Genomic DNA, 57,671 nt, shown 5'->3' with positions numbered 1-57,671 from the left:
ATGCGGACCCGCTTGGAAACCCGATGATCAGAAAGAATCCCGGTATTCAGCGCCGGCCTGCCCGATGATTCCTGTCCGGGAGCCAGCCAGAATGCCATCTGTGTCGTCGTTTGTAGTTCTTTGTCTTGCGTTTTGAAACGCAGTAATTTGCTGGAAGAAGTGGGCCCGACGCCGTCCGTACGCGAACCCGCTTCGGTGGGATTAAAACGTTCCGCCCAGAATTCTCCAGACTTCCCACAGTCAAAACTGGCCGCAGACTGCAGCTGTCTGCCATGATCAAAGCTGTCAATGAATTCCTTGCCGTTCCAGGTCAGGGAATGAATGGCGCCCGCCAGGCGGTTGGTTGTGGTGATCACAATTTCTGAATCACCGGCCTTGCCTCGGACCACCGTATCGCCCTCAGGGGCAGCCTGACATGCACGGGAGAGATAGAAGAACAGGTTCAGGATCAGTAAACCGCGATAGTAAAAGCGTGAATTACACAAATAGTTCATCATGCAGGAGTTTCCTCTGAAATGTTTTATAATTTCTCTGTTTCAGGAACGTGGTTCTTCGGCAGCGTCCCTGGTAGCCAGGATGTCATTCTAAACTGTAAGTGAACGGTAGTTGTCAGACAAACCGATTCTGCAATGTTAATTTGATTATATTCAAAGTCATCAGAACGTATACGCTAACTCTGAGAGACCTGAATACCAGTTACCACCTCTGACCAGACCGAACTTGACTCTGGCGCGCCGCTGGAGATAAGCGCTGTTTTGAGTCGCGCGCGTGTCCAGTTTTCCGGTCACCGGAACACGCACCACTGATTCCTGCAGTTCACTGTATTTGAACTGCTTTTTTCCCGATTTTCACCTGCATAAATTTCATCAGTGATCCAGGTATGCCTGCGGGTCGACACAGTTCGCAGGACATCAGCACAAACTGGCCTCGGCATCGCACAAGATCGCCCCGGTATCGACTCATATCGCCAACTCCTTTTTTTCAGATCCCTCTTGACCATCGTAAGCCACTCCATAGAATCAATCTCCTGAATACAAAAAAAATCGTCCAGTCAGTAGAGAACTGCGACTGCCAACCTCAGTCAGTCTTGCAGGTATGCAATACCAGAAGCTGCGGGCAGTGATCCCGACAGGCATGGTAGAAATCTACTTCTACAACATCCATGAGAAATTATAAGGCGATGCCTCTCAGCTCTGCAGATGAATATCGCGAACCGGTACACTAATGACAGGTGTGCTCTTACAGATTTCCGCGTTCCAGCCTGTAGTTCACACCGGGAGTGAATTATTTTAAGTGAACCGACATGCGTCTGATTCGAATCGATCTTATTTTCAGAAAGTACCAACCATGAGTTTTGATGTCTTTTTTCAAACCGCCCACATCAGCGATCAAACGGAAGAGGCTGTGAACCCCTTGACCGGGGAAACAATTCAAAAACCGGTCGGTGAATGTGTTGCTGAGGATGAGCGAGAAAGACTCCAAAAACTGTTTGCAAAAAAAGGCGCACAGCAACCGGATGAGTTTGGCTGTTACCTGGTCGAATTTGAAGACGGGACCGGGCTCGAATTATTTTTTGATGGTCTGGCAGAAGGCTCTGAATTCAGTGGGGGCATGGCGGCACTCCGATCTTTAACGACAGACATTGCTTCTTTTCTCTATACTGTGGCAGACCAGGGAAATCTGGTGATCCTGCCAGCGATGGAGGACATGAGACCGATTGTGACTTCCGCTGAAAACGCCGAGCGTGTGAGTTCCCGCTGGCCTGAGACCGTTTTGATCTCTTCCACCGAAGAACTCATGCAAATTCTAAGTGGCGGTTTTGGTGACTGGAGTGAGTTTCGAGATCGAGTCGTCAATGATGGATAGTTCGCGTGGGAGAGGATTTTGATTGCGTCCCTTGATCATGTTGTCCTGTCGAAAATACCGACAATAGAGTCGATCAGATCTACTCCCCCGTCTGCTGTGACTGCACTTGTTACATTGAATCAAGAACAGAAACGCTGACACTGCTGGATTTCGACACAATAAAAATTGTTCCCGAATGGACCGAATTATGCAGTGATTTCAAATTGATTTACCTGTCATTCGCTTTGACCAAGGGATTGCGCCGGATGAAAAGTCCATTGTCATCGAAGAATCTGTTGTGTGTCTGCACCCTGATTTATTGTCTGAGTTTCATACCGGCTCCCTGTTCTGATATGAGGCTGGTGATTTCAACAGTGCAGGCGGGCAATCCTGTCAGAAACGATCCCAAAACCCGGCAGGCGATCGAACGGGGGATGGACTGGCTGGTCTCTGCCATTCACAGGGATGGGACCGTAGGGCCAGACCGCTATCATATGCCGGATCTGAGTTGTACGGCGATCACCGGTCTCGTGCTTCTTTCCGAAGGCAGCACTCCGCGTGGCGGCAAATATCAGAAACAGAGTCGACTGGTATTGTATGGAGTTCTGGATCTGGTCGAGTCGCATCGATTCAAACGTTCGAAAGAAAATATCACCCTGGTGCAAAGAAAAATCGGTCTGAATGCGGATCTGTTTCTTGCGACACTTTATCTGAGTCAGGTTTACTATGATGCTCCTGGTGAAGAAAAAGCGATTCGCGCAGCTTTGGACAAACTGGTTAATTATATCTGCCTGACACAGGGGAAAGATGGAACCTGGGGCAACGAGAGTTGGGCTCCCGTACTGGGAACGATTTTAGGTTGGGAATGTCTGCGTGCTGCCAGTTCGGCCGGGTTGCGAATCGAAGCGTCAGAACAACTGGTGGGGCAGGCACTGATGAAGCAATTAAGGGAGCAGCCTGTCGACGGAAGGAACTGGATGCACCAGTTTTATAAAGAGGCCGCGGGGGTGCGCGTGCTGTATTCCCTGGGGTACAGAGAAACGCCTGAATTCCGGGACTGCGTGAAGACGATTCTGGAAACCGTGAAAACCGAGCCTCGGGTTTTTCGGTTCGCCGGGGGAGAAGAATACCTGGCCTTTTATTTTATTACGGAATGTATGCTGAAAGGACAGGAAGAGAACTGGAAATTCTGGTATCCCCAGGTGCGCGACGGCGTATTGAGAACTCAAAACCAGGATGGCAGCTGGAAAGGCCATCATTGTATTACGGATCGAACCTTTTGTACTGCCGGCGTTCTGCTGACATTGTTATCACCTAATTTCAGTCTTCCCACTTCAGATCTGTAATCCGGATGTATCGGCACTGCAATCACAACCGGGTTTATTTACTTGGAATATTACTGCTTATACCGGGTCAGCTGATCGCGGAAGATCTGACACCTGAAATCCGGTTGGAGCGCGGGGAATTCAAATCGCGACAGCAACAGGGGAGCAATGCGCTTCTGAAGGGCAGACGCTGGCTGGAACAGCAGCAGAGATACGATGGCAGCTGGCAATCGAAAACTTATGCCAGTCTCGAGAGCAGCATCGCGGCCAGTGCGCTGGTGATGTCCACGCTGGTGGAAATCACGCCGCCAGGAGTTGCTCAAGATGATTCGATCCGTCGGGGATTGAATCATCTCACATCAAAACTCAACCAGGGAGAGATCTGGAAGTCGGTCGAAGCAGAATCGAATTATCCCCTGTACTCAATCAGCCTGATGTTGACAACGTTAAATCAGGTTAAACCAGACACTACTGCCAATCAACGACTGCGGGAATCATTGAGCCAGGTACTATTACGACGGCAGCAGATTTTAGAGCCGAGCCATAGGTCGGGAGAAGATGTGGCAGGGGGCTGGAAGCCGGGAAGCGAACTCTTCCAGCAGGGATCTGCAGCAAATCCAGCGAACGTCTCTGTCACTTACTTTACCCTCGCAGCACTATCCGGCGCAGGAAAATTACCCCGACAGAACCGTATCGCGGCACTTGACTATCTGCAGCACAGTCAAATTCCAGCTGGTGCTTGGGGGGCAGGGGGTTTTATGTTTACGATGATGGCTGATCACCCCTTGAACAAAGCGGGTTGGAACCGCAGTCAGGATGGAACGCTCAATGGGATCTCCTATCTCTCTGCCACCTGTGATGGGATTTCCGCTCTGCTTGCCTGTGATATAACTTCTGATGATCAACGCATCCGCTCTGCGCTGACTGTTCTGCCTCAATTATCGCGTTCGCGACTCGCTGAGATCCGATTGAAGGCAGAGGGCTCGTACCAGAAACTGGATGCCCTTTTCTTTTACGAAGCCGCAGCAACCGCCCGGGTCTGGAAGCAATTGAGGGGAGAGGGAGTCGAAAATCAGTTTCTCAATTCACGGTGTAATGAAATTCTGCAGACATTAATTGTCAAACAGCATGCGGATGGGCACTGGGAAAACCCGCTTCCCTGGATGAGGGAAGATGATCCACTGATTGCGACAGCATTCGCGCTCCAGGCGATTCATCGGCGTCTGGCGCGGGCTGAGTAAGAGTACAAATTCTCTTTGAGACGCACAGCATCCCGGATCACTCATAAAAGCCCGGCGGGATCTGGTCCGGTGATTCAAAGCGTTCACCGTCCGGGTTGTCTTTGTCTACGATCCAAGGGTCGCCATGGTGATGGTAGCCGCAACGTTCCCAGTAGCCGGGGGCATCTTCCGCGAGGAAATCAATCCGCTTGAGCCACTTGGCGCTTTTCCAGGCGTAGAGCAGGGGAATAATCAGTCGAACCGGGCCGCCATGATCCGGAATCAGCGGTTGACCATCGTGGAGATCGCAAAGCAGAACATCTTCCGACTGAAAGTCTTTTAAAGGGACGTTGGTGGTCCAGTCACCATCATAGCCTGTCGCTACCACATACCGGGCATCCGGGTGAACGCCGGCACGGCGCATGATCTCCTGTCCTGAAACACCTTCCCAAAGATTTCCCAGCCGGGACCAGCGTGTCACGCAATGGAAATCTGCGAAGACCCGGGTGCGCGGGAGTTGCTGGAATTGGTCCCAGGTGAACGTGAGCGGGTTAGTTACCAGGCCACCAATTTCCAGTTTCCAGGTGTCGAGATTAACCGCAGGAACTGTGGTGGCATGGAGAACAGGCCATTTTCGCGTCCGTGACTGTCCGGCGGGAATCCGCTGCTGCCGACGAGTATCAGCGCTGATGATGGTCTCGTCATCATTTTCCGGGGGAAGAGGCGGAGCACCGGTCTGATATTTCTCGGAATCAGGATTGTTATACATCTGTAGGCTCCACCGTGGTTTAAGAAGACTGATCCCGACTGGGTTTCCCTCAGAAATATAGGAATTTCTGCTAAATTATCCAGAGGTAGATATTACAAATGCCCCAGACTTGGCACATTGGTTGCATTTCTGTATGAGTGAGCCTTCCAATCTTCTGAAGTGCAGGTCGGGTCCGGTCAGAATACCGCCATTGACCATATTTTTCAAAATAAATAAACTTCGGAAAGAGAAGAACTTACAGAAATTAAATGTATTCTGGGCAAGGAAGTGCTGGTGAAGGCGAATACTTCAGTCACCAGGGAACAATCACTTGTTCCTGCCAGTATGACAGTCTGACTGTGATCGACCAGAACAAATATTGAAGACTATTTTTCGAGAATTCGAGTTCAGGTTAAAAAATGGAATTCCTAGACAAACTGGGTGAATGGTTAACGACAGTAACGGCATGGTTGGAACGATTTCTGACCGGGTTGTTCGGTTCATCGAATGAACGCCAGATTCGGAAACTGGGTTTCGTCAGAAATAAAGACGGGCAAGATCAAATCGTCCCTGGTTCCATGCTGGCAGAGATTGACAGTTTTGAACCGGAATTGATGAAACTGTCCGATGAGGAGTTAAAACAGACGGCGGAGAAACTCCGTGCCCGCATCGCAGCGGGGGAAACGCTGGATGATATTCTGACGTATGCCTTCGCGGCCGTACGTGAGTCTGCGCGCCGTAATTTGAATATGCGGCATTATCCTGTGCAGATGATCGGGGGTTACTTTCTGCATAAAGGCATGATTGCCGAAATGGTCACCGGGGAAGGTAAAACACTGGTCTCGTCTCTGCCTGCCTTCCTGAATGCGCTCACTGGCAAAGTTCATATTGTGACGGTGAATGATTACCTGGCCTTACGCGACATGGAATGGATGGGGCCCATTCATATTGCGCTGGGACTGACTGTCGGGGCGATCCAGTCCAAAATGGGACCTGAAGAACGCCAGAAGCATTATGGCTGCGATATCACTTACGGAACCAATAATGAATTCGGATTCGATTATCTGCGCGATAATATGAAACCCATTAAAAAACTGCAGGTGCAGGGACCTTTAAATTATGCCGTCGTGGACGAAATCGATAATATTCTGATCGATGAAGCACGCACGCCGCTGATTATTTCCGGTCCTGCCCAGGATGATCTGACTAAATATTCCAAAGCCAATGCTGTTTCATTGAAGTTAATCCCGGGGACGGATTTTGAAGTCAAGGAAAAAGAACATACCTGTCACCTGACAGATGCGGGGGTCAAACACGCGGAAGAACTGGCCGGTGTGGAAAGTTTTTATACCGCCGGAAACATGGAATGGCCGCATCTGATCGATAACTCGCTGAAAGCACACCATCTTTATAAACGGGATGTGAATTATGTCGTCCAGCAGGGCGAAGTCATTATTGTTGACGATCATACCGGGCGACTGATGCCGGGACGTCAGTGGGGTGACGGTCTGCATCAGGCTGTCGAAGCCAAAGAGGGGGTAAGAATTAAAGAAGAGTCTCAGACTCTGGCGACAATTACCCTGCAGAACTTTTTCAAGTTATACGACAAGCTCTCCGGGATGACCGGTACCGCGATGACGGAAGCAGAAGAGTTCTGGAAGATTTACCAACTGGACGTAGTGAATATTCCCACCAACCGTCCCATGCAGCGTATTAATCATCCCGATGTGATCTATCAGACGGAAAAAGAAAAATGGACTGCGATTGCAGATGAAGTCCGGGAAGTACATAAAGAGGGCCGTCCGATTCTGGTCGGTACCGTTTCGATCGAACAGTCGGAGATTGTCAGTCACAAACTGAGTAAATATGGTATTCCTCACAACGTTCTGAACGCCAAGCATCATGAGCGTGAAGCCGAGATTATTGCGCAGGCTGGTCGTAAAGGCGCCGTTACCATTGCCACGAACATGGCCGGTCGTGGTACCGACATTATTCTGGGGGGAAGTGCCGAGCATATTGCCTGGGAAGAATTGAGCCAGAAATACGAGTCTCGTATTCAGGTCCCCAAAGCGGAGTGGGATCAACTGGTCAAAGAAATTGAAAAACGGGAAGGCATGGATGTCGAAGCCGAAGAAGTCATGCAGCTGGGTGGCTTGCATGTAATCGGTTCCGAACGTCACGATTCCCGACGCATCGACCTGCAGCTTCGCGGTCGATCGGGACGACAGGGAGACCCGGGTTCCAGTCGCTTCTTTCTTTCGCTCGAAGACAAACTGATGCGGGTTTTTGCCGGTGAGTGGGTAAAAAATATCCTGTCCCGTCTGGGCATGGAAGAGGGAGAAGCCATCGAAAGTCGAATGGTTTCCAAACGTGTCGAGGGGGCTCAGAAGAAACGTGAGGAAACTCATTTCGAGCAGCGAAAACATCTGCTGGAATATGATGAAGTCATGGATGAACAGCGAAAAACTGTCTATGGCTACCGTCAGCGGATCCTGGATGGCTGTAACTGCCGCGATCTGATTCTGGAGATGATCGAACGCCAGATCGACGAAGAAACAGAGCGCCTGCTCGATAAAAATTACAGCTGGGACACAATCGCCGCCTGGTGTGGCCAGGAAGCCCATATCGAGGTTGAATCCTCAAATATTCGGGATATGACTTATGAGCAATTGGTCAGCTATCTGAAAGATGAAGCTGGCCTGCAGGCAGATGATATCATCGCGGAACAGATCAATGAGAATCTGCCGGAAGAATATGAAGATGACTGGAACTGGCAGGCACTGACCAAATGGGCGAATGCTTATTTCAATTTGAATCTGAATGAGCGGGAGCTGAAGAAAATCGGTCGTGATGGTCTGCATGAGACGCTCTTCGTCCATGCTCAAAAAGCCATCGAACGTATTGATTTCAGCCCCTTGGAAGCATTCCTGAATGAAGAATGGGGTTCCCGTTCTCTGGCAGGTTATCTGAATTACCAGTTCGGTATCGAAGCCGATCCGGAAGAATTCAAATCTCTGAGTATTCCGGAGGCCAAAGCCAAAGTTCTGGAAAAAGTAAAAGAGCTGTATCGGGAAAAAGAAGTCACCTTCCCGGTGACCGTAGGGATGTACAATTTCCTGGGCAATCAACAGCCTGGAAATGAAGCGAACAGCCGGGTAGGGCTGGTGAAGTGGGCCAACTCAAGATTTCATTCCAACCTCGATCTGGAAGCCTTAAAAGGCAAACAGGTCAATGAGATTCAGAATATTTTATCAGCGGAAAGTGAAAAGGTCTTTGTCAACGGTGAAGCCTCGAAACAGATCGAGCAGTACCTGAGCAAAGCTTATACTGCTGAGGAAGCAGTAACTGCCGGGAAAAACGTTCAACCCGTGCAGAACAAAGCCGCCCTGGATGAGCTTGCTGATTGGGCCAATACGGAACTCGAACTGAATCTGACAACGGAAGAACTGGAGCCGCTAACGGATGATGAAGTCAGAATTCGTCTGTATCAGGCTTATAATAAACGTTATCGTCCTGAGCTTAGTCAGGCAGAACGCTCTCTGATTCTGGAAGTGCTCGATACCTCGTGGAAAGACCACCTGTATTACATGGACCATTTACGGTCCGGAATCGGGCTGGTCGGTTATGCCCAGAAAGATCCCAAGGTCGAGTATCGCCGTGAAGGAATGAAAGCCTTTGACAACATGTGGGGCCGCATTGGCCAGCAGGTTACATCCGCAATTTTCCGCCTGGAAAAGCAGAGCCCTGATTTTGTAGGCTCCTTATGGCAGGTTACAGAGACGGTTCATGAAGAAGTCACGGATGATTACGATTATGGTGAAGAAGGTGAGGAAGATACGAATTCTTCCGAGCCTGCTCAGCAGGCAATCGATCCGATTGTGAATCAGCAACCCAAGGTGGGGCGAAATGATCCCTGTCCGTGTGGCAGTGGGAAAAAATTTAAAAAGTGCTGCGGAAAGAATCTGTAGTTCTTAAGTTCCGGAATTGATGCCCGGTTGGGGAATGGAATCCCGTGCAAATATATGCCTATCTGTTGAATCTCGTTTACTGCCTGTTACTGGCCTGTGCTTCGCCAGTCATACTGTACCGGGTTCTGGTTCAGAAGAAATATCGAAGCGGGCTGGCGCAGAAGTTTCTGGGACAGTTGCCCAAGCGAAACAGCAATGAGCCTTGTCTCTGGTTCCATGCCGTCAGTGTGGGGGAAGTATTACAACTGCCACCCCTGCTGGAAGAGCTGAAACGACAGAATCCTGCTCTTGATCTTGTTATTTCGACGACAACGCATACTGGGTATGCAGTGGCGAAAGAACAGTTCCCGGAGTACCTGGTCTGTTACTTTCCCCTGGATTTCTCCTGGGCAGCCAAACGTGCGCTGCAGCAAATCAAGCCGACGGCGGTGATTCTGGTGGAGATGGAACTCTGGCCGAATTTCGTTCTGGCAGCAGATCAATCTGGCATCCCTGTTTCAATTATCAACGGTCGATTAAGTGAAAAAAGTTTTCGCGGATACCGAAAGCTCCGTTGGCTGATTGGGCCGCTGTTGAACCGACTGCAATTGATTGCTGTTCAGACCGACGCGTATGCGGAACGCTTTCAGAATCTGACGGGCAGTACAGATCGCATACAGGTGACCGGCTCGATTAAATTTGATGGCATTCAGGTAGACCGGGAGAATCCGCTGACGACAGAACTGCGGAGTATTTTTCGGCTGAAGTCAGATGAAACGGTTCTGGTCGCAGGCAGTACACAGTCTCCGGAGGAACAGATTGCCCTGGAAGTCTACCTGGCAGCCAGGCAGCGATTTCCCAAACTGCGTCTGATTCTGGTGCCACGCCACCAGGAGCGGTTTCATGAAGTTGCAGAACTGGTGAAGCGAAAGGGACTACCACTGATTCGACGCAGCGAACAGGAGTCGGGAGAGGCAGGCGCCGTCTTACCCTTTACAACCTCGCAGGCACCTGAGATTGGACTGTTGGATACGCTGGGAGAATTGAAAAGCTGCTGGGGGCTGGCTGATTTCGCGTTTGTCGGGGGGAGCCTGACAAAACGGGGTGGACAAAATATGATCGAACCGGCCGGCTATGGCACTGCATTGATGTTCGGGCCGAATACCTGGAATTTTAAGGATGTGGTTGACGCCCTGCTGCAGTATCAGGCTGCCACGATTGTTCAGGATCAGGCTGCCTTTCAGGAGACACTGATGCAATGGCTGGAAGACCCACGATTGGCTGAGGATCAGGGATCACGGGCGCAACGTTTTGTTTTGGATCAACGGGGGGCAACACTGCGCACCCTGGCTCTGATATCACCATTAATGGCAGGGGCACAGCCAGATTCGCATGACAAGGCTGCCTGATTCAATCCGCTGATATGCCTGGGAGGCATTTTCAGTCGTGACCCGTCTAGGTCACATCACATTTAACCATAACGCCTTCCAGTCTATAATACTCGTTGCAAATGGGCTTGGAGGTACGACAGTAATACTGGACACAGTCCAGAAACATTTTCTAAAACAGAAAGCAGAGCGAAAGGAACTCTTGTTGACTTTACTCTGTAATTCTACAATTAGGCAAATTCAAAAATATGTGAAGCGAAATATGAATGTAGATCAGTTCATGCAGGTAGATCGTTTCATTTATTGAGGTAAGGGATCAGATTCCAGGTGCTGCCCGGGTCCGGGTAGGCTCATCATGGCAAAGTAATTAAGGTGGAGTAACGCATGGCTAATTTTTCGTTCACAAGTGAATCCGTCAGTATGGGGCATCCGGATAAGGTCTCCGATCAGGTATCCGACGGTATTCTGGATGCATTACTTGCTCAAGATCCCTACTCACGAGTTGCTTGTGAGACACTGTGTACCACAGACTTTGTCGTTCTCGCTGGTGAAATTACCAGTAGTGCCCAGGTCGATTATGAAAAAGTTGCTCGCGATGTGATCCGTGACATTGGCTATACCAGTAAAGATATCGGATTTAACGCCGATACCTGTGAAGTCCTGGTGAAACTGCATCAGCAGAGTGCAGATATTGCCCAGGGTGTGGATGCGGAAGGAGCCGGAGACCAGGGACTGATGTTTGGCTATGCCTGCAATCAGACCGAAGAATACATGCCGGTTCCTATTGCACTCTCACACCGGATTTTGAATAAGCTCACCGAAATTCGTCAGAACGGAGAAGTGGACTGGTTACTGCCAGACAGCAAAAGCCAGGTTACCGTGGATTATGAAAACGGCAAACCTGTGGGGGTCTCCGCAGTGGTGGTCTCTACCCAGCACACAGAAGATGTCTCTCAGGAAGAAATTCATCGCTTTGTAACGGAAAAAGTCATCAAGGAAGTCGTTCCAGCCGACTTCTTAAGCGAGAAAACAAAGTACCATATCAATCCCACAGGTCGCTTTGTGATTGGTGGTCCCCACGGCGATACCGGCTTGACCGGACGTAAAATCATTGTGGACACCTATGGTGGCTGGGGACGTCATGGTGGCGGTGCATTCAGTGGGAAAGACTCGACCAAGGTAGACCGTTCTGCTGCTTACATGGCCCGTTACATTGCCAAGAATATTGTCGCTGCCGGACTGGCTTCGGAGTGCGAGGTTCAGCTTTCCTATGCGATTGGTGTTGTGGAACCAACCAGTATTTATGTAGATACCAAGGGAACCTCTGTGATTCCTGAAGAGAAGATTTCCGAACTGGTCAGCGAACTCTTTCCACTGAGTCCGCAGGGAATTATCAATCATCTGCAGCTACGCCGCCCGATTTTCAGAAAAACAACCTGGGGTGGTCATTTTGGTCGGAATGATCCCGATTTTACCTGGGAAGCAACTGATAAAGCGGCTGAATTGAGAGACGCTGCAGGATTGGGGAATGAAGTACCCGAGCCACAATTTGCCATGTCCTGAATCGATCAGTTTTCGCGGATTTTGGCAGGGCAGAACGGAGGATGCTCGATATGAAACAGTCTAAGCAGAATCTGCATTGCCTGGAAAATCAAACAACACGGGGAAAGCGATCTCTTTTGAGATCACTTTCCCCTCTGTTTTTCACAGGCGTCATTGTTGCCGGCGGGGCAGGGCTGTTGCTGTTGCGCGCAGTCGGCTTCATTCAGGTGGAACACAGTTATCTCCCCGTCCTGGCCGTAGGCACCCTGATGTCGTTTCTTGTCGCAGGAAACCTGCTGTTACTGCGCCAATGCAGACTTCTCAGGCTCTCCAGCAGTCACAAGAGTGGTCTCACGCTGGCGCTCGTGTTGCCTGTTCTGGCCGGAATGCTGGCAGTCTTACCAGGGAACGGGCTCAACCTGATGGGTATCCTGTTTTTCTGTCTGACCTATTTCATGGCTTTTGCCGGGGTGCTGGAATGGCTTGACCGGGAAGCTTTGGAACTGGCAGACAATGATCGATTAAACGATCCCGAACAGGAGTTTGCTGATCCAGTCCCTGCGGAATCCTCATCTGGTACTACAGAGCCAGAGACGTCAGATCTCGGTGAGATAGATGAAGACCGTGAAAAGCGATTTGAGGCATTACTGACAGAAACCCAGTCTGATGCAGATACCGTTTCCGATGAAGAGGAACGCAGTCGTTGTTCACAGTGGATGAATCGTAATTCAGATGAGGCAGGTTTTGAATGCATTGAAGGCGGCGTCCTCGTGCAATTCGAACCAGAACAGAAGACCCGGGTCGTGCATCTCGGGCTTTATCCTCCCTTGAAGGGAAAACTCTCGGTGAACTGTGAGTTTGATCCCGGGGTGCCTGTCAGGACCCGGGTCCTGGAAACTCGTGGTTATGGTGTCAGCATTGAAGTCAAACGCGCTGCCGATCTGGAGCAGGAATTTCAGGCAGTCATGCAATATTGGGTGACCAATCAGACACTCAATGAGGATGTTGCCTGAAACAGGTCTCCTTTTGATCATCAGGGTAGTCTGGGATATCTGCAGATTTGCATCACTTATCAGAGAACTGAAATTGAATTAAGTCTAAAATGTGTCAAAATAGGCTTTTAGGTTTGTTTGCAGGACAATGAATCTTGCCTATATTGTACGTTAACTGGAATTTTCTATATTTCGCTAGTTTCCAATTTTGTGAATCGCTATACTTTGCGGACGTTGTTGTCGAATACGGTCTGAGCGACCGCCGTCAACAATCAGTGAGATTTGTTTATTTCCCTTCTCGCTGCCAGTCTTTATGGCTTTTTTGGTTACTAACGAGAAATCGTTTTGGTAATCAGTTAGTGCATCTGCATTTGACGCGGATTCTCTCAAGCAGAGTTTCTGTATTCAATGGAATTGTGCTGCTTCACGATCGGACTCGTGTTGAAAGGAGGTCGAGCTCTGTCTGTTCGGCAGGTTTGACTCAAACTGAATAAGGATGTCAGGATTATGCACAAGATGTCTTTGAAACTTCAATCAAAAAATCAGGTCGATTCAACGGATCTGGAATCCGTTCTGGATGCATCCGGGGTGTTAAATCAACAGCGGGATCAGATACCTGAAACAAAAAAAATAGAGAGCAAGCGTGGTCGCCAGGTGATTAGTCAAAGAACTAATTCATTGTTGGGAGTACAAATTGTTTCGAGTGGATCGTATGTACCCGACAATGTCGTTACGAATCATGATCTGCAGGAGCGTTTTGGATTTGACCCGGAATGGATTGAACAACGAACGGGGATTCTGGAGCGTCGACATGCTCCACCGGAAATGGCAACCAGTGATTTATGTTACGAGGCGGCACAGAAAGCAATTCGAGCGGCCCGCGTCAATCCGGAAGACATCGATCTTTTAATCGTCGGTACGTTTACTCCGGATTTTCAATGTCCCTCCGTTGCCTGCCTGGTGCAGGATCGGTTAGGACTGGATGCCCCTGCCATTGATCTGCAGGCGGCCTGTGCCGGTTTCATGTATGCCCTGGTAACCGCGGCCCAGTATGTCGCAACGGGAAACAGTAAACTGGCGCTGGTGATTGGTGGTGACTGCAACAGTCGTATCGTGAATCCGGAAGATCGTCGTGTGGCTCCGTTGTTTGGAGATGGTGCCGGCGCTGTCCTCCTTTCAAAAGGAGATCCCCATCAGGGTTTGACCTGTTATCAGACTGGCTCGGATGGCAGTGGTTGTTCTTTGTTGGATCGTCCTTCAGGCGGAACCCGTAATCCTGCTACAGCCGAAGATATCAGTGCCGGTCGTCATTTTCTGAATATGGATGGTCGCAGTGTCTTCAAGTGGGCCGTCAGGACTGTTGCCGATTCCATTGATCTGATGCTGACCAAAACTGGTATGAGCGTGCATGATGTCGACCTGTTCCTGATGCATCAGGCCAATATCAGAATTATTGATTCTGCCTGTGAACAATTAGGGATTCCTCGCGAGAAGGTCTTCAATAACCTGGATCGCTATGGAAATACGTCCGGCGGATCGATTCCGATTGTATTAGACGAAGCGTTTCAATCGGGGCGAATTAATCGCGGCGATACCATTCTCCTGAGTGGTTTTGGTGCCGGTCTCGCCTGGGGCACAGGCCTGTTTCGCTGGTAGACGATTCGCCTTGAGTCAGCAAATGCTGTCCATACTTTGAATGTCCGCGCAGACTGGTGAGTTTAAATCAGACTTACTCTTTGTCTGTCATCTCTTTCTCATCCTGCGGGTCCCCGTCAGTTGTTGGATCCGGGTTCACAGGGCGTTCAATCACGGGGTCACCTGCTTTGGCAACACCGGCCAGCGGAAGCTCATTCGCTGTCTCACCTTCTTCTTCCGTATGATAGACGTGATCAAGGGGAGTGCCATCATCACATTTCCTCAGCAGGAAATAGATCACGGTATTGGCCGACCAGAAAAAACTGATCACGAAACCGGAAAATGTAATGTTGAGCAGGGAGCCCCAGCCGATGGAAATGGAAGTGGCCAGAGTTGTCTGTCCCTGGTGAAACAGCTGGGATGCCTGTTGACTTCCCATACCCCAGCCGACACCCCAGAATGCGAGATGGGAGATCAGCTGCATTAACAGTTCGACAAAGAACAGGCAGGCGGCTCCATAGCAGAGTGTGACAAACACCAGCCACAGAAAATACCAGATCCGTCCGAAAATATAGCTGAAGATGCGGCTTAACCCATCGAAGCCATCGCTGTCTTCCACACTGATCGTGGTCATCATCAGAGGCCAGCCAGCCAGTGTCACCAGCAGGATCAGGCTCATGACGAAGGCAAATAGAAATGCCAGTCCCCAGAACAGGCTCACAATCACTCCCCCGGCGCTGGGAATATTACCTGACAGTCCGATCAGCAGGCAGAGGATCCAGAAGAAACCCATTCCCGCAAAAGGGAGCAGGGGGGCACTGACCAGCGACAGGATGCGTTTCAGCGAGAAGCCTAACGCGGCCCGGATACCGATGTGATCATCCTGCGCAAACTGAATCGCGGCAATCCTGGTAATGGCACCGCCGAATACTGCCCAGACAATAATCGCCCAGAGCAACTGAGTGGTGGCATAAGCCAGCATGCTCCAACTGGCACCCGCTTCAAACAGGGTCAGAACCGGTCTGGTGAAATAAGACATCGGTTCCAGCAGAGTGGCATCCCGAATCAAACCGCCCAGGCTCGGAGATTGTTCTGGCACTGGAGTCAGTCCCTGTTGAGGGGCTTGTAAAAATAAGTCGGAATGTCGGGGGGGGAATTCAATCCGCTGATGGACGAGAGCGGAACGACTGCTCACCGGGGGCTGAGGTGCAAACGGGAGTTTGTTAAAAAGTTGATTTCCCAGCATCAGCAGCAGGATCGCAGCGGCGGCCAGCAGGATTTTCTGAAAATCGACAGCCAGCCGAAAGACCCGAAACAGGTTCAGCCAGGGGAACAGGGTTTTATAAGGAATTGGTTCGGTAATCAGTGCAGGTTTTTGATTCATCATCGTCAGAGTGAATATCCAGATGCCCAGAGATGAGAGAGATGCCCGATTGACAACAATCTGTATTTCAAAATCCGTAACAGAAAGACCGTCAATCCCTTCGATTGTGTCCAGACTGAGGAGAGTGTTTCCGGATCAATTTGACCCAGGATGTCTTCACGGGAACGCACGCTCAACCAGTCGAATGCAAGCTAGATCGCATCACGTTTTGTCATAGCATCTCGCATGCTATTCTACTCGGTCCCAATACCTTTGCAGACGCTACAGTAAAACTGGATACAGTCTAGAGGCGTATTATAGACAGACCAGCGGAGTTGATGCTATCGTAGACTGGATATCCCCGTCATTTCAGCGGGATTTTACCGGCGCGCTGAGGAGTGCTTCCTGTACCGCGAGTTCCTCATTTTGAGGCGTTTTTTTCCCGGTTGAAGTGGTACAGGTCTGGTAGATCAGCGGAATCGCCAGCAGGGTGATTGTGGTCCCGGCAATCAGGCCACCCACAACCACACGCGCCATGGGAGCCTGTAGTTCACCCCCTTCGCCCCAGCCCAGTGCAATCGGGATCATAGCCAGAACCGTCGTGAGCGTAGTCATCAGAATCGGTCTGAAACGGCGTGTCGCAGCCTGGATGATCAACTCGTTTGCAGGTTTCTCCGGGAATTTCCGCCGGAGCTGGTTAATATAATCGACCAGCACGATGGCATTGTTGACCACAATTCCCGACAGAACGACGATGCCGATAAATGACTGCACGTTTAACGTTGTTTCTGTAAAGACAAAGACCCAGATGACGCCAATCATTCCCAGTGGAACCGCAAACAGAATATAAAACGGATCACTCAGGGATTCATATTGCGAGGCCATGATCATGTACATCAGAAGTATCGCCAGGATAAAGCCCTGCTGCAGCGCAGTGAAACTTTTCTGTTGTTCTTCCCAGTCCCCAGCGACACTGACGGAAAAACCGGAAGGAATCTGGATGGCACTCAGGTTTTGTTCAAGCTCAGGGACGATACTTCCCAGGTCTCGTCCCTCGACGTCAGCAAAGACTCTCAAGATTCTCTGTTGGTTCTGGCGTTCAATGACAACGGGGGCTTCATCGGGTTGAAATGTTAACATGTTTTTCAAGGGAATCGTACGACCGGTTGCTGTCGTGACACCCACCTGTTGCACGTCATCCATCTGGTCGCGGTCTTCCGCCCGCAACCGGACAACGACGGGAAATTCGTCACCTTCTTCACGATAGAGTGTGGCTTCCGTACCGCGGATGGTCGTTTCGAGTGTCTGCGCGATGTCCTGTACGCTGATTTTTAACAGACCTGCTTTTTCACGATCGATGGACGCGGTCAGTTCAGGCCGTTTATCCGAAACCTCTGCTTCCACGTTGATCAGCCCCGGCGTCTGCTTCATGACGGATACGACCTGGTCGACAATTTGCTGGGCGGCCAGCAGGTTATGGCCGGCGACTTGCACAACCAGATCACCACCGCCCCGTCTCCCGATCATCCGCATCAGCATCATTTCCGTCTGTGCTTTGACCTGGACTTTCATGCCGGGAATCGGACCAATCGAATCGTCGAGAGCTTTACGGATTTCTTCGATTCCCCGTTCGCGTTCGCCGCGGGGAAGAAGTTTGATTCTTAAGGTAGTGCGGTTCCATTGATCCGCATCATCGGCACCATCACCAATAAAGGAAGCGATTGCTAACGCTTCGGGCACCGACTCGATCGTTGCCTGTTCCAGGATCCGCGTCTGCTGATCCAGTTTTCTAAGCTGAATTCCGGCAGCCATTCTCGAATACACATTGATCGCGGCTTCGTCTGTTTTAGGTAAAAATTCCGTTTTGATATGGGGGATCAGGCCCAGTGTGGTCGTAAAACAGAGTAACAGCAGGAACCCGGTGATGGTGGAATGTTTCAAGCTGAACTTTAAAATTCGTTCATAGATTCGTTCCAGCTTCAACAGAATCTGATAGTTCAGATGATGAAAGCCATCAATCAGTTTAAACCAGTAACGGGTCCAGCCTGAATGGGGTGTTGTTGCCTGATCCGGGATCCAGTAAGCACTCATGACAGGAGTCAGTGTCAGGCTGGCAAACAGTGAGCAGATCAGTGAGAAGGAAACTACCCAGGCCAGCTGATGCAGCAGGATACCGGTCGTACCATGAATAAAGATCAGGGGCAGGAAAATGATCAGGGTCGTTAAGGTACTGGCAATGATCGCTGAAGAAACTTCTTCTGTCCCTTCAATGGCGGCAGTGATCGGATCCAGACCGTCTTCCCGTTTACGAAAGATACTTTCCAGCACTACAATCGAGTTGTCAACCAGCAGCCCGACCCCCAGTGCCAGTCCGCCGAACGAAATAATGTTCAAAGTGAACCCCTGAAAATAAATCAGGGTGAATGTCGCAAGGACAGAGAGAGGCATACATACGCCGATCACCAGCACGCTGCGGAAACTGCGCAGAAAGACAATCAGTACCAGAATGGCCAGCCCCATACCGTACAGGGCGGCTTCCTGAATATTGGTGATCGATTGTCGAATGTATTCCGAGTTATCCACGCGAATCGTGAGGTTCATGTCTGGAATTGATTTATTGGCCCGCTCAACCTGTTTTTGAACCTGGTCGCTTACACTGATCGTGTTTGCACCGGATTGCTTATACACATACAGCAGGATGCCGGGCTGTCCATTCATCCGGGTCAGTTCCGTCCGTTCTTTTTCACCGTCGACGACTTCAGCAATGTCCCGCACATGAACGGTGGCACCTGCCTGTTCTCGAACCACCGTATTCTCGATCTGATCCAGGCTGGTAAATTCACCCTGGCTGCGGATATGCAGATTGAGATGGCCTTCCTCATAATTACCGGCAGGCTGGTTGATGTTCTCCTGCTTCAGGGCATTAATCACTTCGTTGACGCCCATATTGAGTGATTCAAGCTTACTACGATCCAGGTTGATCTGGATCTCGCGTTCAATCGCGCCGCGCATGCGGACCCGGGCGACCCCTTCAAGCTGCTCAAATAGCGGGATGATCTGATTTTCCGTCAGGCGAGTGAGTGTGATGGGATCCAGATCACTGTTCAACCCGAGATACAAAATTGGTCGGTCCGCGACATCAAAATGGCGGATGTATGGATCTTCGGCTCCTTCGGGCAGCTTGTTTCTCAGCTTATTCAGCGAGTCGCGCACTTCGTTGATTGCCAGGTTAAGATCGGTCCCCCACTGAAACTGCAGGCGAACCGTACTGCTGCCTTCCATGCTGCTGCTGAGAATGTTTTCGATTCCGGAAACAGAACTCAAATTCTGTTCAATCGGGCGCGTGATCTGTTTTTCTGCCTCGTCGGGACCCGCGCCTTCATAAATCGTAATCACACTGACGCTGGGGTTCTGAATGTCAGGCATCAGATCCACTGCCAGCTGTGATAAAGAGACGCCGCCCAGCATGACCAGCACCAGTGAGGACATCAGGGTCGTGATCGGACGTTGAACTGCCAGTCGGGTCAGGGACATAATTGATTTCTCAAGTATTGATGATCTGTTATGGAATCAAACGATCATCCTGATCACAAGTTTGCTTTTTGCGGTAAAGGGGGGGAGGCCTGAATGATCTGATCCATGGGCACTTCAATCGGGGTAACAGTCTGTCCTTCATCGACCATCCGATTACCCAGGGTGATCACCAGATCTTCCGGTTTGAGTCCCGATAGAATTTCGACAAGTTCGCCGTCATTGATTCCGGTTTCAATATTGCGTCGTTCGGTCATCGGGGGATTTCCGCCGATGATGAAGACTGCGGAACCAGGGCCATCTTTTCTGCGGGTGAGCGAGGCAATGGGCAGGACGCTGGTTTTGTGGTGATGTTCAAAGACAATCTGCACGCGGGCATGCATTCCCGGCTTCAGTGAGAAGTCCGCATTTGGAATTTCGATATGCACGGCGGCAGTTCGGGTTTGCGGGTCAAGTACTGGTGCTTTCCGTTTGACATGACCTGAAAAAGTTTTTCCGGGAAAAGTATCAACGGTGATGAGCGCTTTCTGACCCAGTTTGACATCTTCATAGTCTTTTTCCACGATATGGACGATGGTCCGTACGTGATCCAGGTTGACAATTTTCATTAAAGGGACATCTGGTTTAGCCAGATCGCCGACATCGACCATCCGTTCTGCCAAAAAACCATTGGTGGGCGCCAGTACTTTATTTTCCCGCAGACGCAGGCGGCTCTGCTCCAGGTCCGATTTGGCCTGTTCCACACGGGCTTCTTCCAGTTCGGTCTGCGCTTCCTGGATTGCCTTGTTGGCCAGCGCTTCTTCCATCTCCTGCTGTGTGCTCACACCGGATTTCTGCAGAACCAGCAGGCGTTCATAAGCCTTTTGAGCCAGCTCCTGGCCAGTGACTTGTGCTTTCAGTTGCGCTTTGGCAACCGTCAGGGAGGCGTCTGCTTTACTGACCAGTTCCTGCAATTCAGTGTCGTTCAATTCCAGAATGACATCGTCGGCTTTGATTTGCTCCCCGACGTCGAACGGGATGGATTTGATGTACCCACTATATTTCGAGCGGATTTCGACCTGGGAACCCGCTTCCAGGTTACCCACCAGGGTAATGCGTTTCTCCAGAGTCTTTTTTGTGGAGCGGGTGACCTGGACTGCGATGGGCTCAGTCAGGATTTTCGTAGGCGCTGTTTGCGTATTGTTCAGGGAATGTTCATAAACCAGCCAGCCTGCAATCATCGCAATGGCCGTACAGGCTGGGGCAATCAGTACTTTCATCTTTTCGTTTCTCCGGTTGTGTGAACCGCAGCAGGAGCCTGAGGGCAAACAAATAGTTTTCTGAACGAGAATCTATGTCAGCAGACTCGTTCAATGAAAAATCGGTTTGTAAAAGCTCTTGTTGTATGACAGCAGAGAGTTCTCTGGTGTGCAATCGGGCAGGTTGACGGTTATCGTTTTAAAGATAAACTTCTGGTTGTTTAAGGCAGGCAAGCTAAGGCAGGATCAACAAATCATTTAAGTTGTCGACTCGGCTCATCTATTAGAACTATATCGGTAAGAGAATTCAAGATATTTGTTGTTCTCTATAGCTTTGTTTAAATATTCTTTTGTTTATAAAATCGCAGGCTGCTCTTTCCTGTTCTTATGCCAATTCTATGCTAAAATCCACACCAGCCTCAGAATTTTGCAACAATGATAAGAAAATATTTATTTTTGATAGTCAGCACAGTTTGACCAACCTGTGAAATCGTTTTGAGAAGGGAAGTATGATGGATTTAATGAGTACGATTGCCGGTTCCATGATGGAAGGTTTTTTTCCAGCGGGATGGGACCTGGCCAAAATAGATCAGTGCATGAGTGCAGATCCAACAACAATAGCAGACCGCCAGTCCTGGTGGCATGAAGGCTTTGAGCCTGTGATGTGCGGAAGTGTCACCGATTTCGATACGATGTTGGGACATGAGATCGCTTTGACGATTAAGCAGTCCAGGGATGCTGGTGAAAAGCTGGCACTGATCCTGCCTGTGGGGCCAATGGGCATGTATCGCTGGGCTGTTTACTTCCTCAAAGAATGGGGGGTCTCCTGCGATCACGTTTATGGTTTCAATATGGATGAGTGGAGCGATGTCGACGGAAACACACTGCCTCCCACCAACCCCGGTGCATTTCAGTATGCCATGCAGGAAGCCTTTTATGGTCCCCTGGGTGACTTGACGGTTCCTGAAAATCAGCGGCACTTTGCCACTGCAGATGTACTGCCCAGTTATGCAGAAAAAATCGGCGAATTAAAATCAGCGGGTGCCAAACTGGGAGTCATTTTTGGTATCGGTCGCGTCTGTCATATCGCGTTCTGGGAACCCCATTTTGCCGGGGAATTTAATTCTGAAGAAGAGTGGAAAGCACAGACGCACCGGATCGGTGCCAAGCTGCATCCTCTGACGATTGAGCAGAACGCTGTGACGAGCTTCAAGAGCCGCACGACTCTGGTGCCTGCGTATGCGAATACCATTGGTCCCGGATGCTTCCTGCAGGCCGATAAGATTATCGGTGGTTGTGACGGAATCTTCTCACGAGGTATGCAGTGGCAGGGAATGAGTGTCTGGATGACTTTAAGACATGAGCCAACCAGCTGGATTCCTTCCACTTACATGACGACTCAGCCGGGACGCCTGATTATTCTGGACGAACTGGCCGGACCCCTGGTAGCAGAGTGTAATTAAACCGTTCAAAACAAACAAAAAGGCAGCTCGGAATTAAATTTTGAGCTGCCTTTTTTTGTTTTATGAGACGGTGTCGCGTTTTATGATCGCGTCTCCAGGGCTGTGGGGACCGAGTAAATTCGATTGAGAGACGCTAGACATAAATGTGATGCGTTTTCGAATTGTTATGTCAGCAAACTTAACCTGCTGTCTGTTCCAAAACGGATTCATGCACATAAATCGGTAGTGCTGGTTCGTAATGGATCGACAAGGCGATCGCATCGCTGGGACGGCTGTCGATCTCGACCAGTTCGCCATTCTGTTCCACGCGCAGGACCGCATAGTAGGTATGATCTTCCAGATGAGTAATCACGATATCTTTTAAGACGCCACCCAGGGATTCGATGGCATTCTTTAACAGTTGATGAGTGAGCGGACGCTGCGGGGAAAACTCCTGATTGACTCGGCGGTCAATTGTGGTGGCTTCAAAAATACCAATCAGGATCGGGAAGACACGCTCGCCTTCGACTTCGCGCAGGTAGATCACCTGCTGATCACCGATCTCGCTGATAATAATGCGAGATAACTCCATTTCCACTAACACAAGAGAGCCTCCTCAGGTCAGACAGGGAATTCACTGCAAACCAGATTCTATATGAAGAGTTAAAACTAAAATATCTGTGATTTTGAAATATTATACACCGTTTTCAGACAGGACAACAGATTTCGGATGAAATCGGGAATCGGAAGATCTGACTAGACTGTGTCCCGTTTTACTGTAGCGTCTCCAGGGCTGTTTGACCCGAGTAAATTAGATCGAGAGACGCGATACTTAAATGTGATGCGCTCTAGAGCTGATCACTTTATTTTCCTTCGAGTTCATCGATGGTTTTCAAGACACTTTGCAGCTGTTTCTGATTTCCTGCCAGAGTCTCCTGTACTCCAGCCACAACATCAGCGGGTGCACGATCGACAAAGTTTTTATTCGCCAGTTTCTTCTCACTGGAGACGATATGTTTCTCCAGTTTTTCTGCTTCACCCCGCAGACGCTCCAGTTCTGCTTCCAGGTCGATAATGCCTTCCAGCGCGATGAATCCATCGACATCGTTGAGAGAAAATGTAGCTGATCCGCTGGGACGTTGGACGTCCGCGCCCGCTGACTCCAGTAATGTTTTCGCGAGGTTATCGAACTGTCCCGCGACATTCTGCATGTCATCGGCTACGCTGGATTCACAACGCAGAAACAGTTGCAGCGGTACTGCCGGGGAGATTTTATAAACGGCGCGAATATTCCGCACGGCGACAATCATTTCCTGCAGACGTTCAAATCGTTTTTCCAGTTGCGGGTCCTGCCAGTCCTTCGGTGGTTCCGGCCAGGCAGCGATCATGATGCTTTCTGCCCCTTTTTCCGGCGTGAAGAGACCACGTTCCGGGGCAATCTCATTCAATCGCTGCCAGAGTTCTTCAGTAATAAAGGGGACGAAAGGCTGCAGCAGTCGGAGCAGGGCATCGAGTACTCCTACCAGCACGCGCTGTGCTGCCGGCTTCTGATCTTCATCCCACAGACGGGGCTTGATCATTTCCAGGTACCAGTCGCAGAATTCATTCCAGGTAAAGTCGCGGATAGCGCGGGTCGCCACATCAAACTGGTAGCGATTTAATACGGTTGTCATCTCTTCTGCGACGGTGGAAAGTCGACTGAGAATCCAATGATCCTCCATTTTCAGGTCTGACTCCTGCAGCGGAGCAGGGGTGTAACCTTCCAGGTTCAGCATGGCAAAGCGACTGGCGTTCCAGAGCTTATTGCAGAAGTTTCTGCCATACTCAAAACGTTCACTGACAATGCGTGCCACTGGTTCTCCGGGATCCGGGTCAAACCAGGGACTTGTGTACTGGTACGATTTTCCACTCTTGGGGAATTTGATTCGTGGTTTTTCACCGCCGGCGGGAATCGTTGTCTGATGCTCCAGGGTTTGTGGCACCACTTCACCGCTTTCCGGATCTTCATAACCGACCGGCAGACGGACGTCCTGGGTTTCACCGGCGAATGAAGCGATCGTGAACCGAACCGCATCGACACCATATTTATCGATCAGGTCCATGGGATCAACACCGTTGCCTTTGGATTTGGACATGGTCTGCCCGAATCCATCCAGGATTTTAGGATGGATACAGACGTGTTTGAAAGGAATGTCTTCCATGTTATACAGGCCCGTCAGTACCATGCGCGCTACCCAGAGGGTGATGATATCGCGACTGGTCACCAGTACGCTACCCGGGTAGAAATAGTCAAGGTCCGGATTCTTGTCAGGCCAGCCCAGGGTGGCGTGCGGCCAGAGGGCGCTGCTGAACCAGGTATCCAGTACGTCTTCATCCTGCGTCAACTTGTGAGCAGCTCCCAGTTCATCACCTGTCAGATCGGTTTCACTGCAGATCAGCCAGCAGGTATCTTCATCGTCCCGACGATAATCCACGTCATAGCGATCGCCAAATGCCAGCTTCAGGTCATCTTCAGAACAGGTGTCGCAGTACCAGATGGGGATGCGATGTCCCCACCAGAGTTGCCGGCTGATACACCAGTCCCGCTTTTCTTTGAGCCAGTCCAGATATGTTTTGGAATACCGGCTGGGAAAGAAGCGAACCCGCCCATCTTCGACTGCATCAATGGCGGATTGTGCGAGGGTATCCATTTTCACGAACCATTGATCGGACAGGTAAGGTTCGATGGGAGTTTTCGATCGATCGCTGTGTTTTACAGGGATCTGCCGATCTTCGACTTCGATGAAGAAACCCAGCTTGTCCATATCTTCCACGACTTTTTTACGGGCGGCGTAACGATCCAGGCCTTCATACTCGCCGGTTGCTTCGTTCATCGTCCCATCAGGATTCAGGATATTGATCTGTTCCAGATCATTCCGTAATCCGCAGGCATAGTCGTTGGGATCATGTGCAGGAGTCACTTTGACAGCTCCCGTTCCCAGTTCTTTATCTGCCAGTAACGCATCGGCAATAATCGGAATTTCGCGCCCGTTTAAGGGAATGCGAACCAGTTTGCCCACAAGGTGTGTATAACGCTCATCGGAAGGATGCACGCAGACCGCAGTATCGCCGAGCATGGTTTCGGGACGCGTCGTCGAAAAGGAAATCCGTTCGTCGCTGCCGACAACCGGATACTGGAATGTCCAGAACTGACCGGCAATATCTTCTGAAAAAACTTCATCGTCGGCCACCGCGGTCTGCAGGAACGGATCCCAGTTGACCAGGCGTTTTCCACGATAGATCAGATCGTCGGAGAACAGCTTCAGGAAGGTGCGGCGGACCGCTTTGGAGCACATGTCATCCAGGGTAAACCGGGTGCGCTGCCAGTCGCAACTGGCGCCCAGTTTTCTAAGCTGATTCAGGATGCGTTTTTCGTACTGGTCTTTCCAGTCCCAGATGCGTTCGACCAGCGCTTCACGACCGATGTCGTGGCGTGTCAGGTTTTCCTCTTCTTTCATGCGGCGTTCTACAACGGCCTGCGTAGCAATGCCGGCATGGTCGGTTCCGGGCATCCAGAGGGCTTCGTAACCCTGCATGCGACGCCAGCGGGTGATCAGGTCCTGGACCGTCCCATTTAACGCATGTCCCATATGCAGTGCCCCGGTGACGTTGGGGAGCGGAATCATGATTGTGTGCTGTTCTTTTTCCGGGTCAGGTTCGGCGTGAAAATAGCCTTTTTCTTCCCAGAATTGATACCACTTTTGTTGTGCACTTTCAGGGTTATATTGTTTTTCTAACGATTCGGTCATGATTTCGAATTGGGTCTTGTGCTTTGAGACATGGTTAAAGTGGAGAAATCGATCTGCCACGAAATAGCTGCTTTTTCTTCATTGAAACGAACTATACCAGTTCCGATATTGCAAAAACAGGCATGGCGGGCATTGTTGGCGCTCCGGGTTTCTGAATTCCGGAACAGATCCCTTTTACGGTTCAGTCAATCGAGACACAGGCTAGACTGTGTTCCGTTTTACTGTAGTGTCTCCAGAGCTGTTTGGCCCGAGTATTTTAGATTGAGAGACGCTATAGCTAAATGTGATTTGCTCTAGGTTAAAATAGTTCCCTCATCCTTGTAGAGCTTGTATTCAACGCTGTCCGCCAAGGCCAGCCAGCTGGCTTCGATGACATTTTCACTGACGCCGATACTGCTCCAGACTTTGTGTTCATCCCGGCTCTCGATCACAACCCGCACACTGGCGGCAGTGCCTTCTGCGGAGTTGATCACGCGGACCTTGTAATCGACCAGATGCATTTTTTCGAGTGCCGGATAAGCAGGGCAGAGGGCTTTTCTGAGAGCCGTATCCAGTGCATTCACCGGGCCGTCACCTTCCCCCACGACATGTTCCTGCTGGCCGTTGACGATTAGCTTGATAGTCGCTTCCGTGAGTGGCTCCTGCGTATTGTCTGATTCCACGTTCACTCGATAATGGATCTTTTCAAAATGCGGTTTGAAGGTCCCCGCGACTTTTTTGACGAGCAGGTCAAAAGACGCTTCTGCGGCTTCAAACTGGTAACCTTCGTTTTCCAGGTCCTGCACTTTTTCCAGAATCCGGGTGAGCAGTTCCGGATCGTTATCCAGTTGCAGCTTGGTCGTTTTGGCGACGATGTTGGAGCGGCCTGAGAGTTCACTCACCAGCACCTTGCGTTCATTGCCGACCACTTCCGGTTCGATATGTTCGTAACTGCGTGCAATACGATTTACCGCGTGAACGTGCATGCCCCCTTTATGGGCAAAGGCGCTGCTGCCGACAAAAGGCTGGCCGGATCGGAAATTCATGTTGGCCAGTTCATAAACATACCGCGAAAGTTCGGTCAGGTGATGCAACTGGTTGTCCAGCAGTACGGAATATCCTTCTTTTTTCGTCACCAGGTTGGCGATCACGCTGATCAGGTCAGCATTGCCACAGCGTTCTCCGATCCCGTTGATGGTACCTTGAACCTGGATGGCACCGTGTTCAATGGCCGCCAGTGAATTGGCAGTCGCCAGATCGCAGTCGTTATGACAGTGAATTCCCAGGGGAACGTCCACTTCCGAACGCACGAGATCGACGTATTTCGTAATGACTTCGGGGAGGCTGCCGCCATTGGTGTCGCAGGGAATGACAATGTCTGCGCCTGCGTCGGCTGCGGCTTTGATCGTTTTGAGAGCATATTCCGGGTTTGCACGAAAGCCATCGAAGAAATGTTCCGCGTCGTAAATGACTTCTCGTCCGCAGGATTTGATAAAGCCTACGGAATCGGCAATCATCGCCAGATTCTCTTCGAGTGAGACCCGCAGAACTTCGGTAACGTGCAGATCCCAGGTTTTACCGACAATGGTCACTACGGGAGCCTGGGAGTCACGCAGGGCCTGCATGCCGACATCGTCTTTGGCTTCGATCTCTTTGCGGCGTGTCATGCCGAAGGCGGTTACTTTGGCGTGTTTCAGGTCCATTTCGGCAACACGCTGGAAATATTCAGTGTCTTTCGGATTCGAAAGGGGATAGCCGCCTTCAATGTAATCGAAGCCCATTTCATCGAGCTTTGCGGTAATCTGCAGCTTGTCTTCCAATGAGAAGTTCACGCCTTCTCCCTGGCTGCCATCCCGCAAAGTGGTGTCATAGATCTGAATTCGGGCCATCGTCGGGGCTTTCTTTTCTGTTTTAATTAAGAGATCACTCTTGTTTTTTTGTCTGCTGATATTCTTTTCAGGCAATACCGGGGCAGTGCTTGATTCGTCCTGGTCTACATAACAAAAAAACCTCAGGTTGTGACCTGAGGTTATGAAAATCTGTTAAATTGGTAATGATCCTCAAGTCATTGGGAGTCTGAAATTTCGCAAATAATAATAATGCCGCTGATGCAGACAATATTTGGGACAGACAACATAGACCAGAGAGCCTTCCGCTTGATTTGATATGATTGATAACAAACAGTCGATGGGACGATCATAAGCCTCAGGGGGAGATGAGTCAAACGAAAAGCCGATTTCGCCCACTTTTCAGTTCGGATTCCGGGTAGGGCAGGCTGCGAGTGCCGCTCAAACGAACTCTTCTTCGTATTCTTCTTCCCCGAAATCGTCTTCGAACTGGTTCGACTTCATCGCTTCCCACTCATCCATGGTGTATAAAACTTCACGTGCCTGTGAGCCATTATATTCACCCACGATTCCATCTTCAGCCATGTAATCAATCAAGCGGGCACCACGACCGTAGCCAACACCCAAAGCACGTTGCAGGAGGGAAACAGAACCGCGACCTTCGCGGATTACCACTTCAACAGCTTCGTCATACAGACTGTCTTCTTTACGGTCCGAGTCGCCGCCATTATTTTTCTTGGAATTGGCTGCGGTGATTTGAGCCAGTTCCGGACTGTATTCAGGTGCCATGTCACTGAAGAAGTCGATCACGCGTTCGATTTCTTCATCACTGACATACGCGCCCTGGGCTCGAGTCAGTTTACTGGTCCCAGGTGCCAGATACAGCATGTCACCGTTTCCGAGCAGGGCGTCTGCACCGTTTTCATCCAGAACCACACGACTGTCGCCGCGACTGGCCACCTGGAAAGAAATGCGGGCAGGCAGGTTGGATTTAATCAGACCGGTAATCACGTCAACGGTTGGTTTCTGCGTTGCCAGCACCAGGTGGATTCCGACAGCACGAGATTTCTGTGCCAGACGAATAATGTGGGCTTCCACATCTTTACCGGAGGTCATCATCATGTCGGCAATTTCATCGGCGACGATCACGATCGAAGGCATTTTTTCCGGCATCTGCAGGGCTTCTTCCGATTCGGGATCGATGCCCGCCAGGTCCAGTACTTTATCTTTACCCAGTTTATTGAAGCTTTCAATGTTTCGGGAACCACAGCGGGCGAGCAGATCATAGCGTTCTTCCATCTTGTCGACGGCCCAGGCCAGAACGGCTTCCGCTTTCTTCATGTCTGTAATTACGGGATGCATCAGGTGGGGAATGCGTTTGTAGCCGCTTAATTCCACCATCTTCGGGTCGATCATCAGCATCTTGACTTCATTGGGGGTGCGGGTCATCAACAGTGAAAGAATCAAAGTATTGAGACAGACACTTTTCCCGGTTCCGGTTCGACCAGCGATCAACAGGTGAGGCAGCTTTGCCAGGTCGGCTGTCAGAGGATGGCCACTGACATCTTTCCCCATGAAGAGAGGAATGCGACTTTTGTCTGCTTCTTCGGAACAGGCTTCGATCAATTCTTTCAGACGGACCATGACCTGTTTGTCGTTGGGAACTTCCACGCCGACTGTGTTTTTTCCTGGTATGGAAGGCACCACACGCACGGATGGCACACGTAACGCAACGGCCAGGTCGTGAGCTAATGCAGTGACTTTGGCAACCCGCAGTCCCGGTTTCAGATCCAGTTCGAACAAGGTTAAGACCGGACCGGTATCGATTTCAGAAACCTGGATATCAAGCCCAAAGTCGGCGAAGGTGTTTTCCAGAACTTCCGCGGCTTCTTCTGCTTTTTTGGCTAACAGTTCGAACGGAAAGTCTTCCGCTTCTTCCAGCAGGTCTAAGTCGGGCAGCTTATACGAGCTGTTTTTTTTTTGCTCGATCGGCTGAGTCTGTCGCGCCATGCGAATTCCCGCTGGCGGATTGACTTTGATGGGCTTGCGTTTTTTAGGCTTTACTTTCGCTTTCGGAGCCGCGACGACTTCTTCTTCGTACTCGTCTTCCTCTTCAGCGACGACTTCTTCTTCCTCTTCATACTCTGCTTCGTCTGTTGTTTCATCGACTTCAGACGATTCACGACTCAAAGCTTTGAAAGGAAAGGTGAGGCAGGAAAAAAAGAGACGTACGGGAAGCGTGTCTGCTGTCAGCAACAGTCCTGCCATAAACATGGATGTCAACAGGATCAACGAACCGGCAATCGAGAATCTGGTTTCCAGTAAGGAAAAACCAAGCGCACCAATATAGCCGCCACTGCCGATCAGTGGGGTCGCATTGTTTTGTCCCAGCATCATCTGGCTGGCGATGCAGAGTGAAATCAGAATCAAAGCCAGGCCGATGAGTTCAACGAGTACTCCCGAAGTCTGCTGACGCGAAAACATGCGCATATCGACTACGATGAACGCCATAAAGATTCCCCAGGCACCGATACCGAAACTGGTTCGCAGGTAATGGGCAATTTGAGCGCCGGAGTCACCACACAGGTTTTGTGCGACATCACGGACAGGGAAGACGAGTTGCGCAGGGGGATCGGCAGGGTCGTAGCTGAACAGGCTCAGTCCAAGAAAGACTGTCGCTGCCAGTAATCCCAGCGCGATTAAATCTGTTTTGAACCGTTGAATGTCGATCATGCTGACCAACCTGCAAATCTATGTTTGAAATTTTGGATTGTTTATTCAAAGGCGAATCAACAGCGCGCAAAGCGGACGCAAAAAGAGGATCACTTTTTTGTGGGGTAAACCAGAAAAATTGTTCGAGTGAAAAATAGTTCCCGTCTGCGATGAAAACCCAAGAACATCAGCAGACGGGAATATTTTCACGACCAGTGTCTCAATGGGGGGGCATTGAGACGTACCAAACAAAAGTATGGATTCATGTAGATGTTGATTTCCTTAACTACTCAAACCTAGCACACAAACTGAGGGGAGGTCGAAAAAAGTCAACAAACGATGTGGTGTTTTTACCACACGCGTCGGCGCAGTTCGGGTTAGAACAGTCAGTGGAAGTTGTAAGGAGCGCGCTGTGCCGCTTATAACGGTTGAGCAGAATTGACGGGTTTTGACCTGTCTTCCGGGTACCTGTCGGCTGCGGGTGATACGGGGCTCTAGGAGCAGTCTGTTGATCTGCCTGCCAGGTGCTGCTGAATCCATTGGATCAGCGAATCTGCCACCTGGGTCTTTTCGCCTGAATAAGTGGCGACGATATCCTGGCTCTGGTCAATGACTTCCACGAAGTTTTCCGAGGAGCCGATGGCGGTCACGCTGTTGAGTACGATGGCGTCGCATTTTTTGCTGTAGAGTTTACGAACGGCGTTGAAGCGGGCATCCTGGGACTCCAGCGCGAAGCCCATCACCCAGCGATTCCCTTTCTGGGTTCCCAGTTCTGCCAGCACATCGATCGTTTCAATCAATTCCAGGGTGATGGCTTCACCGGTCTTGGCGATTTTGCCGGGTTTGCGGGTTTTGATCCGATAGTCGCAGACGGCGGCAGTGCCGATCACACCATCACAATTGGGGAACAGCTTTGCACATTGAGCGAACATCTCATCCGTCGTCTCGACCTGGTATAGCTCACATCCGGCAGGGGGAGAAATTGTGACAGGGCCTGAAACCAGCGCGACTTCATGACCGGCGGCAATCGCGGAGCGAGCCAAAGCGTATCCCATCTGTCCGCTGCTCGCGTTGGAAAGATAGCGAACATCATCCAGATATTCTCGTGTGGGACCAGCTGTGATCAGGATTCGCATTTGAGCATCATTCAAAAGGATGAAATCGAAGCAGGGCAGAGCGGTTTCGAATTACCCCAGTAGTTCTTCGATTCGGGTTAATATCTCAGCGGGTTCTGCCATCCGTCCTTTCCCGATCACGCCACAGCTTAGCCAGCCTTCACCAGGGTCTACGATCTGAATTCCGTCTGCCTGCAGCTGTTTCAAATTTCGCTGAACCGATGCTTTCGCCCACATGTCCGCGTTCATCGCAGGGGCCAGAAGAATCGGCGCGGTGCAGGTCAAAGTCAGGGTGGAAAGCAGATCGTCCGCAAAGCCCTGCGCCATTTGTGCCATGATGTTAGCCGTTGCCGGCGCGATGACAAACAGCTCGGCTCTTCTGACCAGACCGATATGTTCCCCCTGAAAATGTTCCCGGGGGGAAAATCCATCCTGGTAGACCGGGCGGCCCGTGAGGGCTTCGAACGTGGTCGCGCCAATGAATTTCTGCGCGGCCTGTGTCATTACCACACTGACGGCTGCCCCTTTCTGGACCAGTTTACTGGCCAGGTCAGCCGTCTTGTATGCGGCAATTCCTCCAGAAACACCTAAGAGAATTTCACGCCCCTGCATGGGTTTGTTTCCGGTGCTCATGGTTCTGAATCAGTGCGTTAGACCAGGTCTTCCAGGCTGGGACCTGCATCGTCATATTCGATGGCATCCAGTGGGTTTCCATCGTCTGTGACTGCCACTTCACCAGATTGATCGAGATAGATTTTGTCTTCCATGATTTCCTGAACCACAATTTCCATGTGATTTTTGGTCTGCATCTCAACCAGTGGTCGTGCACCCCGGTTCAACGCGACGATCCGCTTTTGAATGAGTGAAGACAGTTTGAAACGTCCGCCAACTTTATTGACGATTTCTTCTTCTTTAAATTCTTCCAGCATTAATTTCTTGCTCCCGTTGTTTCAGGATGGTGCCGATTTCTGTGACGGCACGTTCCAGATCGTCATTGATAATGACATGACTATAGTATTGGGCCTGCTCCAGTTCCTTGCGAATTGTTGCCAGCCGTTTTTCGATTACTGCTTCTGATTCAGTTCCCCGGTTGCGGATCCGTTTCTCATATTCTTCATCGGAGGAGGTTCTGACGAAGAGGGTAATGGTCTGGGGGAACTGCTCTTTCAGTTTAAGGGTCCCCTGCACATCAATTTCCAGAAAAGGCCAGCCCCCTTCTTCCGCTGCCCGGCCCACTTCTGATTTTAACGTACCATACCAGTATCCCAACCCATGAACCTGTTCACATTCGAGGAATTCGTTATTTTCCTGTTGTTTTTCAAATTCTTCTGTCGTGAGGAAATAGTAATCTTCGCCATCCACTTCCCCTTTTCGACGAGGTCGTGTCGTGGCTGAGATCGCTTTGATCAATTTGACCGGACAATCCTGCATCAGCCGATTGACAATGGTGGTTTTCCCACTGGCCGTCGGGCCGGAAAGCACAACAATCGGAATGTCCGGTGGAATACAGGCTTGGGGTTCAGACACTTGGCAAAGCTCCAGAGTAATCGTTGTGTGGTCTCTCGATTCAATCTCAGTGAGATCAATAAGTCTATTCTATTCAACGTTCTGGACGTTTTCTCTGATTTTCTCAACAGCCAGTTTCATTTCGATCACGGCATGGGAAATCTCAACATCGTTGGCTTTCGAGCCGATCGTATTAATTTCGCGGAACATCTCCTGCACCAGAAATTCCAGTTTTTTTCCCTGAGACGTCTTTGCTGCAATAATTGTATCAAATTGTTCTAAATGGCAGTTGAGCCGGCTGATCTCTTCGTTGATGTCACAACGATCTGCAAACATGCTGACTTCCCGGATCAGGCTGTCAGGATCCAGTTCGACTTCCTCATCTTTGAGTAGATCTGTCAGTCGTTGATGCAGCCGATCGCGGTAGCTTGTGACGACACGTGGCGCCTTCTCTTTGACTACGTCAAGTTGCTGGCGAATGATCTGATTACTGCTTTCCAGATCTGCCTGGGCTGATTCCCCTTCTTTCATGCGAAACTCGGTAAGTTCCTTCAATGCGCCGCGAATGGCCTGTTCAATCAAAGGCCAGTCCGACTCAGGGGTATGGGAACGCGAGTAATTGTCGATTGCTGCACCGGGTAACGTTAACAGGTGATCGATACGATCGGGCAGGGGAGTGTGGCAGACTTCGGACAGGTGTTTGAGCTGTTCCCAATACTGTTTAAGGACTTCTTCGTCCAGCAGGTAATCGCTGGTCCGGTCCAGACTGTCAATTCGCAGCGTGAGGTTCACAGTCCCGCGAGAGACCGAGCCCCGAATCAATTTTTCGATCTGGCTTCCCAGTTTAGCGTAGAAGTCCGGATAGCGAGTAGAAACTTTCAGGTAACGATTGTTGACAGTACGTAGCTCCGCATGGACCGAGAGCCGGTCGTTTTCTGCGGTCGCACTTCCAAAACCAGTCATGCCCAGCAGCACAACACACTCTTTTCTGATTAACAGGAATGATATGAGGTTTAGAGAACCAGCAAAACTTGGCTGAACACGAGGTTCAGCTGAGTTGACTATTCTGACTTGGGTTGAGATTCGGTTGTCTCAGGTTTCGCAGGAGTTTCCTGTTTTTTGTCTGCTTCAGGAGCAGGCTCGCTGGCTGGTTCAGCCGGCTTGGTCGCCTTGTCTTCTGTTGCTGCCGGCTTTTTCTCTTCAGCGGGTTTTGACTCTTTTTCAGCGAGGTCTTTGGGAGGTGTGAATTCCGGGCCGCCTGCCGGTTTTTCATCCGTCGCAGGGGTCTCTTCTGTTTTCTCACTGTCGTCAGAGCTGATTGCAGTTTCCTCAGAAACGGCACTACCGCCGCTGTATTTTCCGGAACTGGCGCGTGTGGTAATCCCCGAGACTCCAGCCAGGATGACCCAGATTACAGCCATGATAATCGTGATTTTAGTGAAGACATCACCGGCTTTGGTTCCCAGTGCGCTTTGACCACCGGCACCACCGAAGGCCCCTGCCAGACCACCGCCGCGGCCTTTTTGCAGCAGGATGATGATGATCAGGAGGACTCCGAAGAACATCAGAAATGTCATCAGTATGGTAGCAGGATCCGTAATGGCTTCCAGGAACGTCGCAAAAATCATTGTGTCATCCTAAATGGCTTATAATATCTTCTGTACGAGTTGATCGAGAGTCACCCGCAGTTGATCAAGTAAGATCGCCTGCATCATACAGTAATGGCATACGGTCTGTAAATCGATTCTGGAATCGGAGTGTTGTCAAAATGGCAGAAACTCTGGACTATTCTGCAGATAACGCCACAGCAGCCTGGATGATCGGGATAAAGAGCTCTGCTTTTAGACTCGCTCCCCCTACCAGTGCGCCATCGACGTTCTCCTGGGAAAGCAGTTCTTTTGCGTTATCCGGTTTGACACTACCGCCGTACAGAATCCGGGTTGCGTCTGCTATTTCCGCAGAATACTGGTCTTTTAACCAGTTTCTCAGGTAGAGATGTGCGGCTTCAGCCTGTGCGGGGCTTGCTGTTAAACCGGTTCCGATTGCCCAGACTGGTTCATAAGCAATGACGATCTGCCCGAAAGCAGCTCCGTCGACTCCTGCCAGGCCACCTGTCATCTGAGTGTTGAGCACTGATTCTGTCTGGTCTGATTCACGTTCACTCTGTAATTCACCAACACAGAGAATCACCTGCAGACCCGCTTCGAGGGCTTTTTTGACCTTGAGATTGATATCAGCGTCTGTTTCCTTCAGGACATGGCGTCGTTCACTGTGCCCCAGAATCACGGAGCGGCAACCAATATCTGTCAGCATTTCCGTCGAGGTCTCACCTGTGAAGGCCCCCGGGGCTTCGTGATAGCAGTTTTGTGCACCATAGCCAACGCCTGAGCCTGTGACGACATCCCCAATGGTGGTCAGGTAGGGAAAAGGAGGGCAGACCAGAACTTCAACGGCAGGATTTTCAGAGGGTACTTCTGATGCCAGGGCCTGAGCCAGCTGTGCACCGGATTCTTTGGTGGTATTCATTTTCCAGTTACCGGCTACAAGGAAGCGACGCATGATTAATCCTGTGATTGAAGTTAAAGGTGAATGTTGGTCGTGACTGTACAGAAACTGATTTCGACAGGAATTCAGAGACATACAGAAACGAAAAGGAGCCGTGATTGCTAAAATCGTTTTTAATCACGCTCTTAAGCAGCAGGCTGAGCTGCAGCATAAGTTATTGATTCAAACGCAATGATTCAAGGATTTGAGCTGAAAATCCTGAAATGACCCCTGTTTTCACGGAATTCTCATGGATCAGGCGAGTCAGGGGGCTCGATTGCCGCGTTCCTGTTACTCCAGAATCCCACTTCGGGGGTAAGAACCCATTGTTTCCAGGCGAACGACCCGCTTCTGCAGTTCGTTCAAGGTCCGTTTGATATGGGGTTCCTGTACATGGCCTTCAAAATCTATAAAGAACAGATATCCCGGCTCTTCTCCCCGCAGTGGGAAGGACTCAATCCAAGTCAGGTTGACCTTGTTTTTCTTGAAGATCTGCAACGTATCAGCCAGGGAGCCGGCTTTGTGGGCAATTTGTACCAGGATCGCGGTACGATCTTTGCCAGTGGGGTTGCAGACCTCTTCACCAATCACGGCAAACCGTGTGACATTGTTGGCATTGTCTTCAATGCCTTCCACGATGATCTGCAGGTCGTATTCCACGGAGGCCTGGTGACTGGCAACCGCTGCTGCACCTGGTTTGGTTGCTGCCAGCTGCGCGGCAGTCGAAGTACTGGTGACTTCATGCAGGTGTGCCTGAGGCATGTTTCGAGAGAGCCACTCGCGGCATTGTGAGAGTGCCTGCGGTTTACTGTAAATTTCGGTGATTTCACTCCGTTCACAGCGTGCCAGCAGGTTGTGGTGGATGGCTATCAGAACTTCCCCGCAGATTCGCAGCGGAAGCCGGGTGAACATATCGAGTGTGTCAACAACCCGTCCGTCGGTGCTGTTTTCAATGGGGACTACGCCAAACTCGGTGTTCCCCCGGTTGACTTCTTCAAAAACGGCACCAATGGTGTTTACGGGAACCATGTCGGCTCCTTCACCAAACCGTTCCAGGGCAGCCAGGTGAGTATAGCTGTAAGCAGGGCCCAGGTAGGCCACGCGTTGTGGATGGATCTGTCTGCGGGCCGAGCTGAGGATCTGGCGAAAAATTCCCCGGATCGCATTATTGGTCAGTGGGCCAGAACTGTTCAGCTTTTCAATCGTTTCACGCAGTTCTTCATCTGCTTTGGGGTCAAACATCGCCTTGCGGGGCTCGGGATCAGATTTGATCTGTTTGATGGTCATCGAGCAGCGTTTGTTGACCAGTTTAACAAGCTCTCGGTCAATTTTTTTTAGTTCTGACTGAAGCGATACGGGACTTCGTTTTGTGCTGGCTTGGACCACTTTTTTCTTGGCTGACGACTTCGGCTTACTGACTGAAGTTCGTTTATTAACCGCTTTTTTCTTGGCCATCGGAATCTTTCAGGATGTGAGTCTCGTTTCTGTCTCTCAGAAAATTAACCGCAGCCAGATCACACGCCTTCCCTGGTTGTGTTTCGTTGCTTACTGCCAGTTTCACAATTGGATTACAATCCCTTAAGAATTGATTAACTTCGGATTTCTCCCGAATCTCATTCTTGAATAAATCGCTTAAGATATTATATAATAATCATTTAGAGGCGTTTTGGTTAGAAGCAGGGTTCATTCTGTATTAGAGGCTTACCTGTCACCGGTTTGGTCTTCAATTGTTCTAGTTTGTACCGCCACGTTTAGGGACTGTCAAGCGGTTAGGCCTGACCTGTGAACTGTTTAGCCTTTATTCCAGCGGGTTGGATGATTTGACTGCCATTATGTCATTTTGGCCTGAAGGCAGAACAAGGGGGGGGCGGTGTCAAATTGGCAGTGTCTGGCTGGTGGATTTAGTTATGCAAAAAGTGTCTTGGTTAATAAGTTGTTGTCATTAAATGATATAGGTGTTTTTTTTGTGATAGTGTTCAGCTTGGCACACTCATTGCTGTCTAGTCATGGCAGCCTGTGTTTTCAGGCCGAATTGAACGAAACATTGAATTACAAGATTGGGATGTATGAGGCGGGGAGAGTTTTCCCTTGTTTGAGCTTTGTACAGATCTGAAATACGAATAAGGAAAGAGGGGAAACTCACATGTCGTCTCAAGGTGAAAAAATCATCGGTATTGATTTGGGTACAACCAACTCGGTGGTATCTATCATGGAAGGTGGGGAAGCGAAAGTAATCCCGAACCTGGAAGGGAATCGTATCACTCCCAGTGTTGTGGCCTTTACTGATAAGGGAGAGACTCTGGTGGGGGAACCTGCTAAGCGTCAGGCGGTTACCAACCCTAAGAATACGGTTTACTCGGTCAAACGCTTTATGGGACGTCGTCATAACGAAGTCCAGAGCGAAGAAAAAATTGTCCCCTACGGGATTATTGGTGGACCGGAAGATTACGTCAAAATTGAAGCGGGTGGCAAAACTTATACGCCCCCTGAAATCTCCGCCTCCATTCTGCGGAAGCTGAAAGAGGCAGCCGAAAGCTATCTGGGTCATAAGGTCAATAAAGCGGTTGTCACCGTCCCCGCTTACTTCAATGATGCTCAGAGGCAGGCGACAAAAGACGCCGGTCAGATTTCGGGTCTGGAAGTTTCTCGAATCATCAACGAGCCCACCGCGGCTGCTCTGGCTTACGGTCTGGAGAAAAAGAACGACGAAAAAATCGTGGTGTTCGACTTCGGTGGTGGTACGTTTGACGTTTCGGTTCTCGAAGTGGGCGATGAAGTCATCGAAACTTTGAGTACCAACGGCGATGGTCACCTGGGGGGGGACGACTTCGATGAAGAGCTGATCAATCATATTGCAGACTCGTTCAAAAAAGAGCAGGGAATTGATTTGCGTGGTGACGCGATGGCGTTGCAACGTCTGCGGGAAGCTGCTGAAAAGGCGAAGAAGGAACTGTCCTCTTCACAGGCGACAGACATCAATCTGCCGTTCATCACAGCTGACAGCAGTGGTGCCAAGCACTTGCAGATGGCAATTACCCGGGCTGAGTTTGAGAAGCTGATTGATCCGCTGGTAGAACGTTGTCGTCAACCAGTGGAACAGGCAATGAAAGATGCGGGCCTCAGTCCCAGCGAGATTGATGAAGTCGTGCTGGTCGGTGGTTCAACCCGTGTTCCCAAGGTGCAGGAGTTCGTCAAGAAGATCTTCGGCAAAGAGCCTCACAAAGGGGTCAACCCTGATGAAGTCGTGTCAATTGGTGCTGCGATTCAAGGGGGAATTATCTCTGGTGATGTTCAGGATGTGGTGCTGCTCGACGTGACACCGCTGTCTCTGGGGATTGAAACCGAAGGTGGCGTGATGACCAAACTGGTCGAACGTAATACGACCATTCCTGTGACGAAAGATCAGGTATTCTCGACTGCTGCCGATAACCAGACCGCTGTGACCGTTCGGGTGTTCCAGGGCGAACGACAGATGGCCAGCGACAACCGGTTGTTGGGTCAGTTTAATCTGGAAGAGCTTCCTCCGGCTCCACGTGGCGTCCCACAGATTAAGGTTGTGTTCGATATCGATGTAAACGGTATTCTGAATGTGTCAGCTAAGGATGTTGCGACAGGCAAGGAAACATCGGTTAAAATCGAACAGTCGAGTGGTCTGTCTGAATCTGAAATCGAAGATATGAAGAAACAGGCGGAAGCACACGCTGATGAAGACAAGAAGAAGAAAGAGCTGGCTGAAGCAAAGAACAACGGTTCCCGCATCGTTTATGATGTCGAAAAACTGTTGAAAGAGCATGCGGAAAAGATTGATGAATCTTCGAAGTCAGCGATCGAAGCATCTGTCAAGAAGGTTAACGATGCCCTTGAAACGGAAGACGTTGCTGCCATCAATTCGGCTTGTGAAGAATTGCAGCAGGCCACTCATGCTTTCACCGAGCAGATGTATAAAGAGAGCCAGGAAGCCGCTGGTGCCGAAGGGGCAGCTCCGGAAGCTGGTGCTGCTGCATCCGATGAAGAGGATGTCATTGATGCAGAGTTTGAGAAAAAGGACTGATTGGTTCTGAGGATAAGGAACGGGGCTCAGGAATCGTCTTGAGCCCCGGATTCCGCACCTGAAATTCATTTCTGCATGACTGTTTATTTCAGTTTCAAGCCACTAATCAGATTCAAAAAATTTTCCCTTCCCCGAATCTGATTCACTTAAAATTTATTATTCGAGCACTGCTTACCGACCAGTTATCTGATATGATAATTCAGGCTGTTGAGTTGCTGCGCAGGTTAACAATAGAACGGAGGAGTGTGATGGCATTTCGATTTGAAAAGTTGACTGTGAAGGCCCAGGAAGCCGTCCAGCGTGCTCAGCAGACTGCTGAAGATTTTGGGCAGCAGGAAATTAAACCGTTGCATCTGCTCAAAGCTTTGCTGGATGAAGAGCAGGGGGTCGTTAAACCACTGATTCAAAAGATCGGTGCTAATCTGCCCCAGTTGCAGAAAATGGTCGATGATGAAATCAATCGCCTGCCGAAAGTCTCTGGAGCAACCATGCAGGTGGGCGTTGGTCAGGCGTTGCTCAAAATATTGCAGGCAGCGCAGGATCGTGCTGATCAGATGCAGGACAACTTTGTGTCGACAGAACATCTTCTGCTGGCTTGTACGACAGTCGATGAGCAGCCTAAACGAATTCTGGAACTGAACGGAATTGAAGAGGATGACGTGCTCTCTGCTTTACAGGCGGTTCGTGGTGGGCAGCGTGTGACAGATCAGAGTCCTGAGGAGAAGTATCAGTCACTCGAGCAGTATGGTAAAGATCTGGTCGAAATGGCCAGGCAGGGGAAGATTGATCCGGTGATCGGACGTGATCAGGAGATCCGCCGTGTCATTCAGATTCTCTCACGTCGTCGAAAAAATAATCCGGTTCTCATCGGTGAAGCCGGCGTCGGTAAGACCGCCATAGTGGAAGGACTCGCGCATCGGATTGTGATGGGCGATGTTCCGCAGAACCTGAAAAACAAACGTGTGGTTGCCCTGGATATGGGCGCGTTGATTGCGGGGACCAAGTATCGAGGGGAATTTGAGGATCGTCTGAAGGCGGTGCTGAAAGAGATCGAATCAGCGAAAGGGCAGATTATTCTGTTCATCGACGAACTGCATACTGTTGTGGGGGCAGGCGCAGCGGAGGGGGGCGCAGATGCCTCGAATCTGCTGAAACCCGCTCTCGCGCGTGGTGAACTGCATTGTGTCGGTGCCACCACGCTGGACGAGTATCGCAAATATATTGAAAAAGACCCGGCGCTGGAACGACGTTTTCAGCCGGTGATGGTGACTGAACCGACGGTGGAAGACACGATTTCCATCCTGCGGGGGTTGAAAGAACGCTACGAAACGCACCACGGCGTGCGGATCACCGATGATGCATTGATCAATGCCGCGACTTTGTCGGATCGGTATATCAATGATCGATTTCTGCCTGACAAAGCGATTGACCTGGTTGATGAAGCGGCCAGCCAGTTGCGGATGGAGATGGATTCCATGCCTGCGGAAATTGATGAGGCAACCAGGCAGTTGACCCGAATGCAGATCGAGGCGGCTGCCCTGGCAACAGAAACGACGCCTGACAGCCAGGAGCGGTTGAAAGAACTGCGCAAGCAGATCGCTGATCGTGAAGAAAGTGTCAATGCGCTGAAGACGCGCTGGGAAACGGAAAAAGAGGCACTGTCGGGGCTGCAGCCTTTGAAGGAAGACATTGATCGGCTGAATACCGCTTATGAGCAGGCGTTTCACCGGGCGCAACAGACGAACTCCAACGAGGACTATTCGCAGGCGTACAATGCAGAGCAGGAGTTAAACGCCGCGCGTCAACGACTGACCGAGACGGAACAGCGTGTCACTGAACTCGGGGATGTCAGTGGAGAGCGATTGCTGCGTGAGGAAGTCACTTCGGAGGATATCGCCAAGGTCATCAGTATGTGGACCGGGATTCCGATTTCGAAGATGCTGCAGGGGGAACGTGAAAAACTCCTGCGGATGGAAGACGAAATTCACAAGCGGATGATCAATCAGAATGAAGCCGTACACGCGGTTTCCAATGCGGTGCGACGCTCACGCTCCGGTTTGCAGGACCAGAATCGACCGATCGGTTCGTTCATGTTCCTTGGGCCGACGGGGGTGGGGAAAACCGAGCTGTGTAAAGCGCTGGCTGGTTTTCTGTTTGATGATGAGCGCAGCATGATTCGCATTGATATGAGTGAATTCATGGAAAAGCATTCCGTAGCACGTCTGATTGGTGCGCCTCCCGGGTATGTTGGCTATGAAGAAGGGGGCCGCCTGACGGAAGCGGTACGACGGCAGCCTTACTCGGTCGTGCTGCTGGATGAAGTCGAAAAGGCACACCGGGATGTATTTAATATCCTGCTGCAGCTTCTGGATGACGGACGCCTGACGGACAGCCACGGGCGAACTGTGGATTTCTCGAATACGATTGTAGTGATGACCTCGAATATCGGCAGTCAGACGATTATGGATCTGTCTGGTAAGGAAGACGAGGCTCTGATTCAGAATCGTGTCATGGATGCATTACAGCATGAGTTTCTGCCGGAGTTCCTGAATCGAATTGATGAAGTGATTGTATTTCATCCGTTAGGGCGGGAAGAAATTCGCCAGATTGTGGACCTGCAGTTACAGAACCTTTCCCGGTTGGTGGGAGAGAATGGTTATACTCTGGAAGTTTCCACTGCTGCCAAAGACCTGCTGGCGGAGGAAGGCTATGATCCGGTGTATGGGGCGCGTCCCTTAAAGCGGGCGATTCAATCTAATATTCAGAATGAACTGGCCAACAAACTGCTCTCCGGGGATTTTGAGGAGGGGGCCACAATTCATGTGGATGCGCATGAGGGGTTGTTTTTGTTCTCCGGAAGATAAACCTTCCAGCTCAGGCAAATCGCAATCAGCCCCGGAAGTGGTGCCGGGGCTGATTGATTTTAAAGCCGGTATTATATAGTGCGCATGAAAAAACGACGCTGGCTGCAAATGAGTCAGCGTCCTGTTTTTATCATTGACTGCAGGAACTGCTTAAGCAGATTCTTCCAGGACAGTGAAGGGGCTGATTTTGCGAACTTTTTCTTTGATCGCTTCTTTTTCTGAAGGATCTTTCGCTTTGGCAAACTTTGCCCGGAGCTGTTTCAGCTTGTGTTTCCGGACTCGACGTTGGGCCAGTTCACGCCCTTTTTCAACACGTCCCATTTCTCACTAGTTCCTGATAAAAGAAAATTGCTATGTTCGAATGTATATATTCTCACTAAGGAGTTTGATTCTAACATCTAATATGGTAAGGGGCAACGTTCAGGACAGGGCATTTTTGCAGAGAATTGAGAGAACCACGGAACTGAATTCGGGTTGACCTTAAATTCATTCCCTGATATTTCATACAGCATTCGCTGCTACCTCTCTCAAAACTCCTCACCATACCACCTCTCATCTATCTGACCCTGGTCTTTGTGCCCGGGCTGAGATCTTGATTTCCAGGTAAACCCTTATCACAAATTTGGGAAATTCAGTCATGTTCTATCGGTCCCGCCAGGCTCTGTTTCTGGTCATCACCCTGTGTGTGCTCAGCATGGGGAGTGCCGATGATTCGGCATGGGCTCAAGGTTCGTCTGTCCAGTCACAGGGGGAAGCTGGTGCAGGCAGTTTAAAAGCGCTGCAGCATCGGACAATATTCATGCCGCGAGAAGTGGGGATCGAACAGGTGAGCCAGTCTCCTCAGGTCCCCAATGTGCTGGATGCTGATTCACGAGAAGCGTTGGGTATTCCCCCCCAGTTGCTGAAAGACAACCAGAGTTGGGCAGACCCCGACGATGATTGTGTCGACTGTGATGCGATTGTACCGTTGATCTCTCATAAGCAGGCTGACGCCGGAGTCACATGGCTGCCGGGAACGGGAGATGAACTTGGGATTTTCAGTATCAATCTGTCAGAAACAATTGAATTACCGCGGTTTGAAGGTTTCTCAGTAAAACCTTATTTTGGCGTGCATTATCTGGACGGTCCGATACAGACCGATTTACCGGCGCGAGTTTACGATACCTCGGTGGCATTTCGCTGGTTCAAAAAACAGAATGAAAAATGGTCCTATGAACTGGAGGTGGCTCCGGGAGTTTACAGTGATTTCAAGAATGTGACTTCTGATTCTTTGCGGATTACCGGAAAAGGACTCGCCTATTATGTGCATTCCCGCTCCAAGCAGTTCGTGATGGGGGTCGTGTACCTGGATCGTGAAGATGTTTCACTGTTACCTGCAGCCGGGATGATTATGTGGTTTAGTGAAGGATCGCGGCTGGAACTGATTTTTCCCAAACCCAAGTACACGTACCGCATTGAAAAAACAGAGGCGCTCGAACGGTGGGCCTATGTTGCTGGCGAATTCGGCGGTGGCTCATGGGGCATTCGACGTGGCGCAGCAGGCATTGATGACATTGCGACGTACAGTGACCTGCGCTTAATCGGTGGTCTTGAGACCAAACATACCGGTGGTATGATCAGCAAGCTGGAAGTCGGATTCGTCTTCAATCGAAAGCTGGAATACAAATCCGATATCGGCAATTACGATATTTCGCCTACGGGAATGATGCGTTACCAGCTGACATTTTAAGTCTTAGAGATCGCAGTTGATATCGATCCAGGTGCGTTTGTCAAATGATTCCAGAACGGAGTCTGCGATGAGCTGTGCTGAGGCACCGTGATCGAAACCGGGAATCGCGTCCCGTTCTTCAACGATGGCGGATACAAACTCGTAGACCAGGTCGTAACGGAATACGGTGCTGGGGACTCCGTCGTGAGGCTTTCGGGGACTGCCATCGATCACCAGGTATTCATCGGGAACGGGCAGTTTTTCCATGGTCTGTCCCGGTTTGCCAATCAGGATGTTGTTGGGGTCGGTCAACTGATAGGCGGCAGAACCTTCTGAGCCATTCACCTCGGCCCATTCGTAGCCGAAGCCATCGTTGTGATATCCTTTCATCAGCGTGCTGCCTTCCCAGACACCGACGGCTCCGTTTTCGAACTGACCAATCAGGGATGACCAGTCATCGACTTCTGATGGTTCACAGGGTTGCCCTTCGGCTGTTTTATCGCGGGGAACAAACTGGGCGACGGCACCACAAATGCTTTTGATCGGTCCCAGCAGGTCCTGTGCGAAATCGATACGGTGAATGGTCATGTCAAACAGGTCACCAGCGCCTGCCAGTTTCTTGCTTTGACGCCAGCCCCAACTGGATTCAGGCCAGTCGAGAAAACGCTGGCTGCGAAAATGTCGGGGGACTCCCAGCGCACCGGATTCAACCAGGTGTTTTACGTAACGCATCGAAGGGGCGAAACGATAGGTGAAGGCCGTCATGTGGCGCAGGTTGGCATCGCGGGCTGCGCGATACATTTCTGCTGATTCAGTATAGTTCAGACCCAGTGGTTTTTCGCACATCACATGCTTGCCACCTTTGATGCAGGCCAGTGCAATTTCATGATGGGTGAAATTGGGAGTGGCAATAATCACGGCATCCACATCCGGGTCAGCAGCCATGTCTTCGAAACGTGTTGAGACTTTGGTTTTTCCCCAGTCTGACTGGCGCTGGGCCAGCAGTTCTGAGTTCGGATCGCAGATGGAGACCAGTTCCGCACGGGGATCAAGATTGATGCCGGGAACATGATGGTAATCGGAGACGGCGCCTGCTCCAATAATTCCGATACGAACTAAATCAGACATAAGAAAACCTTAACGAACTGCTGTTAATAAAATTGGGAATACGATATTTATTTCTGAAGGATCTGGCTTAGCAGCGCAAATGCTTCGTCCTGTGTATGAATCAATTCTTCCAGCTGGGCATCTTGAACCTGCGTCAACAGATGTTTGAATTGAGGACCTGATTTAATACCCAGGTCGATCAGATCATTGCCTGAGATCAATGGAGGGGGATTCAAGACCTCTCTGGAAGTATGATCCCGATACTGGCGGCAAAATTCAAGGTCGTCCAGTGGTTGTTTTCGAGAACTTAAATCGGCGGCGATCAAGTCAAACAGATGCGGACAATCTTCATTGGCGAGCAGTCGTTTGAGCCGAGACAGCTTCATTTTGGAAGCCTGTTTCAGGCTGTTTCGCTGCTGCACCAGCCAGTGGACCAGGTTCAGAGAGTGGTTGGAAAAACGCAGACGTTTACAGATTTCATAAATTTCATTGAGTCGCTCATCCGCGTCTGAGGCGGGTAAATCCAGCAGAAGAGTCGCAAACGCGGTCTCAAAACTGTGTGAGTTAACCAGTTTTAATCGGTCCAGTGTCTGAAGCCAGAGACCGTGGTTTTCTGCGGATTCCCAGAGCGGAGCCAGTTCAGGCAGAATCTGTTTGAGTAGCCCGGTTTCCTGAACCAGGGAAATCGCCTGGCTGCGAGCCGGGTGAACCAGCATCTTACGCAGCTCATCTGCAATCCGTTCGGGACTGACCACATTGATCTGGTCTGCCATCGTCTGTACTGCCTGGCACGTTGATTCTTCCAGTTGAAAGTGCAGCGTGGCAGCGAATCGGATGGCACGGAGCAGGCGGAGTTTGTCTTCCTGCATTCGTTCCAGAGGATTTCCAATCGCACGAATGATGTGCTGATTGAGGTCAGCTTTGCCTCCCACATAATCGAAGATCGAGTCGTTGATGGGATCGTAAAACATGCCGTTGATCGTGAAGTCGCGGCGCTGGGCATCTTCTTCGGCTGTGGTGAACTTCACGTGTTCGGGCCGCCTGCCATCCAGGTAAGGGCCTTCGCTGCGAAAGGTAGCGATCTCGACGTCACATTCGGGCTGATGTCCGCGGACGATGATGACTCCAAAACTCGCACCGACGGCCAGGGTCCGGCGTTTGCCAAACAGCGTGCGCACTTCCTCCGGGAGTGCATTTGTGGCAACGTCGAAATCTTTGGGTTCCTTCTGCAGTAGAAGATCCCGTACGCATCCGCCTGCCCACAAGGCCTGGAAGCCGGCGTCACGTAATTTACGGACGATCTCTACTGCTGCAAGATATGGTTCTGAATGTTTCATAGATCCTGGGTTTTGAATCAAAACGGCGTAAACAATCTTTAAGAAATAATGATAGCAAGTTCTGGTCAGTAATCGACTTATGGTAGTTGTTTTTTTGCCGGTTACGAACGGTTCCTGAAAAATAATGCAAGTCTGTCGAGCTTGATGGACAGTAAAAAGCAACCACCGGTTCAAAAAACGGACTTCGCAAAAGCCGCCTGATTACGTATGATTTATAGTCCATTTTGTTTCAAACTGGTTGGCGAGAGGTCTCATATACTTATGGCACTCAAGAGTACCAGTCTCTTTTCAGGAACATTTGTTTTGGAAGGTACACACGGAATACGTTTTGAGGGGACCCGTTTCTGGGTTCTCCATCGTAGAAGGGAATTTGGTCCATTCGACTATGAATGGAGCAAAGATTTCTCTGGCGTGGAATTTATGTACCATGATCAAAAATTTGGTGAATACTGCAGTGCCGAGGAAATATTCGCCGATTTGAAGCAGTTTTCGCTGCCCATGCGCGTCGTTGAAGTCGCCAGCCTGACAATCGGCATGGTGCTTTACGGCATTTTAAATGGCCTCCCCCAGAAACTGTGGAGAAAACTTCTCAGGCAGCGTCTTGATGAATCCGGCTTTCAAAGATTTGATATCCGCGAGGAAGGGCCCGAACGCTTCGCCAGCTGATCTCATCTGAGTCGAAAAAACTTCCGCATTAGAGCAAATAACTGTCGTTGTAAGGCGAATTCGACTCGAAGACCCATTCATACTCTGAGATGAACGTCATCGCATAAGTGTCTGTTATACAAAGACATAATGTGTCCATGATTAATTTTCCGGAATTTTGCTTTGAATTTAAACGCTTGTTTAATACAATTGTTTAAAACGCTGGATTTAAACAATCTTTCAACCAGTCTATTAACTCTAGATTGTCAGACTGGTCTGTCAGCGCTACAACGAGTTGGAAAATTACGATCATGTCCACAATTAATGTCCGTGAAAAACTGTTGGAAGTAGCGGGGCCTGTTTTCTCAGAGAAGGGCTTTGAGAAGGCGACGGTCCGTGAAATCTGTCAGAAGGCGGATGTCAATCTGGCGAGTGTGAATTATTATTTTGGAGACAAAGAACAGCTTTACCTGGAAGTGATTTGCCTGGCAAAACAGATGGGGGTTTCCCGGGCTCCTTTACCGGAATGGACTGAGAATACTCCCCCTGAACAAAAACTGGAGGATTGGGTCATTACACTGGTGAGGCGCATGTTAGGCACAGGAGAGCTTTCCTGGAGTAACCATCTGATAATGCGTGAAGTCTTGCGACCAACGCGGGCCTGTGAGCATCTGGTTCAGGATCTGTTCCGTCCTTTTGTAAACATCGCCGACAAAATCCTGCTGGAGATTCTGGGAGATGAAATTCCGGACTATCGGCGGATGCAGTGTGTCTTCAGTATTGCCGCTCAATGTCAGTTCTATCGTGTTTCAGGCGGCCTGGTAACCCTGATGCTCGGTCCGGAAGAACAGGCAGCGCATTACAATACCGAACAAATCATAGAACATATTCTTCAGTTTTCTCTGGCAGCCATCAAAAATCTGAAACGGGAATACCTCACATCAGAAATAGAAACTTCTTCAACACTTAACCAGATCTGAACCAGACTCGTGCACAATCAGAAATCATTCAACAACCTGAGTTGAATTCAAGTAGAACTTTCTCGATCAAGGCAGCAATGCTGAGTGACTGTAATTGAAATTTAATCGCAACATTCACTGTTGATATATCGTAATTGACTTTCCGCGTTAATTGTCAATTTCATTTGTGATGCAATTCACGATAGAAAATAATCATGTCAGACTTCAATAAACAGAAATCAGGCAGCTTTTATAAAAAGCTGAAGCATTTCCTGCTTCCGATAATTATTTTAGCGGCAGGTGGTGGCAGCCTGGTTGTTTTAATGGCAATGAAAAAAGAGCCGGAGCAGAACCAGAAACTTCTGGCGCAGTCCGCACCTCTGGTGTTAACTCAACCTGTGACACTCACGGATTCCGGGTTTACCGTGACCGTTGATGGGTCGGTGGTTCCTTCTCGCGAAGTGAAACTGGCGGCGGAAGTGGCCGGCAGGGTGATCTTGACGCGTGATGGATGCAAGGTGGGAAATCTGGTCCGCAAAGCAACCAATCAGGAGCGCGCGGTAGAGGGGACAGAGAACCTGTTGATCCAGATTGATCCCGAGAATTATGAGCTTGAAGTCAAGCGACTGAACCAGGAACATGCCCAGGCACAGGATGTCATCGATGAACTCGAAGTGGAGATAGATAACTCCAAAGCGATGATTGATCTGGCGCATGAGGAAGTCAGCCTGCAGAAAACGCATTTGAATCGCGTGGAAAAATTAAGAGCCAGAAATGTGGTTTCCGATACCGAATTTGAAGAAGCCAAACGCAGTGAGCTGGTCGCTCGCAACGCACTGCAGAAGTTAACCAATGAAGCCGACCTGCTGCGATCGAAACGTCAACGCATGATGCATGCCCGTGACCTGGTGGGAGTGCAGTTATCTCGCGCCAAGCTTGATCTCAGCCGCACCCGAATCTACTCACCCATCAATGGTGTCATCGTTGAGGATTCAGTCGAAAAAGATGGTTATGTCAAAGTCGGTGACCCGCTGGTGACGATCGAAGATACGTCTGCCGTTGAAGTGAGTACGGACCTGCGGATGGAAGAACTCTATCTGCTCTGGCAGCATTCGGCAAAATCGGCCCAAAACAAAAAAAACGTTCCTGATCAATCTAATCGTCATGATCTGGGATATCAGCTGCCCCAGCTACCCGTCAAGGTCTCCTACGAAATTGGAGGACGCAAGTTTGTCTGGGATGGAGAACTGTCCCGTTTTGATGGCATTGGACTCGATGAAAAAACGAGAACTGTTCCCTGTCGAATTATTGTTTCTGATCCGCGACCCTCTGCCATTTTGGTGAATGGGGAACCGACCAATCAGATCGTGGGGGCTCCCCCTTTAACTCGGGGGATGTTTGTTGTGATTGATATTCCCCTTAAGGGAAATGTTTCCATGATGGAAATTCCCGAGATGGCCATTCGTCCGGGAAATCTGGTCTGGGTGGTTCGAGATGGTAAGTTGCATTCTGAAAAAATTCGCGTGGTGGACATGAGTGGTGATCAGCTTCTGGTCGAGCAGGGGGCGTCAGGCTTGCAGCCAGGAGACCGTGTTGTCGTCTCGCCACTCAGCACTGCCAATGAAGGCATGCTGGTGAGTGAGGGAGACGCAGAATGAGGTCGATCATCAAATGGGCCATCAATAACTCCCCTGCGATGAATACGCTGATGGTCACAGTGCTGGGCGTTGGCCTGGTTTCACTGATGATGATGCGGCGTGAAGTCTTTCCGGAATTTGAACTGGAAATCATTCTGGTCGCAGTGCCTTACCCGGGTGCCAGCCCCGACGAAGTTGAAGAAGGCATCTGCCAGAAGATGGAAGAGGCCGTACGCGCCATTGATGGCATCAAAAAAATGACCTCCATTGCCAATGAAGGGTCGGGCTCTCTTGTACTGGAACTAAGGGCAGATGTGCCTGATGTGCAGAAGATACTCAACGAGGTTCGCTCCGAAATCGATCGCATTCCCAGTTTTCCGGAGCTGGCGGAAGATCCGGAGATCCAGCAGATCACGTTTCGGCAGGTGGCGATCGAGGTTGCCGTGATCGGGCCGGAAGCCAGAGACGAAAACAGTGCTTTAGAACTGCGTAATCTGGCAGAAAGAATCCGTGATGAATTGATGATGCTCAAATCAGTCTCTCAGGCCAATATTGCCGGGGCACGCGATTATCAGATTGATATCGAAATTCCGGAAGCCACCTTGAGGAAGTATGGACTGACTTTACAGGACGTGGCGCGAACCGTACGTCGGGAAAATATGGAGCTCCCCGGGGGGAAGCTGAATACGGCTTCTGAAGTGGTGTTAGTACGCGGTAAAAATAAACACCTCACCGGCAGAGAAATTGAGAATATTCCCCTCGTCACAGAAGCGGGCGGGGTCGTACTGACCGTAGGCGACCTGGGACACGTTCAGGATGAATTTGCCGACACGACGATGATCAGTGAAATCAATGGCAAGCCAGCCTTGTCAGTTGCTGTAGAGCGGACCAGCCAGGAAGATCTGCTGGCGATCGTGGAAGAAGTGCAGGCATATGTCGAAACAGCCAGGCTGCCTGACGGGTATTCACTGAAATTATGGAAAGACCAGTCAGTGGATGTGCGTGACCGTATGGATCTGCTGACTCGAAACGGGTTACAGGGTCTGATTCTGGTCTTTATCACACTGGCGATTTTTCTGGAATTTCGACTGGCCTTCTGGGTGGCGCTGGGAATTCCGATTTCCATGTTTGGCGCCTGTATCGTGCTGTATTATACAGGTCAGACATTGAATATGCTTTCCATGTTTGCCTTCCTGATGGCGCTGGGGATTGTCGTCGATGATGCGATCGTGGTCGGTGAGAATATCTACGAACATCGACAGATGGGAAAACCATTTGTCACAGCCGCCATTGATGGCGCCACAGAAGTGTTGCCTTCGGTCTGTGCTTCCGTAACGACAACTGTGATAGCTTTTATGCCCCTGTTGTTTGTTTCCGGGATCATGGGGAAATTCATCGCGGTGATGCCAATCGCGGTGATCGCGATGCTGTTGATTTCATTGATGGAGAGTACGTTTATTCTTCCCTGTCACCTGGCACACGCGAAGCAGCCGGAGGAGGGGGAAGTACAGAAGCAGGAAATGGGATTTATCAGTCGAAAGCTGGAGTGGTTTATTGACCGCTGTTACCTGCCTGTTCTCAAGGCGGCGTTAAATTATCCTTCGTCTGCACTGGCGGTTGCGGGAGCATTGATGCTGTTGTCTGCGGGACTGATCATGGGAGGCTTTGCGCCTTTTAATATTTTTCCGAAGACCGATTATCGCATGATCGAAGCGACAGTCGAATATCCCGATGGAACTCCTCAGGCGATCACAGGGGAAACGACGCGAAAAATTCAGGAGGATTTTGAAGCATTTGATCGGGATTATCAGAAAGAGCATGGAAACTCCCTGATTAAACTCGTGCGGCGAAATGTCGGATTCGGAACACGCGATGAATCAGGGGGGGGACTGGGAGGATCTGTCGAGGGGAGCCATATCGGAAAAGTCAGTGTCGAGATCGTGGAAGCAGAAGAACGCACTCTAGGCAGTGAAGAAATCCTTGATCTCTGGAGGGAGCGTGTCGGGAAAATACCGGGGGTTGACCGACTCACTTTCAAATCACCTTCCATGGGGCCGGGAGGCAAACCGATTGAATTCAAACTGCTGGCAGACGGAGATCATATCACCGAACTGGAAGCGGCAGTCGAAGCCTGTAAGCGGGAGCTGGAATCCTACCCGGGAGTCAAAGATGTCAACGACGATTCCAGTCCTGGTAAATGGGAATTTCAAATCAAGATCAAGGATAAAGCGCGGTCGATGGGGGTTCCCCTGGCCGATGTCGCAGAGACGGTTCGCGCCACATACTATGGGGAAGAGGTCATGCGTCTGCAACGGGGACGTCATGAAGTCAAACTGATGGTGCGCTATCCGGAAGAAGAACGAAAATCCTTAATGAGCTTCGAAGACATTCGGATACGAACCGGTGATGGAGCGGAACGCCCGCTGACGGAACTGGCAGACGTAACGGTGGAACGCGGCTATTCTGAAATCAATCGAATTGATCAGCAACGATCCATTACTGTCTCCTCAGATCTCAATGAAAAAGAGGGGAATGCACGCGAAATAGTCAAATCGATGAAAAAGCCTGGTGGCTTTATGGATGAGTTACTGGCTCAATACCCTAATGTAAGGGTTCGCTGGGAAGGACAGCAGGAACAGACGGATGAATCTGTAAACAGTCTGATTGTAGGTCTGTTGATTGCCCTGGCTTCCATGTTCGCGCTATTGACTGTCGAATTTCGATCATACTTTCAACCTTTAATCATACTCGGGATCATTCCACTGGGTATTATTGGTGCCGTATTTGGTCACGCGATATTAGGTATGGAATTGACGCTCTTCTCTTTGTTTGGGCTGGTGGCGTTAACGGGAGTGGTGGTTAATGATTCGATTGTGCTGATCGACTTTATCAACCATCGGGTAGCAGATGGCCTCCCTTTGCGCGAAGCCTTGATCGATGCAGGACGACGTCGCTTCCGACCCGTTCTGCTGACTTCCATGACAACCATCGTCGGGTTAGCCCCGATTTTGAAAGAGACTTCCTTTCAGGCACAGATCATTATTCCGATGGCTGCCAGCCTGATTTTTGGTCTCATGCTGGCGACAGTACTGGTGCTGTTCCTGATCCCCACTTATTACTATCTCTATGCAAGGGCACTAGGCGCTAAAGCGGATGAACCCTGGATTCGTAAAATGGATGGAAATGAAGACGGGGCTGCCTATAATGTGAATGAGGATCCGGTGTCCGGTTCCGTTCCAATACAGACTTGAAAATAAGGTCTGGTGAGCAAATGGATATATTCTTGCTTATCGTTAAGGCGAATGGTTAGTATACGCCGATCCTATTAGTCTGAAGGTCTGTATTCAGTTAAAAGAAGTCCCACTTCTTTCAGGTTGAGAATGATGAAGCGCGTTTTATTGAAATCAAAAATTCACCGGGCAACGGTTACGGAAGCAAATCTGGCTTACAACGGAAGTGTAACCATTGATCAGGAACTGATGGATGCTGCAGATATCGTCGAATACGAGCAGGTACAAATTTACAATATCACTTCTGGAACTCGATTGACGACTTACGCCATTATTGGCGAACCTGGTTCGGGAGTCATCTGTATTAATGGTGCTGCCGCCCATCTGGTCAAACCTCAGGATCTGGTCATTATCGCCAGTTACGCTGAATACAAAGAGAAGGAAGCGCGCCAGCATCAGCCTAAAGTGGTGCTCGTTGATGCTCAAAATGCTCAAGTCACTCCGGAAGTGGCTGTTGTAGCGAGTCCTGAATAGGGTGCCTCTTAAGTGTGCATTGTGCGTTTTTGGCGTGCATGTGTGAGGTTTTTCTGATTCCTGACTGATCGAATACTGTTGATTTATAAAAAAAACAGGTCTACCTCTTTCTTCTTTTTCTCTGGCAGCATATCATTAGAGAGCGTTCGCCATTTATTTGAGCATCTCTGTGCAATTATTTCATGCTGGGTAACAGGGGGCTTTTCGATTTCTTTCGGAAAACCAGTCATTCGAAGGATTTACGATTCCTCTACCTTACTGATTTGCCGCTTTGATCCTTTTCCCTGTAGTAAATGAATAGGAATTTCCAAAAGAAAGAATGGAAGACGATCGCCCCATTTTAGACGATATGGTCGGTTTAAGTCCGGCTATGCGAAATATCTATCGGCTGACCCGCCGCGCTGCTGCCACGTCGTCGACTGTATTGTTAACGGGCGAAACGGGAACTGGTAAAGAATTAATTGCCCGTGCCATTCACGAACTAAGTCCTCGCGCTACCGGTCCGTTTATTCGTGTGAACTGTGGAGCGCTCAGTGAAAGTCTGCTCGAAAGCGAATTGTTTGGGCATATCAAGGGAGCGTTTACCAGCGCTGTCGAAAATCGGACAGGCCGTTTTGAAGCGGCACATGGTGGCACTATCTTTCTGGACGAAATTAACTCGGTCAGTTTTACTCTGCAGGTGAAGCTGTTAAGGGTTTTACAGGAACACGAATTTGAGCGCGTCGGGGATACGCGATCCATTCAGGTAGATTGCCGGATTGTGGCTGCCACGAACCGCGATCTACTGGATGAAATCGAAGCCGAACGGTTTCGAGAGGACTTATATTACCGCCTGAACGTGATTCCCATTAACCTGCCTCCCTTGCGGGAGCGATCAGAAGATATCCCCGAACTGGTGCACTTTTTTGCAAAACAGTTTTCCGCAGGGGAAAAAATTCCTCTGCCTGAATTTTCAGAAGAGGTGCTATCGACCTTTAAGAATTACGCCTGGCCAGGAAATGTACGCGAACTGCAGAATTATGTGGAACGTCTGATTGTACTTTCGGGTCTGGATGGTCCTTCACTGGATCTGTTGCCGGGACATGTTACCGGCAGGTCCATTGCGCGTTCTTTACCGTCTAAATCTCAGGATCCCGAGACTATCTGTCGTGATCTTGTGGCTTTGGAGTTACAGCGTATAGGCGAATCTTCCACTGATGTGCATACTCAGATTGTATCACTTGTGGAAAAAGAAGTGATTTTGCAGGTTTTAAGATCCTGCCAGGGGGTCCAGACTAAGACAGCGACACGTCTGGGGATCAACCGGAACACGCTGCATAAAAAAATCTCGGAGTACGAATTAGAATCCGAAGCAAGATGACTTGCCCTTTACCTGCTGTACAGCCCTATAATAGAGAGTCCGCTGATGTCCCATCAGCGAAGTAAACAGCCCACCACTTTCATTCCTCTCTACCAGGCAAAGTACCAGACATGTTGTCGGAAGTGACCGTTTTCTGTTTTATGGCCAGCTATCTGGTTGCCCTCGGATTAGAGGTAACCCGGTTTCTGCGAAAAAAAAACGGCTTTCTGCGCCCCCTGATTTTTCTGTTTTCACTCGCTGGGCTGGTTGCCCAGACCGCGTATCTGCTGAATCGGGCCCGAGAAACCCAGTTGCCACCATTGCTCAGTTCATCACACGACTGGCTGATTGTATTTTCCTGGGTGCTGGTCGCGATATTTCTATTTATCAATCTGATTGATGAAGAACTGTCGATCGGACTGTTTCTGATACCGCTGGTGCTGGCGCTGGTCGTTTCTTCTTATTTTGTAGACGACGTTACCAACACATTAATGGAACCATCCATCCGTTCCTGGGCGATGCTGCATGCCTCTTTACTGGTGCTGGGAGGTGTGGGGATTGTGCTCAGTTTTGTCCTGAGCCTGATGTATCTGATTCAGCACAGACGCTTAAAGCAGAAACAGAATTTTTCGAGCGGCTTCAATCTTCCGAGCCTGGCAAAACTGTCTCGCCTGAATCGCTGGGCGTTGATGGTATCGGCACCATTGATGACGGTCGGAATGGGCATTGGGATCGGCCTGGGGGTTTATGTCCGCAAGGGCGCGCATGCCATATCGTTTTTTGATCCCGTGATTATTGTCTATGAACTGGTCTGGGTCGGAATGATGTTGAGTGTCATCTTTATCCTGCGGACCAAGCAACCCAATCAGAAACATATCGCGCAGCTGACGATCTGGACCGGAGGACTGCTGTTGTTGACAGTGATCGGCGTTCAGATTCTGTCCAATGTACGCCTCTTCAATTTTGAATCGTGGCATTCACAGCACATATCTCCCGTCATTGAAATTCATGACCCGACTGCAGAAAGGGTTGTGTCGTGAATCTGCAGGTCGTGTATTGCAACCATCAGACAGCGGGTCTGGATATTCGAGAGAGGCTGGCGTTCTCTTCCAAAGAACAGCTGGATCAGGCTTACTCTGTCTTGAAGCAATCGTATCCTGATACCGAAATCGTGGTGATTTCAACTTGTAACCGGGTCGAACTGTATACGGCTACATCGGATTCAGAGATCGGACCGTCACATCAGGATCTGGCGCGCTTCTTTTCTGAATTCCATCAGGTTCCTGTCAGCGATTTCTTCGAAGATTTTCTGGAACGCAAGGGGCCGGATGCGGTGCGGCATCTGTTTCAGGTGGCCTCCAGTCTCGACAGTATGGTGCTCGGTGAACCTCAGATCGTCAATCAGGTCAAAGAGGCCTATCAGAATGCGACGGACAATGCGCTCTGTGGTCCGCTCACGCATGCCTTGTTTCAACAGGCGATCCGGGTTTCTGCCCGCGTTCGTACTGAAACGCAACTGGCTGAAGGCAGGGTCTCGATAGCCAGTGTGGCGGTAGGAACCTTCGGCAAAGGGATTTTTGAACGGTTTGATGATAAAACCGTTCTGATTATCGGTGCCGGCGAAATGGCGGAAGAGACGTTAACTTATCTGAAAGATGAGGGCGTGAAACAGATAGTGGTCATTAATCGTAGTCTGGAAAATGCACAGAAACTGGCAGGCAAGTGGGGCGGTGAAGCCCGACCATATGAAGACCTGGAAGACTGCCTGGCAGCAGCGGATGTGATTGTGAGTACGACGGGGGCTTCGCGACCAATCGTCGATACCGCCTGCTTTGAACGGGTGTTGAAGAAATCCGGTAACAAAACATTCTTCATCCTTGACCTGGGGGCGCCTCGTGATTTTGAACCGGGGGTCGGTCAGATCAATGATAATATCTTCCTGTATGACATCGATGATCTGGAAGCGACCTGTGAGAAGAATCGCCGGGCGCGCCAGAAGGAAGTTGAGAAAGCGCTCGCGATTATCGATGAAGAAACAGAACGTTTCATGCACGGCGTGTATCACCGGGCAACGGGGCCGATCATCAAACAGCTTCGCGAACAATGGCATGACGTACGCGAACAGGAAGTCGAAAAACTGTTCAGCAAGCTTTCGCACCTGGATGAAAAAGACCAGGACTTAATCAAACGCTCGATCGAACAGATCGTCAATAAACTCCTGCATCCACCGTTGGAAGTATTAAGGCAGGAAGCCCGGGAAGGGACACCGCATGGACTGCTCGACGCGCTCAAACAGTTATTTCACATTCGTGACTGATCGGTCTGCGCTGCTGATTTCAGGTGTCTGTCGAAACGCGGGACCATTCACGCTGATTGCCGCAATCAACGCCAGTAGAATGCTCACGCTGTTAATATACTTCGAAGCCTGATGGTAGTGATGGAACTGAGCAGGCCGCGGGCTGCCAGGGGGAGTGATCATGGATTCCAGTGGCGTGTAGATCCAGAAGTAATCGACCACGCTGATAGCCAGAATCAGCATGATTAACGCTGTGA

General features: G+C 50.2%; 41 protein-coding genes (2 of these 41 running past the window's edge). 20 read left to right on the top strand and 21 right to left on the bottom strand.

Annotated features, from left to right (window positions below; translation table 11 throughout):
* On the bottom strand, positions 1-497 hold the 5' portion of the coding sequence (locus ACN0YH_RS07275; RefSeq protein ID WP_417378897.1) for a hypothetical protein. 457 nt of this gene lie to the left of the window's left edge; the window shows 497 of its 954 coding nt (coding positions 1-497); it begins with the start codon at positions 495-497; its stop codon lies off the left edge, out of view.
* A gap of 850 nt (positions 498-1,347) precedes the next feature.
* Here ACN0YH_RS07275 and ACN0YH_RS07270 point away from each other — a divergent pair.
* From ACN0YH_RS07270 to ACN0YH_RS07260, 3 genes are all read left to right on the top strand, one after another.
* Entirely contained in the window at positions 1,348-1,866 is a 519-nt protein-coding gene (locus tag ACN0YH_RS07270; RefSeq protein WP_417378896.1) for a hypothetical protein, read from the top strand.
* 245 nt (positions 1,867-2,111) lie between these two features.
* Positions 2,112-3,191: a hypothetical protein gene (locus ACN0YH_RS07265; RefSeq protein ID WP_417378895.1), complete on the top strand. Its 1,080-nt coding sequence runs from the start codon at positions 2,112-2,114 to the stop codon at positions 3,189-3,191.
* A 5-nt stretch (positions 3,192-3,196) separates the two neighbouring features.
* Complete coding sequence (locus ACN0YH_RS07260) at positions 3,197-4,411, top strand: hypothetical protein (RefSeq protein WP_417378894.1); 1,215 nt, start codon at positions 3,197-3,199, stop codon at positions 4,409-4,411.
* A 37-nt stretch (positions 4,412-4,448) separates the two neighbouring features.
* On the opposite strand, the gene ACN0YH_RS07255 is transcribed toward ACN0YH_RS07260, so the two are convergent.
* Positions 4,449-5,159, bottom strand: a complete 711-nt coding sequence (locus ACN0YH_RS07255) for a molybdopterin-dependent oxidoreductase (RefSeq protein ID WP_417378893.1) — start codon at positions 5,157-5,159, stop codon at positions 4,449-4,451.
* Between the two features lie 398 nt (positions 5,160-5,557).
* Here ACN0YH_RS07255 and secA point away from each other — a divergent pair, with 398 nt between their 5' ends.
* The 5 genes from secA (at position 5,558) to ACN0YH_RS07230 (ending at position 14,663) form a co-directional block, all read left to right on the top strand.
* On the top strand, positions 5,558-9,106 hold the full coding sequence (secA, locus tag ACN0YH_RS07250) for a preprotein translocase subunit SecA (protein ID WP_417378892.1): 3,549 nt from the start codon (positions 5,558-5,560) through the stop codon (positions 9,104-9,106).
* A gap of 44 nt (positions 9,107-9,150) precedes the next feature.
* Positions 9,151-10,494 carry a 3-deoxy-D-manno-octulosonic acid transferase gene (locus ACN0YH_RS07245; RefSeq protein ID WP_417378891.1) on the top strand — a complete coding sequence of 448 codons (1,344 nt, stop codon included), beginning with the start codon at positions 9,151-9,153 and terminating at the stop codon, positions 10,492-10,494.
* Between the two features lie 363 nt (positions 10,495-10,857).
* Complete coding sequence (gene metK / locus ACN0YH_RS07240; protein WP_417378890.1) at positions 10,858-12,036, top strand: methionine adenosyltransferase; 1,179 nt, start codon at positions 10,858-10,860, stop codon at positions 12,034-12,036.
* A 50-nt stretch (positions 12,037-12,086) separates the two neighbouring features.
* A complete protein-coding gene (locus tag ACN0YH_RS07235; protein WP_417378889.1) occupies positions 12,087-13,028 on the top strand; it encodes a hypothetical protein in 942 nt (313 codons plus the stop codon).
* A 495-nt stretch (positions 13,029-13,523) separates the two neighbouring features.
* Positions 13,524-14,663, top strand: coding sequence for a 3-oxoacyl-ACP synthase III family protein (locus ACN0YH_RS07230; protein WP_417378888.1), 1,140 nt, complete (start codon positions 13,524-13,526; stop codon positions 14,661-14,663).
* Between the two features lie 73 nt (positions 14,664-14,736).
* Here ACN0YH_RS07230 and ACN0YH_RS07225 read toward each other — a convergent pair whose 3' ends face one another.
* The 3 genes from ACN0YH_RS07225 to ACN0YH_RS07215 form a co-directional block, all read right to left on the bottom strand.
* Positions 14,737-16,029 carry a hypothetical protein gene (locus ACN0YH_RS07225; protein ID WP_417378887.1) on the bottom strand — a complete coding sequence of 431 codons (1,293 nt, stop codon included), beginning with the start codon at positions 16,027-16,029 and terminating at the stop codon, positions 14,737-14,739.
* Between the two features lie 345 nt (positions 16,030-16,374).
* Positions 16,375-19,539, bottom strand: coding sequence for an efflux RND transporter permease subunit (locus tag ACN0YH_RS07220; RefSeq protein WP_417378886.1), 3,165 nt, complete (start codon positions 19,537-19,539; stop codon positions 16,375-16,377).
* 53 nt (positions 19,540-19,592) lie between these two features.
* Positions 19,593-20,795: an efflux RND transporter periplasmic adaptor subunit gene (locus tag ACN0YH_RS07215; RefSeq protein WP_417378885.1), complete on the bottom strand. Its 1,203-nt coding sequence runs from the start codon at positions 20,793-20,795 to the stop codon at positions 19,593-19,595.
* Between the two features lie 491 nt (positions 20,796-21,286).
* Here ACN0YH_RS07215 and ACN0YH_RS07210 point away from each other — a divergent pair, with 491 nt between their 5' ends.
* Positions 21,287-22,237: a glucosamine-6-phosphate isomerase gene (locus ACN0YH_RS07210; RefSeq protein ID WP_417378932.1), complete on the top strand. Its 951-nt coding sequence runs from the start codon at positions 21,287-21,289 to the stop codon at positions 22,235-22,237.
* 178 nt (positions 22,238-22,415) lie between these two features.
* On the opposite strand, the gene ACN0YH_RS07205 is transcribed toward ACN0YH_RS07210, so the two are convergent.
* The 12 genes from ACN0YH_RS07205 to pheA form a co-directional block, all read right to left on the bottom strand.
* On the bottom strand, positions 22,416-22,820 hold the full coding sequence (locus ACN0YH_RS07205; protein WP_417378884.1) for a bifunctional nuclease family protein: 405 nt from the start codon (positions 22,818-22,820) through the stop codon (positions 22,416-22,418).
* Between the two features lie 259 nt (positions 22,821-23,079).
* Positions 23,080-26,004: a valine--tRNA ligase gene (locus ACN0YH_RS07200; protein ID WP_417378883.1), complete on the bottom strand. Its 2,925-nt coding sequence runs from the start codon at positions 26,002-26,004 to the stop codon at positions 23,080-23,082.
* A 293-nt stretch (positions 26,005-26,297) separates the two neighbouring features.
* A complete protein-coding gene (cimA, locus tag ACN0YH_RS07195; RefSeq protein WP_417378882.1) occupies positions 26,298-27,872 on the bottom strand; it encodes a citramalate synthase in 1,575 nt (524 codons plus the stop codon).
* Between the two features lie 399 nt (positions 27,873-28,271).
* A complete protein-coding gene (locus tag ACN0YH_RS07190) occupies positions 28,272-30,563 on the bottom strand; it encodes a DNA translocase FtsK (RefSeq protein ID WP_417378881.1) in 2,292 nt (763 codons plus the stop codon).
* Positions 30,564-31,036: 473 nt separating this feature from the next.
* Entirely contained in the window at positions 31,037-31,678 is a 642-nt protein-coding gene (locus ACN0YH_RS07185) for a phosphopantothenoylcysteine decarboxylase (protein ID WP_417378880.1), read from the bottom strand.
* Between the two features lie 51 nt (positions 31,679-31,729).
* Positions 31,730-32,290: a flavoprotein gene (locus ACN0YH_RS07180; RefSeq protein WP_417378879.1), complete on the bottom strand. Its 561-nt coding sequence runs from the start codon at positions 32,288-32,290 to the stop codon at positions 31,730-31,732.
* Between the two features lie 17 nt (positions 32,291-32,307).
* Complete coding sequence (locus tag ACN0YH_RS07175) at positions 32,308-32,586, bottom strand: DNA-directed RNA polymerase subunit omega (protein WP_417378878.1); 279 nt, start codon at positions 32,584-32,586, stop codon at positions 32,308-32,310.
* On the bottom strand, positions 32,570-33,184 hold the full coding sequence (gmk, locus tag ACN0YH_RS07170) for a guanylate kinase (RefSeq protein WP_417378877.1): 615 nt from the start codon (positions 33,182-33,184) through the stop codon (positions 32,570-32,572). Before gmk ends, ACN0YH_RS07175 begins: the two co-directional genes overlap by 17 nt.
* A gap of 69 nt (positions 33,185-33,253) precedes the next feature.
* The gene (locus ACN0YH_RS07165; protein ID WP_417378876.1) at positions 33,254-34,138 is read right to left on the bottom strand and encodes a YicC/YloC family endoribonuclease; all 885 of its coding nucleotides are present in this window, start codon (positions 34,136-34,138) and stop codon (positions 33,254-33,256) included.
* A gap of 86 nt (positions 34,139-34,224) precedes the next feature.
* Positions 34,225-34,791 carry a preprotein translocase subunit SecG gene (gene secG, locus ACN0YH_RS07160; RefSeq protein WP_417378875.1) on the bottom strand — a complete coding sequence of 189 codons (567 nt, stop codon included), beginning with the start codon at positions 34,789-34,791 and terminating at the stop codon, positions 34,225-34,227.
* A 157-nt stretch (positions 34,792-34,948) separates the two neighbouring features.
* Positions 34,949-35,722 carry a triose-phosphate isomerase gene (gene tpiA, locus ACN0YH_RS07155; RefSeq protein ID WP_417378874.1) on the bottom strand — a complete coding sequence of 258 codons (774 nt, stop codon included), beginning with the start codon at positions 35,720-35,722 and terminating at the stop codon, positions 34,949-34,951.
* A 276-nt stretch (positions 35,723-35,998) separates the two neighbouring features.
* Complete coding sequence (gene pheA, locus ACN0YH_RS07150) at positions 35,999-37,162, bottom strand: prephenate dehydratase (protein WP_417378873.1); 1,164 nt, start codon at positions 37,160-37,162, stop codon at positions 35,999-36,001.
* Positions 37,163-37,850: 688 nt separating this feature from the next.
* Between pheA and dnaK the strand changes: the two genes are divergently transcribed.
* Both dnaK and clpB read left to right on the top strand, forming a co-directional pair.
* The gene (gene dnaK / locus ACN0YH_RS07145; protein WP_417378872.1) at positions 37,851-39,758 is read left to right on the top strand and encodes a molecular chaperone DnaK; all 1,908 of its coding nucleotides are present in this window, start codon (positions 37,851-37,853) and stop codon (positions 39,756-39,758) included.
* Positions 39,759-40,006: 248 nt separating this feature from the next.
* Positions 40,007-42,622 carry an ATP-dependent chaperone ClpB gene (gene clpB / locus ACN0YH_RS07140; protein WP_417378871.1) on the top strand — a complete coding sequence of 872 codons (2,616 nt, stop codon included), beginning with the start codon at positions 40,007-40,009 and terminating at the stop codon, positions 42,620-42,622.
* Positions 42,623-42,772: 150 nt separating this feature from the next.
* Here clpB and ACN0YH_RS07135 read toward each other — a convergent pair whose 3' ends face one another.
* Positions 42,773-42,943 carry a DUF6800 family protein gene (locus ACN0YH_RS07135; protein WP_002649758.1) on the bottom strand — a complete coding sequence of 57 codons (171 nt, stop codon included), beginning with the start codon at positions 42,941-42,943 and terminating at the stop codon, positions 42,773-42,775.
* A 316-nt stretch (positions 42,944-43,259) separates the two neighbouring features.
* On the opposite strand from ACN0YH_RS07135, the gene ACN0YH_RS07130 reads away from it, so the two are divergent.
* The gene (locus ACN0YH_RS07130; protein ID WP_417378870.1) at positions 43,260-44,351 is read left to right on the top strand and encodes a DUF6268 family outer membrane beta-barrel protein; all 1,092 of its coding nucleotides are present in this window, start codon (positions 43,260-43,262) and stop codon (positions 44,349-44,351) included.
* Between the two features lie 3 nt (positions 44,352-44,354).
* On the opposite strand, the gene ACN0YH_RS07125 is transcribed toward ACN0YH_RS07130, so the two are convergent.
* Both ACN0YH_RS07125 and ACN0YH_RS07120 read right to left on the bottom strand, forming a co-directional pair.
* Positions 44,355-45,458, bottom strand: coding sequence for a Gfo/Idh/MocA family protein (locus ACN0YH_RS07125; protein WP_417378869.1), 1,104 nt, complete (start codon positions 45,456-45,458; stop codon positions 44,355-44,357).
* A 47-nt stretch (positions 45,459-45,505) separates the two neighbouring features.
* Positions 45,506-46,774, bottom strand: coding sequence for a CCA tRNA nucleotidyltransferase (locus ACN0YH_RS07120; protein ID WP_417378868.1), 1,269 nt, complete (start codon positions 46,772-46,774; stop codon positions 45,506-45,508).
* A gap of 303 nt (positions 46,775-47,077) precedes the next feature.
* Here ACN0YH_RS07120 and ACN0YH_RS07115 point away from each other — a divergent pair, with 303 nt between their 5' ends.
* The 8 genes from ACN0YH_RS07115 to hemA all read left to right on the top strand — a co-directional run bounded on the left by ACN0YH_RS07115 (position 47,078) and on the right by hemA (position 57,435).
* The gene (locus ACN0YH_RS07115) at positions 47,078-47,440 is read left to right on the top strand and encodes a hypothetical protein (RefSeq protein WP_417378867.1); all 363 of its coding nucleotides are present in this window, start codon (positions 47,078-47,080) and stop codon (positions 47,438-47,440) included.
* Positions 47,441-47,730: 290 nt separating this feature from the next.
* Positions 47,731-48,399 (top strand): TetR/AcrR family transcriptional regulator, encoded by a 669-nt coding sequence (locus tag ACN0YH_RS07110; protein WP_417378866.1) that lies wholly within the window; start codon positions 47,731-47,733, stop codon positions 48,397-48,399.
* Between the two features lie 194 nt (positions 48,400-48,593).
* Entirely contained in the window at positions 48,594-50,036 is a 1,443-nt protein-coding gene (locus ACN0YH_RS07105; protein WP_417378865.1) for an efflux RND transporter periplasmic adaptor subunit, read from the top strand.
* Positions 50,033-53,266 (top strand): efflux RND transporter permease subunit, encoded by a 3,234-nt coding sequence (locus tag ACN0YH_RS07100; RefSeq protein ID WP_417378864.1) that lies wholly within the window; start codon positions 50,033-50,035, stop codon positions 53,264-53,266. The genes ACN0YH_RS07105 and ACN0YH_RS07100 overlap by 4 nt, the downstream gene beginning before the upstream one ends.
* Before the next feature lie 132 nt (positions 53,267-53,398).
* Positions 53,399-53,779, top strand: a complete 381-nt coding sequence (gene panD / locus ACN0YH_RS07095) for an aspartate 1-decarboxylase (RefSeq protein ID WP_417378931.1) — start codon at positions 53,399-53,401, stop codon at positions 53,777-53,779.
* 319 nt (positions 53,780-54,098) lie between these two features.
* The gene (locus ACN0YH_RS07090; protein WP_417378863.1) at positions 54,099-55,139 is read left to right on the top strand and encodes a sigma-54 interaction domain-containing protein; all 1,041 of its coding nucleotides are present in this window, start codon (positions 54,099-54,101) and stop codon (positions 55,137-55,139) included.
* 110 nt (positions 55,140-55,249) lie between these two features.
* The gene (locus ACN0YH_RS07085; RefSeq protein WP_417378862.1) at positions 55,250-56,158 is read left to right on the top strand and encodes a hypothetical protein; all 909 of its coding nucleotides are present in this window, start codon (positions 55,250-55,252) and stop codon (positions 56,156-56,158) included.
* Positions 56,155-57,435: a glutamyl-tRNA reductase gene (hemA, locus tag ACN0YH_RS07080; RefSeq protein ID WP_417378861.1), complete on the top strand. Its 1,281-nt coding sequence runs from the start codon at positions 56,155-56,157 to the stop codon at positions 57,433-57,435. Before ACN0YH_RS07085 ends, hemA begins: the two co-directional genes overlap by 4 nt.
* Here the strand turns inward: hemA and ACN0YH_RS07075 are convergent.
* A protein-coding gene (locus tag ACN0YH_RS07075) for a hypothetical protein (RefSeq protein ID WP_417378860.1) crosses the window boundary here: on the bottom strand, positions 57,415-57,671 show its 3' portion. Its footprint extends 250 nt past the window's final position; 257 of the gene's 507 nt are visible here — the last part of the coding sequence; its start codon lies beyond the right edge, outside the window; its stop codon occupies positions 57,415-57,417. The genes hemA and ACN0YH_RS07075 overlap by 21 nt on opposite strands.

This window comes from Gimesia sp., assembly GCF_048262075.1.
GTDB lineage: Bacteria > Planctomycetota > Planctomycetia > Planctomycetales > Planctomycetaceae > Gimesia.
Note: the sequence above shows the minus strand (reverse complement) of the source record. Positions and strands in the feature narration are given on the sequence as shown.

Coding starts and splice junctions, on each gene's coding strand:
- ACN0YH_RS07270 (WP_417378896.1), top strand. CDS start 1,348: ATGAGTTTTGATGTCTTTTTTCAAACCGCCCACATCAGCGATCAAACG.
- ACN0YH_RS07265 (WP_417378895.1), top strand. CDS start 2,112: ATGAAAAGTCCATTGTCATCGAAGAATCTGTTGTGTGTCTGCACCCTG.
- ACN0YH_RS07260 (WP_417378894.1), top strand. CDS start 3,197: ATGTATCGGCACTGCAATCACAACCGGGTTTATTTACTTGGAATATTA.
- ACN0YH_RS07255 (WP_417378893.1), bottom strand. CDS start 5,159: ATGTATAACAATCCTGATTCCGAGAAATATCAGACCGGTGCTCCGCCT.
- secA (WP_417378892.1), top strand. CDS start 5,558: ATGGAATTCCTAGACAAACTGGGTGAATGGTTAACGACAGTAACGGCA.
- metK (WP_417378890.1), top strand. CDS start 10,858: ATGGCTAATTTTTCGTTCACAAGTGAATCCGTCAGTATGGGGCATCCG.
- ACN0YH_RS07235 (WP_417378889.1), top strand. CDS start 12,087: ATGAAACAGTCTAAGCAGAATCTGCATTGCCTGGAAAATCAAACAACA.
- ACN0YH_RS07230 (WP_417378888.1), top strand. CDS start 13,524: ATGTCTTTGAAACTTCAATCAAAAAATCAGGTCGATTCAACGGATCTG.
- ACN0YH_RS07225 (WP_417378887.1), bottom strand. CDS start 16,029: ATGATGAATCAAAAACCTGCACTGATTACCGAACCAATTCCTTATAAA.
- ACN0YH_RS07220 (WP_417378886.1), bottom strand. CDS start 19,539: ATGTCCCTGACCCGACTGGCAGTTCAACGTCCGATCACGACCCTGATG.
- ACN0YH_RS07215 (WP_417378885.1), bottom strand. CDS start 20,795: ATGAAAGTACTGATTGCCCCAGCCTGTACGGCCATTGCGATGATTGCA.
- ACN0YH_RS07210 (WP_417378932.1), top strand. CDS start 21,287: ATGGATTTAATGAGTACGATTGCCGGTTCCATGATGGAAGGTTTTTTT.
- ACN0YH_RS07200 (WP_417378883.1), bottom strand. CDS start 26,004: ATGACCGAATCGTTAGAAAAACAATATAACCCTGAAAGTGCACAACAA.
- cimA (WP_417378882.1), bottom strand. CDS start 27,872: ATGGCCCGAATTCAGATCTATGACACCACTTTGCGGGATGGCAGCCAG.
- ACN0YH_RS07190 (WP_417378881.1), bottom strand. CDS start 30,563: ATGATCGACATTCAACGGTTCAAAACAGATTTAATCGCGCTGGGATTA.
- ACN0YH_RS07185 (WP_417378880.1), bottom strand. CDS start 31,678: ATGCGAATCCTGATCACAGCTGGTCCCACACGAGAATATCTGGATGAT.
- ACN0YH_RS07180 (WP_417378879.1), bottom strand. CDS start 32,290: ATGAGCACCGGAAACAAACCCATGCAGGGGCGTGAAATTCTCTTAGGT.
- ACN0YH_RS07175 (WP_417378878.1), bottom strand. CDS start 32,586: ATGCTGGAAGAATTTAAAGAAGAAGAAATCGTCAATAAAGTTGGCGGA.
- secG (WP_417378875.1), bottom strand. CDS start 34,791: ATGATTTTTGCGACGTTCCTGGAAGCCATTACGGATCCTGCTACCATA.
- tpiA (WP_417378874.1), bottom strand. CDS start 35,722: ATGCGTCGCTTCCTTGTAGCCGGTAACTGGAAAATGAATACCACCAAA.
- pheA (WP_417378873.1), bottom strand. CDS start 37,162: ATGGCCAAGAAAAAAGCGGTTAATAAACGAACTTCAGTCAGTAAGCCG.
- dnaK (WP_417378872.1), top strand. CDS start 37,851: ATGTCGTCTCAAGGTGAAAAAATCATCGGTATTGATTTGGGTACAACC.
- clpB (WP_417378871.1), top strand. CDS start 40,007: ATGGCATTTCGATTTGAAAAGTTGACTGTGAAGGCCCAGGAAGCCGTC.
- ACN0YH_RS07135 (WP_002649758.1), bottom strand. CDS start 42,943: ATGGGACGTGTTGAAAAAGGGCGTGAACTGGCCCAACGTCGAGTCCGG.
- ACN0YH_RS07130 (WP_417378870.1), top strand. CDS start 43,260: ATGTTCTATCGGTCCCGCCAGGCTCTGTTTCTGGTCATCACCCTGTGT.
- ACN0YH_RS07125 (WP_417378869.1), bottom strand. CDS start 45,458: ATGTCTGATTTAGTTCGTATCGGAATTATTGGAGCAGGCGCCGTCTCC.
- ACN0YH_RS07120 (WP_417378868.1), bottom strand. CDS start 46,774: ATGAAACATTCAGAACCATATCTTGCAGCAGTAGAGATCGTCCGTAAA.
- ACN0YH_RS07110 (WP_417378866.1), top strand. CDS start 47,731: ATGTCCACAATTAATGTCCGTGAAAAACTGTTGGAAGTAGCGGGGCCT.
- ACN0YH_RS07105 (WP_417378865.1), top strand. CDS start 48,594: ATGTCAGACTTCAATAAACAGAAATCAGGCAGCTTTTATAAAAAGCTG.
- ACN0YH_RS07100 (WP_417378864.1), top strand. CDS start 50,033: ATGAGGTCGATCATCAAATGGGCCATCAATAACTCCCCTGCGATGAAT.
- panD (WP_417378931.1), top strand. CDS start 53,399: ATGAAGCGCGTTTTATTGAAATCAAAAATTCACCGGGCAACGGTTACG.
- ACN0YH_RS07090 (WP_417378863.1), top strand. CDS start 54,099: ATGGAAGACGATCGCCCCATTTTAGACGATATGGTCGGTTTAAGTCCG.
- ACN0YH_RS07085 (WP_417378862.1), top strand. CDS start 55,250: ATGTTGTCGGAAGTGACCGTTTTCTGTTTTATGGCCAGCTATCTGGTT.